Annotated in this window: 58 protein-coding genes (2 of these 58 cut by a window edge); 32 read left to right on the top strand and 26 right to left on the bottom strand. The window is 70.5% G+C overall.

All coding sequences use genetic code 11. From position 1 onward, the window contains the following. The 3 genes from ychF to JUB13_RS05370 form a co-directional block, all read right to left on the bottom strand. Positions 1–725 carry the 5' portion of a redox-regulated ATPase YchF gene (gene ychF, locus JUB13_RS05380; protein WP_207477762.1) on the bottom strand. 382 nt of this gene lie to the left of the window's left edge, so only the first 725 of its 1107 coding nucleotides appear in the window; its start codon is at positions 723–725; its stop codon lies off the left edge, out of view. Positions 726–858: 133 nt separating this feature from the next. Next, positions 859–1548, bottom strand: coding sequence for a hypothetical protein (locus tag JUB13_RS05375; protein WP_207477761.1), 690 nt, complete (start codon positions 1546–1548; stop codon positions 859–861). A gap of 117 nt (positions 1549–1665) precedes the next feature. Then, positions 1666–2250: a helix-turn-helix domain-containing protein gene (locus JUB13_RS05370; protein ID WP_207477760.1), complete on the bottom strand. Its 585-nt coding sequence runs from the start codon at positions 2248–2250 to the stop codon at positions 1666–1668. A gap of 106 nt (positions 2251–2356) precedes the next feature. On the opposite strand from JUB13_RS05370, the gene JUB13_RS05365 reads away from it, so the two are divergent. The 8 genes from JUB13_RS05365 (at position 2357) to JUB13_RS05330 (ending at position 9599) form a co-directional block, all read left to right on the top strand. Next, a complete protein-coding gene (locus JUB13_RS05365; RefSeq protein WP_207477759.1) occupies positions 2357–3292 on the top strand; it encodes an NAD-dependent epimerase/dehydratase family protein in 936 nt (311 codons plus the stop codon). 114 nt (positions 3293–3406) lie between these two features. After that, positions 3407–4048, top strand: coding sequence for a NapC/NirT family cytochrome c (locus JUB13_RS05360; RefSeq protein ID WP_207477758.1), 642 nt, complete (start codon positions 3407–3409; stop codon positions 4046–4048). A gap of 63 nt (positions 4049–4111) precedes the next feature. Beyond that, positions 4112–4903, top strand: coding sequence for a histidine phosphatase family protein (locus JUB13_RS05355; RefSeq protein ID WP_211115473.1), 792 nt, complete (start codon positions 4112–4114; stop codon positions 4901–4903). Continuing rightward, entirely contained in the window at positions 4900–5799 is a 900-nt protein-coding gene (locus JUB13_RS05350) for an NAD(P)H-hydrate dehydratase (protein WP_328702868.1), read from the top strand. The genes JUB13_RS05355 and JUB13_RS05350 overlap by 4 nt, the downstream gene beginning before the upstream one ends. A gap of 75 nt (positions 5800–5874) precedes the next feature. Beyond that, positions 5875–6861 (top strand): MDR family oxidoreductase, encoded by a 987-nt coding sequence (locus JUB13_RS05345; protein ID WP_207477757.1) that lies wholly within the window; start codon positions 5875–5877, stop codon positions 6859–6861. Between the two features lie 308 nt (positions 6862–7169). Then, positions 7170–8654, top strand: a complete 1485-nt coding sequence (locus JUB13_RS05340; RefSeq protein ID WP_207477756.1) for a hypothetical protein — start codon at positions 7170–7172, stop codon at positions 8652–8654. A gap of 93 nt (positions 8655–8747) precedes the next feature. Next, on the top strand, positions 8748–9308 hold the full coding sequence (locus tag JUB13_RS05335; RefSeq protein ID WP_207477755.1) for an ankyrin repeat domain-containing protein: 561 nt from the start codon (positions 8748–8750) through the stop codon (positions 9306–9308). Between the two features lie 30 nt (positions 9309–9338). Then, entirely contained in the window at positions 9339–9599 is a 261-nt protein-coding gene (locus tag JUB13_RS05330; protein WP_207477754.1) for a hypothetical protein, read from the top strand. Positions 9600–9648: 49 nt separating this feature from the next. Here JUB13_RS05330 and JUB13_RS05325 read toward each other — a convergent pair whose 3' ends face one another. From JUB13_RS05325 to lgt, 7 genes are all read right to left on the bottom strand, one after another. Continuing rightward, positions 9649–9894: a hypothetical protein gene (locus tag JUB13_RS05325; protein WP_207477753.1), complete on the bottom strand. Its 246-nt coding sequence runs from the start codon at positions 9892–9894 to the stop codon at positions 9649–9651. 36 nt (positions 9895–9930) lie between these two features. After that, the gene (pth, locus tag JUB13_RS05320; protein WP_207477752.1) at positions 9931–10635 is read right to left on the bottom strand and encodes an aminoacyl-tRNA hydrolase; all 705 of its coding nucleotides are present in this window, start codon (positions 10633–10635) and stop codon (positions 9931–9933) included. 28 nt (positions 10636–10663) lie between these two features. Beyond that, positions 10664–11278, bottom strand: a complete 615-nt coding sequence (locus tag JUB13_RS05315; protein WP_207477751.1) for a 50S ribosomal protein L25/general stress protein Ctc — start codon at positions 11276–11278, stop codon at positions 10664–10666. A 90-nt stretch (positions 11279–11368) separates the two neighbouring features. After that, positions 11369–12304, bottom strand: a complete 936-nt coding sequence (locus JUB13_RS05310; protein ID WP_207477750.1) for a ribose-phosphate pyrophosphokinase — start codon at positions 12302–12304, stop codon at positions 11369–11371. Positions 12305–12551: 247 nt separating this feature from the next. Next, a complete protein-coding gene (pgeF, locus tag JUB13_RS05305) occupies positions 12552–13316 on the bottom strand; it encodes a peptidoglycan editing factor PgeF (RefSeq protein ID WP_207477749.1) in 765 nt (254 codons plus the stop codon). After that, complete coding sequence (locus tag JUB13_RS05300) at positions 13313–14470, bottom strand: class I SAM-dependent methyltransferase (protein WP_207477748.1); 1158 nt, start codon at positions 14468–14470, stop codon at positions 13313–13315. Before JUB13_RS05300 ends, pgeF begins: the two co-directional genes overlap by 4 nt. Continuing rightward, positions 14467–15336 (bottom strand): prolipoprotein diacylglyceryl transferase, encoded by an 870-nt coding sequence (gene lgt / locus JUB13_RS05295; protein WP_207477747.1) that lies wholly within the window; start codon positions 15334–15336, stop codon positions 14467–14469. Before lgt ends, JUB13_RS05300 begins: the two co-directional genes overlap by 4 nt. A 179-nt stretch (positions 15337–15515) precedes the next feature. Here lgt and JUB13_RS05290 point away from each other — a divergent pair, with 179 nt between their 5' ends. The 5 genes from JUB13_RS05290 to JUB13_RS05275 all read left to right on the top strand — a co-directional run bounded on the left by JUB13_RS05290 (position 15516) and on the right by JUB13_RS05275 (position 19631). Continuing rightward, positions 15516–15857 (top strand): accessory factor UbiK family protein, encoded by a 342-nt coding sequence (locus JUB13_RS05290; RefSeq protein WP_207477746.1) that lies wholly within the window; start codon positions 15516–15518, stop codon positions 15855–15857. A 195-nt stretch (positions 15858–16052) separates the two neighbouring features. Next, positions 16053–16556, top strand: coding sequence for a type III secretion system chaperone family protein (locus JUB13_RS31180; RefSeq protein ID WP_236024745.1), 504 nt, complete (start codon positions 16053–16055; stop codon positions 16554–16556). Positions 16557–16558: 2 nt separating this feature from the next. Continuing rightward, positions 16559–17374: a pyrroline-5-carboxylate reductase gene (gene proC / locus JUB13_RS31175; RefSeq protein ID WP_328702867.1), complete on the top strand. Its 816-nt coding sequence runs from the start codon at positions 16559–16561 to the stop codon at positions 17372–17374. Between the two features lie 2 nt (positions 17375–17376). Beyond that, positions 17377–17874 carry a YbaK/EbsC family protein gene (locus JUB13_RS05280; protein WP_207477744.1) on the top strand — a complete coding sequence of 166 codons (498 nt, stop codon included), beginning with the start codon at positions 17377–17379 and terminating at the stop codon, positions 17872–17874. A 110-nt stretch (positions 17875–17984) separates the two neighbouring features. Then, complete coding sequence (locus JUB13_RS05275) at positions 17985–19631, top strand: Na/Pi cotransporter family protein (protein ID WP_207477743.1); 1647 nt, start codon at positions 17985–17987, stop codon at positions 19629–19631. Between the two features lie 31 nt (positions 19632–19662). Here JUB13_RS05275 and JUB13_RS05270 read toward each other — a convergent pair whose 3' ends face one another. Continuing rightward, positions 19663–20520, bottom strand: a complete 858-nt coding sequence (locus JUB13_RS05270) for a sigma-70 family RNA polymerase sigma factor (protein WP_207477742.1) — start codon at positions 20518–20520, stop codon at positions 19663–19665. 135 nt (positions 20521–20655) lie between these two features. On the opposite strand from JUB13_RS05270, the gene JUB13_RS05265 reads away from it, so the two are divergent. From JUB13_RS05265 to JUB13_RS05255, 3 genes are all read left to right on the top strand, one after another. Then, positions 20656–21348: a TetR family transcriptional regulator gene (locus JUB13_RS05265; protein ID WP_207477741.1), complete on the top strand. Its 693-nt coding sequence runs from the start codon at positions 20656–20658 to the stop codon at positions 21346–21348. Between the two features lie 121 nt (positions 21349–21469). Then, positions 21470–21916, top strand: a complete 447-nt coding sequence (locus JUB13_RS05260) for a phasin family protein (RefSeq protein ID WP_207477740.1) — start codon at positions 21470–21472, stop codon at positions 21914–21916. Positions 21917–22155: 239 nt separating this feature from the next. Further along, a complete protein-coding gene (locus tag JUB13_RS05255; protein ID WP_207477739.1) occupies positions 22156–22491 on the top strand; it encodes a tRNA-binding protein in 336 nt (111 codons plus the stop codon). 37 nt (positions 22492–22528) lie between these two features. On the opposite strand, the gene JUB13_RS05250 is transcribed toward JUB13_RS05255, so the two are convergent. From JUB13_RS05250 to JUB13_RS05230, 5 genes are all read right to left on the bottom strand, one after another. Beyond that, positions 22529–22738, bottom strand: a complete 210-nt coding sequence (locus JUB13_RS05250; protein WP_207477738.1) for a hypothetical protein — start codon at positions 22736–22738, stop codon at positions 22529–22531. Between the two features lie 176 nt (positions 22739–22914). Continuing rightward, positions 22915–24621, bottom strand: a complete 1707-nt coding sequence (locus JUB13_RS05245) for a methyl-accepting chemotaxis protein (RefSeq protein ID WP_207477736.1) — start codon at positions 24619–24621, stop codon at positions 22915–22917. Positions 24622–24764: 143 nt separating this feature from the next. Then, the gene (locus tag JUB13_RS05240; RefSeq protein WP_207477734.1) at positions 24765–26132 is read right to left on the bottom strand and encodes a sensor histidine kinase; all 1368 of its coding nucleotides are present in this window, start codon (positions 26130–26132) and stop codon (positions 24765–24767) included. Beyond that, complete coding sequence (locus JUB13_RS05235; RefSeq protein WP_207478089.1) at positions 26132–26800, bottom strand: response regulator; 669 nt, start codon at positions 26798–26800, stop codon at positions 26132–26134. The genes JUB13_RS05240 and JUB13_RS05235 overlap by 1 nt, the downstream gene beginning before the upstream one ends. 25 nt (positions 26801–26825) lie before the next feature. After that, positions 26826–27338 (bottom strand): MarR family winged helix-turn-helix transcriptional regulator, encoded by a 513-nt coding sequence (locus JUB13_RS05230; RefSeq protein ID WP_207477732.1) that lies wholly within the window; start codon positions 27336–27338, stop codon positions 26826–26828. Between the two features lie 74 nt (positions 27339–27412). Between JUB13_RS05230 and JUB13_RS05225 the strand changes: the two genes are divergently transcribed. After that, positions 27413–28303, top strand: a complete 891-nt coding sequence (locus tag JUB13_RS05225) for a branched-chain amino acid aminotransferase (RefSeq protein WP_207477730.1) — start codon at positions 27413–27415, stop codon at positions 28301–28303. Positions 28304–28714: 411 nt separating this feature from the next. Here the strand turns inward: JUB13_RS05225 and JUB13_RS05220 are convergent, their stop codons facing one another. The 6 genes from JUB13_RS05220 to JUB13_RS05195 all read right to left on the bottom strand — a co-directional run bounded on the left by JUB13_RS05220 (position 28715) and on the right by JUB13_RS05195 (position 33828). Continuing rightward, entirely contained in the window at positions 28715–28966 is a 252-nt protein-coding gene (locus JUB13_RS05220; RefSeq protein WP_207477728.1) for a hypothetical protein, read from the bottom strand. A gap of 64 nt (positions 28967–29030) precedes the next feature. Continuing rightward, positions 29031–29519, bottom strand: coding sequence for a molybdenum cofactor biosynthesis protein MoaE (locus JUB13_RS05215; RefSeq protein ID WP_207477726.1), 489 nt, complete (start codon positions 29517–29519; stop codon positions 29031–29033). A gap of 4 nt (positions 29520–29523) precedes the next feature. Beyond that, the gene (moaD, locus tag JUB13_RS05210) at positions 29524–29775 is read right to left on the bottom strand and encodes a molybdopterin converting factor subunit 1 (protein ID WP_207477724.1); all 252 of its coding nucleotides are present in this window, start codon (positions 29773–29775) and stop codon (positions 29524–29526) included. Positions 29776–29785: 10 nt separating this feature from the next. Beyond that, positions 29786–30397, bottom strand: coding sequence for a CDP-diacylglycerol--glycerol-3-phosphate 3-phosphatidyltransferase (gene pgsA / locus JUB13_RS05205; RefSeq protein ID WP_207477722.1), 612 nt, complete (start codon positions 30395–30397; stop codon positions 29786–29788). Between the two features lie 221 nt (positions 30398–30618). Further along, the gene (uvrC, locus tag JUB13_RS05200; RefSeq protein WP_207477719.1) at positions 30619–32571 is read right to left on the bottom strand and encodes an excinuclease ABC subunit UvrC; all 1953 of its coding nucleotides are present in this window, start codon (positions 32569–32571) and stop codon (positions 30619–30621) included. 501 nt (positions 32572–33072) lie between these two features. Then, positions 33073–33828, bottom strand: coding sequence for an SDR family oxidoreductase (locus JUB13_RS05195; RefSeq protein ID WP_207477718.1), 756 nt, complete (start codon positions 33826–33828; stop codon positions 33073–33075). A 283-nt stretch (positions 33829–34111) separates the two neighbouring features. On the opposite strand from JUB13_RS05195, the gene JUB13_RS05190 reads away from it, so the two are divergent. The 3 genes from JUB13_RS05190 (at position 34112) to JUB13_RS05180 (ending at position 39339) form a co-directional block, all read left to right on the top strand. Further along, the gene (locus tag JUB13_RS05190; RefSeq protein ID WP_207477717.1) at positions 34112–34918 is read left to right on the top strand and encodes a creatininase family protein; all 807 of its coding nucleotides are present in this window, start codon (positions 34112–34114) and stop codon (positions 34916–34918) included. Between the two features lie 95 nt (positions 34919–35013). Further along, complete coding sequence (locus JUB13_RS05185; protein WP_207477714.1) at positions 35014–36234, top strand: efflux RND transporter periplasmic adaptor subunit; 1221 nt, start codon at positions 35014–35016, stop codon at positions 36232–36234. Positions 36235–36237: 3 nt separating this feature from the next. Beyond that, the gene (locus JUB13_RS05180; RefSeq protein WP_207477712.1) at positions 36238–39339 is read left to right on the top strand and encodes an efflux RND transporter permease subunit; all 3102 of its coding nucleotides are present in this window, start codon (positions 36238–36240) and stop codon (positions 39337–39339) included. Between the two features lie 196 nt (positions 39340–39535). Here the strand turns inward: JUB13_RS05180 and JUB13_RS05175 are convergent, their stop codons facing one another. Continuing rightward, a complete protein-coding gene (locus JUB13_RS05175; protein ID WP_207477711.1) occupies positions 39536–40051 on the bottom strand; it encodes an adenine phosphoribosyltransferase in 516 nt (171 codons plus the stop codon). A gap of 84 nt (positions 40052–40135) precedes the next feature. On the opposite strand from JUB13_RS05175, the gene JUB13_RS05170 reads away from it, so the two are divergent. From JUB13_RS05170 to JUB13_RS05140, 7 genes are all read left to right on the top strand, one after another. Next, positions 40136–41287, top strand: a complete 1152-nt coding sequence (locus JUB13_RS05170; protein ID WP_207477709.1) for an MlaE family ABC transporter permease — start codon at positions 40136–40138, stop codon at positions 41285–41287. 2 nt (positions 41288–41289) lie between these two features. After that, positions 41290–42084 (top strand): ABC transporter ATP-binding protein, encoded by a 795-nt coding sequence (locus tag JUB13_RS05165; RefSeq protein ID WP_207477707.1) that lies wholly within the window; start codon positions 41290–41292, stop codon positions 42082–42084. Positions 42085–42087: 3 nt separating this feature from the next. Next, positions 42088–43071, top strand: a complete 984-nt coding sequence (locus tag JUB13_RS05160) for an MlaD family protein (protein WP_207477706.1) — start codon at positions 42088–42090, stop codon at positions 43069–43071. Next, entirely contained in the window at positions 43071–43685 is a 615-nt protein-coding gene (locus tag JUB13_RS05155; RefSeq protein ID WP_207477703.1) for an ABC-type transport auxiliary lipoprotein family protein, read from the top strand. The genes JUB13_RS05160 and JUB13_RS05155 overlap by 1 nt, the downstream gene beginning before the upstream one ends. An 84-nt stretch (positions 43686–43769) precedes the next feature. Continuing rightward, positions 43770–44882 carry a DUF2336 domain-containing protein gene (locus JUB13_RS05150; protein WP_207477701.1) on the top strand — a complete coding sequence of 371 codons (1113 nt, stop codon included), beginning with the start codon at positions 43770–43772 and terminating at the stop codon, positions 44880–44882. Positions 44883–45005: 123 nt separating this feature from the next. Further along, complete coding sequence (locus JUB13_RS05145) at positions 45006–45809, top strand: DUF3618 domain-containing protein (protein ID WP_207477699.1); 804 nt, start codon at positions 45006–45008, stop codon at positions 45807–45809. Between the two features lie 10 nt (positions 45810–45819). After that, positions 45820–46824, top strand: coding sequence for a YihY/virulence factor BrkB family protein (locus JUB13_RS05140; protein ID WP_207477697.1), 1005 nt, complete (start codon positions 45820–45822; stop codon positions 46822–46824). Positions 46825–46853: 29 nt separating this feature from the next. On the opposite strand, the gene galE is transcribed toward JUB13_RS05140, so the two are convergent. From galE to JUB13_RS05125, 3 genes are all read right to left on the bottom strand, one after another. Continuing rightward, positions 46854–47858 (bottom strand): UDP-glucose 4-epimerase GalE, encoded by a 1005-nt coding sequence (gene galE / locus JUB13_RS05135; protein ID WP_207477695.1) that lies wholly within the window; start codon positions 47856–47858, stop codon positions 46854–46856. A 139-nt stretch (positions 47859–47997) separates the two neighbouring features. Next, a complete protein-coding gene (locus tag JUB13_RS05130) occupies positions 47998–48783 on the bottom strand; it encodes a WecB/TagA/CpsF family glycosyltransferase (protein ID WP_207477693.1) in 786 nt (261 codons plus the stop codon). A 78-nt stretch (positions 48784–48861) separates the two neighbouring features. Further along, the gene (locus JUB13_RS05125) at positions 48862–51144 is read right to left on the bottom strand and encodes a GumC family protein (protein WP_207477692.1); all 2283 of its coding nucleotides are present in this window, start codon (positions 51142–51144) and stop codon (positions 48862–48864) included. Between the two features lie 327 nt (positions 51145–51471). On the opposite strand from JUB13_RS05125, the gene cysQ reads away from it, so the two are divergent. The 5 genes from cysQ to JUB13_RS05100 form a co-directional block, all read left to right on the top strand. Beyond that, a complete protein-coding gene (gene cysQ / locus JUB13_RS05120) occupies positions 51472–52269 on the top strand; it encodes a 3'(2'),5'-bisphosphate nucleotidase CysQ (RefSeq protein WP_207477690.1) in 798 nt (265 codons plus the stop codon). A 291-nt stretch (positions 52270–52560) separates the two neighbouring features. After that, positions 52561–52782, top strand: a complete 222-nt coding sequence (locus tag JUB13_RS05115) for a DUF805 domain-containing protein (protein ID WP_207477688.1) — start codon at positions 52561–52563, stop codon at positions 52780–52782. Between the two features lie 4 nt (positions 52783–52786). Then, positions 52787–53029, top strand: coding sequence for a DUF805 domain-containing protein (locus JUB13_RS05110; RefSeq protein WP_207477686.1), 243 nt, complete (start codon positions 52787–52789; stop codon positions 53027–53029). Positions 53030–53038: 9 nt separating this feature from the next. Continuing rightward, positions 53039–53413 (top strand): hypothetical protein, encoded by a 375-nt coding sequence (locus JUB13_RS05105; RefSeq protein ID WP_207477684.1) that lies wholly within the window; start codon positions 53039–53041, stop codon positions 53411–53413. A gap of 18 nt (positions 53414–53431) precedes the next feature. Continuing rightward, on the top strand, positions 53432–54505 hold the 5' portion of the coding sequence (locus JUB13_RS05100; RefSeq protein WP_207477682.1) for an FAD-dependent oxidoreductase. 513 nt of this gene lie beyond the right edge of the window; the window shows 1074 of its 1587 coding nt (coding positions 1–1074); it begins with the start codon at positions 53432–53434; its stop codon lies off the right edge, out of view.

The following is a 54505-nucleotide window of genomic DNA, read 5'->3' as shown; positions in this document are numbered from 1 at the left end:
GCGGAGACGACGATCGCCTCCGCGCCCTGCTCCCGGGCCATGCGCGCGACGCGCTCGGACAGGGCGTTTCCGGCGGCGGCCGAGGCCTCCTCGACATTGGCGACGTAAAGCACGGGCTTCCCGGTCAGCAGGGTCAGCGCCTTGAACACCTCCCGCTGCTCGTCGGAAAGGTCGGGCAGCACCGTACGCGCGGGGCGGCCGGCCTGCAGGGCTGCGACAGCCTTCTCCATCACGTCGGCCTGGGCCTTGGCCTCCTTGTCGCCGGTCTTCGCCTTCTTCTGGGTCGCGACCAGCCGCCGCTCAAGGCTGTCGAGGTCGGCCAGCATCAGCTCGGTATCCACGGTCTCGGCGTCGCGCAGCGGATCGATGTCGCCCTCGACATGGGTGACGTCACCGTCTTCGAAGCAGCGCAGGACATGGATGATGGCGTCGACCTCGCGGATGTTCGCCAGGAACTGGTTGCCCAGCCCCTCGCCCTTGCTGGCGCCGCGGATCAGCCCGGCGATGTCCACGATCTCGAGCTGGGTCGGGATCACCTTGGCGGACTTGGCGATCTCGGCCAGGCGGGTCAGGCGCGGATCGGGGACGCCCAGGCGCCCCACATTGGGCTCCTTGGTGCAGAACGGGAAATTCGCGGCCTCGGCCGCCTGGGTGGCGGTCAATGCGTTGAAGAGGGTCGACTTGCCGACATTGGGCAGCCCGACGATGCCGCAGTTGAAGCCCATGGGAGCCCGCCGTCCTTGATCCGTTCCGGAAACGCCGGGGTTTTATCCTGCGCGCCGCCGCGACGCAAAGGTCAATCTCCGCCGTGGCCCCGCCACGGCACCATCGTGGCAGCCAGCACGGCCGCAGGGGCGCTCACCATTGGGCGCAGCGGGCGGTCGTCTGCCGGTAGCTGTCGGCCGTGTCGATGCCGGCATGAAGGGCATTGCGCTCGCGCTCCATGGCCTTCACCGCCTTGCCCGCAACGCTCGCCACGCGCTCATAGATCCGCCGTCCGCCCGCATCGACACTGCGCGCCACGATCCCGGCCGAGACCTCGTCCACGGCCCGGCGCGCGGCCTCCTCGATCCGCGGTCCATGCCGCTCCAGCGTCTCCTGGTTGAAGCGCACATGGGTCAGCTCGTGCTCGCGCACGGCCTCGCGGGCGCATTCCATCCCGTCCGCGCCGTATTCCCGCGGCAGGTAGACCCGCGTCGTGGGATAGCCGTACTCGACCTCGAGCCGCCCGGGATAGACGCAGAAGCCGCCCTGCGGGAGCCGGACCGCCGTCACGCTGCCGCTGATCTTCAGCGCGAACTCCGCCTGGGTCAGGCCGTTGACGTGCCCACCGCGGGTCCGGATCCCGGGATCGCGCCTTGCGATCCGCTGGATCTCCGCGCGCGGGAGCCGCTCGATGATCTCGGGGCTGGCCTCGCGCGGCCGGAATGCCACCGTGGGCTCGTCCGGGGCCGGCGGGCAGGCGCCCTTGGCCGAGCCGTCCGACGGCACCGCGACGAGCACCCCGGCCGCCAACAGCGGTGTCATGGCAAGGCGAAGCAGCCGCATCTGGAACCCCGGTCCTGTCGCCGGCGCTCTCACGAAGCCGCCGCATCCCCAAGATAGGTTCCGCCTGCGGCAAAATTCAGGCCCGGCGAAGCTCCGCCCCGAGCTCAGGCGCCTCTATCAGCCCTCGGATTCCACCAGCCGCGCGAAGGAGCCGTCGGCGAGCTGGAGGCGGATCCAGCGGAAGCGCCCGCGCCGGATCGGCACGTCCTGCGAGGCATTCTCGCCGGTCTCCACCGGGACCTCCGGAGGGGCGGCGCCGAACCAGCCGAGGGTGGCCAGGCGTTGCTCGGCCGCGACGATCTCGGGGCTCGCGAAGCGCCACATGGAGACGCCCAGCAGAGCGTTTGCGGGAACGCGCCAGGCGCCCACCCGCCGCGGCGAGGCGGCGAGCAGCCGGTGCGTCAGATCGCAGACGAGGTGGATCTCGTGCGGGGAGGTCTGGACGAGCCGCAGCAGGGCGCGGTCGGCCGCACTGTCGGCCCGGGCCGCCATGAGGCGGCGCAGCCGGGCCGCCTGGCCGGGCGTCGGCTCCTGCGTCCCGCTTTCCCAGCGCGAGATGGTTGCCTGCGACACGCCGCAGAGCTCCGCGGCATGGCTCTGCTTGATCCCCCGTACGGCGCGCCAAGTCGCCAGCGTCGGGCCGAGCCCGACGATGGTCGGGGGAGCACCGTCCTCCGGCGCCTGCAGTTCCCTTGCGGTCATGCCTCCTCTCCCCTCGCGCATAAACAATACGTTCATCCCGTCCGCGCCGGATGGCAAGAAGGTCGCTCGGCGGGGAGGGGCAGGAACGACGGGGCAGGGGGTGGCCATGCGGGTGCTGGTGACGGGATCGTCGGGGTGGCTGGGGCGGCGGCTCGTGCCGCGCCTTCGCGAGGCCGGGCACGAGGTGGTCGGGCTGGACCCCGTGCCGGGCGCGACCACGGCGTTGGTCGGATCGGTGGCGGACCGCGCCTTCGTCGCCGCGGCGATCGCCCGGCATGGCATCGAGGCGGTCGTGCATTCCGGGGCGCTCCACAAGCCCGATATCGAGCGCCGCGGGCGAGCCGACTTCCTGGCCGTCAACGTGCAGGGCACCTTCAACCTGCTGGAGGAGGCCCTCGCTCAGGGCGTGCGCGCCTTCGTCTTCACCTCGACCACGTCGGTGATGATCTCGCGCGCGATCCGGGCCGGACGCGCGGGCGGCGCGGCCGAGGCCGCCTGGCTGACCGAGGAGGCGCCGGCCGAGCCCCGCAACATCTACGGCGTCACCAAGCTCGCGGCCGAGCATCTCTGCCGCCTCTACCACGAGCAGTCCGGGCTGCCCGTCGTGGTGCTGCGCACCGCGCGCTTCTTCCCGGAAGCCGACGACATGGCGCATGCCATCGTCCAGTCCGACGCGAACACGAAGGCGAACGAGCTGCTGTTCCGGCGCCTCACGGTCGAGGACGCGGCGGAGGCGCATCTGATGGCGCTGGACCGCGCATCGCAGATCGGCTTCGACGTCTTCATCGTCTCGGCCATGCCGCCCTTCTCGCGCGGGGACTGTGCCGCCCTGATCCAGGATGCGCCGGCGGTGGTCGCGCGCTACTTCCCGGACTATCCCGCGGCCTACGCGCGGCTGGGCTGGACGATGTTCCAGTCCATCGACCGGGTCTACGATCCCTCCAGGGCGGCGCGCCGGCTCGGTTTCGTCTGCCGGACGGGTTTCCGGGAGATGCTGGACGCCCTCAAGGCAAGCCCCGGCGTTTCCACCGGCGATCCCTAGGGCTCGGCCCCTTCCGCCCTGTCGGAATAGGGCGCGTTCTGGCTCTGCGGCGTCATCGCGCTCGGCGGCGCCTTCTTCGTTCCCTGGTTCGATTCCTCGCGCCTGATCAACAAGGTGACGCTCGACGCGACGGACCCGAGACCCAAGCTTCCCGGATTCCTGCTCACGACCTGGCGGGTGATCGCCAGTCCCAGCTCCTATCTCAGCCTGGGCTTCCTGACGCTGGGCGGCTTCGCCGCCGGGGTCGTGTTCTGGGGCGGCTTCAACACGGCGCTGGAGCTGACGAACACCGAGCGGTTCTGCGTCTCATGCCACGAGATGCGCGACAACGTCTACGAGGAGCTGAAGACCACGACTCATTTCGCCAACCGTTCGGGCGTGCGCACGACCTGCCCGGACTGCCACGTCCCCCATGAATGGACCGACAAGATCGCCCGCAAGATGCAGGCGTCCAAGGAGGTCTGGGGCAAGATCTTCGGCACCATCGATACCCGCGACAAGTTCGTGGCCATGCGCCGCGAACTCGCCGAGCACGAATGGGCGCGGCTGAAGGCAAACAACAGCCTGGAATGCCGGAACTGCCACAGCGCCGAATCCATGGACATCACCAAGCAGGGTGCCCGGGCGGCCGCGATCCACCAGCAGTTCCTGTTCACCGGCGACCGGACCTGCATCGACTGCCACAAGGGCATCGCCCATCGCCTGCCCGACATGCAGGGGGTGCCGCCGGGCTGGGACCAGACGGCCCAGAACTAGGCTGCACGCCGGATGCCGCCGGGCCGGCGGCGAACATAAGCGCCGCTGCCGGGTTATGCCTGCATGGATAGGCGAAGCCCAGGACATTTCGTGCAGCAGCACTGGCCGGACCGGCTGTGGGTGGTCCGGCACGGCGAGAGCGCGGGGAACGTGGCGCGCGATGCCGCCCATGCGGCGGGGCTCGCGCGCATCGACATCGAGCAGCGGGACGTCGACGTCCCGCTGAGCCCGCTTGGCGAGCGGCAGTCCGACGCGCTCGGCCGCTGGTTCGCATCGCTCCCGGCCGAGGAGCGGCCCGACGTGGTCATGACCTCGCCCTATCTGCGCGCGCGCCACACCGCCGAGCGGATCCACGCCGCCTGCGGCCTGCACGTGCATCCCAAGGACTTCGTGGTCGACGAGCGCCTGCGCGAGAAGGAGTTCGGCGTGCTCGACCGCCTGACGCGCAAGGGCATCGAGCAGGACTTTCCGGACCAGGCCGCGTTCCGCCGACTTCTCGGCAAGTTCTACCACCGGCCGCCAGGGGGCGAGAGCTGGTGCGACGTCATCCTGCGCCTGCGCAGCGCGCTGGACACCGTCAGCCTGCACCACGGCGGGCGGCGCGTCCTGATCGTCGGGCATCAGGTGGTCGTGCTGTGCCTGCGCTATCTCATCGAGAACATGACGGAGGCCGAGATCCTGGCGATCGACGCCGAGGCCGAGGTGGCCAACTGCTCGGTCACCGAGTACCGCTTCGAGCCCGGCGCCGGTCATGACGGGGGCCTGGTCCTGCACCGCTACAACTTCGTGGCGCCCCTGGAGGAGGCGGGCGCCCCCGTGACCGCCGAGCCCGACGGGCCCGTGGGTGCCCGGTGACCGATCCCGTCCGCATCACGCCGGACCTTCTGCGCCGCATGCCGCTGCCCCAGCCGGACGGTGACGGCGACAAGGAGCAGCGCGGGCGCGTCCTGGTGGTCGGCGGCAGCGTCGAGGTCCCCGGCGGAGCCCTGCTGGCCGGCATTGGCGCCCTGCGCGCGGGGGCGGGCAAGCTGCAGATCGCGACCGTCCGCAGCGCTTCGGTCGCGCTCGGCTTGGCCGTGCCCGAGGCCCTGGTCTCGGGTCTGCCGGAGACTCCGGCCGGCGGCATCGACCCTGCCTCGGTCGAGGCGCTGGTTCCGCGCGTGGGGCGTTGCGACGCGGTCCTGGTGGGGCCCGGCATGACGGACCCGCCTGCCGTCGCGGCGCTGACCACGGCCTTGCTCGCGGGCGCCGAGGGGCCCGCCTTCGTCCTGGATGCCGAGGCCCTGGTCTGCCTCGGCAGCCAAGCGATCCCCGCCCGCCACGCCGGGCGGATCGTCGTCACGCCCCATTCCGGCGAGATGGCCGCGCTGCTGGGGATCGAACGCGACGCCGTGACTGCCGATCCGCTCTCCGCCGCGCGCAGGGCCGCGGCGGACCTGCGGGCGGTGGTGGCGCTGAAGGGCGGTTGCACCTGGATCGTCTCGCCCGAGGGCGAGGCCTGGACCTATGACGGGGGGCGCGTAGGGCTCGCGACGTCGGGTTCGGGGGACACGCTGGCGGGTATCGTCGCCGGGCTGCTCGCCCGCGGGGCGACGCCCGGGCAGGCGGCGGTCTGGGCCGTCTTCCTGCATGGCGAGGCCGGGAACCGGTTGACCCGGCGAATGGGGCCTTTGGGTTTTCTCGCCCGCGAGCTGCTGGCCGAGATCCCGGCCATCATGGCGGCTCTCGGCCCTGCGGAGCCTGAAGCCTGAGCGCTGGCGGGGCTTGCCTGCGCCCGACCGGGCGGCGCTATGATCGGTGCCCCCAACGGAACGGAAGGTCGGGCCATGGTCAGGGCGCTGGTTCTCGACGAGGCGGACGGCAAGGTATCGGCATCGGTGCAGGAGGTGGCCGAGGACCGCCTTCCTGAAGGCGACGTCACGATCGCCGTCGAATGGTCGACCCTGAACTACAAGGACGGGATGATCGTGAAGGGGCTCGGGCGGCTCGTCCGGAGCTATCCGCACGTTCCCGGCGTCGACCTGGCGGGGCGGGTGATCGAGAGCCGGCACCCCGATTGGCAGCCCGGCGACGCCGTGGTGCTCACCGGCTGGAGGGTCGGCGAGCTGCGCTGGGGCGGCTACGCCGCCCGCGCCCGTGTCAGGGGCGAGTGGTTGGTGCCGCTGCCGGCCGGCCTGACGTCACGCCAAGCGATGGCGGTGGGCACCGCGGGCTTCACTGCGATGCTGGCGATCATGGAGCTGGAGCGCCGCGGCCTGACGCCGGAGGCGGGCGAGGTGCTGGTCACCGGGGCCGCGGGAGGCGTCGGCAGCATCGCGACCGCCCTCCTGTCGCGGCTGGGGTATGCGGTCGCGGCCTCCACCGGCCGGGCCGAGCAGCACGACTACCTGCGCCGCCTGGGCGCGCGCACCATCATCGAGCGGGCCGAGATCGCCGAGCCCAGCCGGAAGCCTCTGGAATCCGAGCGCTGGGCCGCCTGCATCGACGCCGTGGGCGGCGCCATGCTGGCGCGCGTGCTGGGCCAGCTCCGCCATGGCGGCGCGCTGGCGGCCGTCGGCAACGCCGGTGGCGTCAGCTTCGAAGCGAGCGTCCTGCCCTTCCTGCTGCGTGGCGTGGCCGTCCTCGGCATCGACAGCGTGGTCCGGCCGATTCCGGACCGGCTTGAGGCCTGGCGCCGCATTGCGGCGTCGCTGCCCCTCGACCTGCTCGACTCGCTGACGGAGGAAGCCGGCCTCGGCGATCTCGACCGCCTTGCGGGTGAGATCCTGAAAGGCCGCGTGCGCGGCCGCGTGGTGATCGACCCGCAGCGCTGAGACGCCTCCCCTCCGCCTGGATCCGGGCCCGCGTCGTGCGCAGCGCGGCAGCCTCGCGCTCAGAGTGCGACTGCCGCGGCCGGCGGCCGTGAACGACCCCCGCCATCCTCCGGGCGGGGCGCCTCCATTCTCGCCCCGGAGCGCTGGTTTGCCATCTCCGCGGGGGCAGCCCTCGCAGCCCTAATCCGCACGGGGTCGCCCATGCGTGGCGCCTCGGATCCGACAGCGGACGCTTTTGCGGAATGTCCTGTTCGAACTCAGGGGCTCATACCCTGGAATCATACCGCTGGTTACAGGAGAACCGCGCCATGCGGCCACTGCTTCACCTGTCCGTCTCAGCCGCGGCCTTGCTTTTGGCATCGCCCTGCCTTGCCGTCACGGCGCCGGTGCCGGCGCCCGAAGGGGCCGAGGCGCCGACATTGGATGCCGGGATGCTCCATCTCGCGCAGGCCTCGGGCGGTGGCGGCCGCGGCGGCCTCGGCGGGGGGCTGGGCGGCCTCGGTGGCGGCCGCGGTGGCCTGGGAGGGCTCGGCGGCGGCGGCCGCGGCGGCCTTGGGGGCGGCCTCGGTGGCGCCGGAGGCGGCTCGGGCAGCGGCTCTGGCGGCGGTTCCGGGGGCGCGGGCGGGGGAGACGGCGGTGGCGGCTCCGGTGGCGGCGGCTCCGGTGGCGGCGGCTCCGGTGGTGGCGGCTCCGGTGGTGGCGGCTCCGGCGGTGGCGGCTCCGGTGGTGGCGGCTCCGGCGGGGGCGGTGCTGGTGGAGGCAGCGGTTCGGGTGGTGGCTCGGGCGGTGGGGCCGGCGGTGGTGGCGGAGCCGGTGGCGGCTCCAGCAGTGGTGGCGGAGCCGGTGGCGGTGGTGCAGGATCCGGCGGCTCGGGCGGCGGCGGTGCCGGTGGGGGCAACGGTTCCGGTGGCGGTGGAGCAGGCGGTTCCGGCTCGGGCGGCGCTGGTTCCGGCTCCGGCGGTGGCGGGAGCTCTGGCGGCGCCAGCGGTTCCGGCTCGGGCTCCGGCGGTGGAGGTCTCGGTGGCGGCCTGGGAGGGCTGGGCGGCCTCGGAGGCCTGGGCGGCCTTGGTGGCCTCGGCGGGCTTGGAGGCTCCGGCGGCAGCCTCGGCGGTTCCACCGCGGGCGGAACCGGAAGCTCGTCCGGCGGCGGCACGGGGAGCGGCAGTGGGAGCAACAGCGGCAGCGGGAACAGCAGCGGGGGATCCGGCTCGGGCTCGGCAGGCGCCGGAGGCTCGACCGGCGGCAACGCCGGCGGCTCGGCCGGCGGAGCGGGCAGCGGGTCCGGCGGCCAGGCGGGCGCTGGCAGCGGCAGCGGATCCGGGACAGCCGGCGGCACCGCGGGGTCCACGGGCTCGACCGGCGCGGCGGGGGGCGCAGCCACCGGGTCATCGACATCCGGCACCTCGACAGCGGGGGCGGCGACGGGGTCCTCGGCAGCCGCCGGTCCCGGCGCATCGCCGGGTACGTCCCCTGGCACCTCCGGGCCCGATGCCACGGGCCGCGCCGCGAGCTTCTCGACCGGCGCGGAGGGCGGCAACTTCAACCGCGGCGATCCGGCGGCGCTCGGCCGCGCCGCGCGCGGCAGCCTGAGCGTGCTCGGCGGCACGGCGGTGGCCCGCCAGGTCTCGCCTGGGCCGACGCGTTTCGCGGACCTGCAGCGCGAGGCCGCGCCCGCGCGGCGCGGCTGGAGCTGGGTCGACGATCCGATCGCGAACGAGCCGCGCACTCCGGACGTGGTGCGGGAGCTGTCGCCGAACGAGGAGACGGCCCTGATCAACCGGTCCTGGCGCTGAGCGAAGTGATCGGTGCCGGCGCGCATGCGCTGTCGCCTGGGCCTGCCGGGTGTCCTAAGCTCGGTTCCGTCGGCGGGAACGGAGGAGGTCGTCATGCAGGACCCGGAAGAGGGCGGGGCAACCGGTGGGCGCGAGCCGCTGGACGAGGAGACCATCGCCTTCGTCGGGCGCGTCTTCCATTACGCCAGGGCAGGGGATGCCGGAGAGCTTGCGCCGCTGCTGGAGGCCGGGCTGCCCCCGAACCTCCGCAACGAGAAGGGCGACAGCCTGCTGATGCTGGCGGCCTATCACGGCCGGGCCGAGGCGGTCCGCATCCTGCTGAAGCATGGCGCGGATCCCGAGCTTGCCAACGACCGCGGCCAGACTCCGCTGGCCGCCGCCGCGTTTAAGGGGGACGCCGGGATGGTCGCGCTGCTGCTCGACGGCGGGGCGGCGGTGGACGGCTGCGGCCCGGACGGGCGTACGGCGCTGATGACGGCTGCCATGTTCGACCGGATGGAGATCGTAGACCTTCTGCTGGCGCGCGGCGCCGATCCCGCGGCCCGGGACGCCGGCGGCATGACCGCCGAGGATGCCGCCCGCCGCATGGGCGCGGCGGACACGCCCGACCGGCTCGCCCGCGCCGTCCTGGATCGGGGGCCGGGAGACCGCTAGGATCGGGCACCCCTTCGGAGCACCCGGCCCATGCCCGACGATTCAGAGTCCCGCGATCGCAAGTCCGGAGGCGAGGACCCACGCCAGCTTCTGCTGCGCCAGATGCGTGCCCTGCGCGCCGGGCTGGACCCCGCGGTGGTCGAGCGGCTCGAGCTGGCGAAGCAGGGGAAGGTGCCCTACGACCACGCCACCGCCCAGGAGGCGGTGCGCCAGTTCCTGGCCAGCAAGCAGGATGGCGGGAAGTTCCGCACCCGCCTGATGGAAGCGCTTCGGAAGCCCAGGAAAGATTGAGCGCCCCCGAGGTTCGGCCAGCGGACCGGTCCTGCGCCGCCGGATCAGCTCAGCGCGGATTCGCGTTCTGCGGCGTGCCCAGCAGGCGGGCCCGGCAGTCGTCGTAGCGGCCGGGCGCCACGATGCACTGACGGTGCGCCTCCTCGGCCGTCGCCAGGCAGGCCTGGTCGCCGGGCCGGTTGCTGTTGCACCAGGTGAGCGCGATCGTCTCGGGAGAGGCGGTCGGCGGCGTGGACGAGCATGCGGCGGCAAGGAGCGCCGCGAGCAGGGGGGGAATCAGCCGGATCGTCGACATGGCGCCTTCATACCCCTTTTGCGTCAGGGGCGGAAGTCAGGACTCCGCCGGCGGCGCCGAGGCAGGGGGCGCCTCGTCCGGCTTTCCCCCGGCCTGCTTTCCAGGAACCTGCTTGCCGGGGGCCTGCTTCCCCTGGGCCGCGCCGTCGGCAGGCTTCTCGCGGCGGGGCGGGGGCGGGTTCAGGATGGTGCTCACGCGCTGCAGGTAGCGCTCGGGATCGCCCTTGGCGAGCAGCGGGAACTCCGCGGCCAGGGTGTCCAGCAGCGGGTCGACCCAGGCGGTCTCGGCCTTGTGGAAGTCGTGCAGCACGTAGCCCGAGACGGCATCTTTGTGGCCGGGATGGCCGATGCCGATGCGGATGCGCCAGTAGTCCTTGCCGATATGCTCGTCGATCGAGCGCAGCCCGTTGTGGCCGCCATGCCCACCGCCGCGCTTGGCGCGCAGACGGCCGGGCGGTAGGTCCAGCTCGTCGTGGATGACGACGACGTCCGCCGGGGTCAGCTTGAAGAAGCGCATGGCTTCGCCGACCGACTGCCCGGACAGGTTCATGTAAGTCTGGGGCTCGATGGCGAGGATCTTCTCGTCGCCCACCGTGCCGTCGCAGGTCTGTCCCTGGAAGCGCTTGCGCCAGGGGCCGAAGCCATGGCGGCGGACGATCGCGTCCACCGCCATGAAGCCGATGTTGTGCCGGTTGCGGGCGTATTCCGGGCCGGGGTTGCCCAGGCCCACCAGCAGCATCATCGCCGTGCCTCGGTTGCGCCGCGGTCGGTCAGGCCGCGGGCGTCTCCGCCGCCGCCGCGCCTTCCTCGGACTTCAGGCCCGACGGAGCGGTGATGGTCGCGATGGTGAAGTCGCGGTCCGAGATGACCGGCTTCACGCCCGCGGGGAGCTTCACCGCGCTGATGTGGATCGATTCGCCCACGTCGAACCCGGTGCAGTCCACCGTGATGTGCTCGGGGATCGCATCGGCGGGGACCGTGAACTCGATCTCGTGCCGGACGATGGTGAGCACGCCGCCGCGCTTCAGGCCCGGCGACTTCTCCTGGTTCGCGAACTCGACCGGGATCATCAGCGTGATCGTGGAGCCCGCGGAGATCCGAAGGAAGTCCACATGGGTCGGCCGATCGGTGATCGGGTCGAACTGCACGTCGCGGGGCAGGACGCGATGGTTGGCGCCGCCGACGCTGACGTCGAACAGGTGGGTGAAGAAGCCCGGCGTCCGCAGCACGCGGTCGAACTGGCGGAACTCCAGCGAGATCAGGAGCGGCTGCTCCTTGCCGCCGTAGATCACGGCGGGAATGCGGCCCTCGCGGCGGGTCTGGCGGGCTGCCCCCTTACCTGCCCGGTCCCGCGGCTCGGCGCCGATCGTGACGATCTGAGACATGTCTTTCTCCTCATTGTCGAGGGCCGGCCTCCAGGGGTGCCGTCCCTACCGCCGCCGTCCCTCGGGGATGGGCGGCCGGTCCCTTGAAAATTAGTCGAAGAGGCTCGATACCGAGCGTTCCTCGCTGATGCGCGTGATGGCCTCGGCCATCAGCTGCGAGATAGTCATCTGGCGGACGTTGCGCGAGACACGCACTGCCTCGGTCGCCTGGATGCTGTCGGTGGTGACGAGCTCCTGCAGCGGGGAGGCGGCCACCCGGGCGACCGCGCCACCCGAGAGCACCCCGTGCGTGACATAGGCCGAGACCGACTTGGCCCCGGCATCCATCAGCGCCACGGCGGCGTTGCACAGCGTGCCGCCGGAATCGACGATGTCGTCCACCAGGATGCAGCGGCGGTTCGAGACGTCGCCGATGATGTTCATCACCTCGGACACGCCGGCGCGCTCGCGCCGCTTGTCAATGATCGCGAGGTCGGCGTCCAGGCGCTTGGCCAGCGCGCGGGCCCGCACCACGCCGCCCACGTCGGGCGAGACGATCATGAGCTGGTCGCCGTCCGGCGTCGTGCGCTTGATGTCCTTCACGAACTCGGGCGCGGCCATCAGGTTGTCCAGGGGGATGTCGAAGAAGCCCTGGATCTGGCCGGCATGCAGGTCCATGGTCAGCACCCTGTCGGCGCCGGCCGTGGTGATCAGGTTCGCCACCAGCTTGGCCGAGATCGGCGTCCGGGGGCCGGTCTTCCGGTCCTGCCGGGCGTAGCCGAAATAGGGAATGACCGCCGTGATGCGCCGGGCCGATCCGCGCTTGAGCGCGTCGATCGTGACCAGCAGCTCCATCAGGTTGTCGTTGGCGGGGTGCGAGGTCGACTGGACGACGAACACGTCCTCTCCGCGCACGTTCTCCAGGATCTCGACGAACACTTCCATGTCCGAGAACCGGCGGATGTTCGCCTTGGTCAGAGGAACGTTGAGGGCGGCCGAGATCGCCTCCGCCAGAGGGCGATTGCTGTTGCCGGCAATCACTTTCATGTGGTCTGGACCTGCATCACCCGGATACGCCAAAAGCGGCCGCCCCGGCGACGGGTGGGGCGGCCGGGGCGGAAACGGGCCGGACCATAACAGCCCGGTCCCGCCGTGTAAACGTTCGATGTCTTGCGGTTTCCCCTGGCTGCGGGTGCCCCGGCGGAAGCCGCGCGGCGCCTCAGGTCAGCAGCGCGCAGCCCACGAAGAGGCCGAGGATGCAAAGGATCAGGAGGGTGATCAGATGCGGCACGGATCAGCCCTCCAGCGCGATCGCGGACAGGCCGCGGCCGTAGTCGGGCTCGCCCCGGAGCGTCGCGCGACGGTAGCTGAAGAAGCGGTCGTCCTCGGCGCAGGTGTCATGTGCCGCGACGGCGACCTCCGCCACCCCGGCCGCCTTCAGCCGCCGCACCACGTAGCCGCCGAGATCGAACATGAAATGGCCCTCGCGCGAGGAGGGGGCGAACAGGTCGGCATCCGCGGGGTCGCGGCCGGTCAGCCGCTCCGGGAACTCGGGCCCGACCTCGTAGGAGGCCTGGGCGATGCAGGGGCCGAGCGCCGCCCTGATCGAGCCCCGCCGTGCCCCCAGCCGGACCATGGCCGCAACCGTGTTCTCCAGCACACCACCGACGGCGCCCTTCCAGCCCGCATGCGCGGCGCCGATCACCCCCGCCTCGGCATCGGCGAACAGGACGGGCGCGCAATCGGCGCTGAGGACCCCGAGCGCCAGCCCCGGGGTCGCTGTCACCAGCGCATCGGCCCGCGGCGGTGTGCCCTCGAAGGGACGCTCGACGACGGCCACGTCGGGGCTGTGGACTTGGTAGACCGTCAGCAGCCGGTCCGCGGGCAGGCCCAGGTCGTCCGCGCAGCGGGCGCGGTTGCGCCGCACCCTGTCGCTGTCGTCGCCGGACCCGAGCCCGCAGTTGCGCGAGGCGTAGAGCCCGTCGCTGACGCCGCCCTCGCGCGTGAAGAAGGCGTGGCGGACACCGCGCATGGCATCGAAGAGGGGCAGGGTGATCAAGGCTGTTCCATGGGTTTGGGGGGCGTGGGGGCCGGGACGGCGGCGGGACCTGGGGTTGGGGTGACGGCGAACCCGGCGGGCGGCCCGAAGCCGGGGGCGGTCAGCGCCAGCGCCTTGAACAGGGTGCCCATCTGGTCCGCATCGATCAAGCGCGCCAGCGCCGTCCGGATCGCCTCGGCCTGTGCGGGGGCGGCGCTGGCGGCAAGGCGGCGGCCGCGCTCGGCCGCGCCGAGGACGCGCAGGAGGTCGCCCTGCGGGACGGGGCCCCAGCTCTCGGCGCCGCCGGCGCGGGCGGCGGCGGCGAGGGCGCCGAAATCCACATGGGCCGTGAGGTCGGCCTCGCCCGGCGCTTCAAGGACCGGGGCGAATGCATGCCGGCGCATGGCCTGCAGCGTCTCGCCGGCGCCAGGCCTCGCATGCCCGTAATCGATGGCGAGCGCTGCGCCACCCCACCGGGCCAGCCTCTGGCCGAGGTCCCGGGCGATGGCCGCCGCGGCCGGGCAGAGCTCGACGACCGCTCCCGGCGGCAGGGCGGCGAGCGCCGGCGGCAGCGTGGCCGCAAGCGCCGTGGGCCGCGGGTCGAGCGCCAGGCGGAAGCCGCCATTCTCGGCCAGGTCCACGCGGCGCTCGGCCCAGCCGGCGGGCGTGCGCTCGATCTGATGGATCGGCAGGGCGTCGAAGAACTCGTTGGCGATCGCGATCACCGGCCCGTCGGGCACGGTGTCGAGGCTGTCGTGCCAGGTGGCGCCGGCACCGGCCAGCGCCTCGGCCTGACGGGCGCGCAGCACGGGGCTCGTCTCGACCAGGTGCAGGTCGATGGCCGCCCGGAAGGCCGGCAGGACCCTGGCGGCTCGCAGGAAGTCCTGCATCAGCGTCCCGCGGCCGGGGCCGAGCTCGACGACCCGGACGGCCGAAGGCGCTCCCATCCGGGCCCAGCAGTCGGCGGCCCACAGCCCCAGGAGCTCGCCGAAGACCTGGCTGATCTCGGGCGCCGTGGTGAAGTCGCCCCGAGCGCCCAGGGGATCGCGGGTGCGGTAGTAGCCCCAGCGCTCGTTGCCGAGGCACTCCGCCATCCAGGCGGCGAGGGTCAGCGGGCCCTCGGCCTCGATGCGGCGGGCCAGGTGCTCGGCCAGCGTCGCGGGCGGGCGGCTCATCCCCGGGTCTCGGGCGCCTCTGACGCCTTCGGGGATGCGCTCGGGCGGGCCTCGGGTCCGCCGCCCGCCGCGCGCGACGGGCGGCGGGCATAGGCCACCAGGGCCACCCCGGCCAGCACCATGGGGATCGAGAGGAGCTGGCCCATCGTGGCGTGACCGCCCAGCAGGAAGCCGAGCTGGGCGTCGGGCTCCCGGAAGAGCTCCGCCGTGATGCGCGCGAGACCGTAGCCGATGAAGAACACGCCCGCGACCGTGCCGGGCCGAGCGCGGATCTCGCGGCGGCGCGCCAGCAGGTGCAGCACCACGAAGAGGACCAAGCCTTCCAGCACGGCCTCGTAGATCTGGCTGGGATGCCGGGGCAGCGGCCCGCCGCGCGGGAAGACGACGCCCCACGGCACGTCGGTGGGCCGCCCGAAGAGCTCGCCGTTCACGAAATTCGCGAGGCGCCCGAAGAAGAGGCCGATCGGCGCCGCCGCGGCCACCAGGTCGCCCAGGGCGAGTGGCGAGAAGCCGCGCCGCCAGGAGAAGACGAATATGGCGATGACCACGCCGGCCATGCCGCCGTGGAAGGACATGCCGCCCTGCCAGACCGCCAGGGCCTGCAGCGGTTCCGTCAGGTAGAAGGAGAAATTGTAGAAGAGGACGTAGCCGATGCGGCCGCCCAGGATCACGCCGATCACGGCCCAGGTCAGGAAGTCGTCGAAGTCTTTGGGACCGGGCGGGGCGGGGTTGGTGCGGGCGAGGCTTAGGCAGTACCGCCATCCCGCCACGAAGCCGACGAGATAGGCAAGCGCATACCAGCGGATCGCGATGGGACCTAGCTGGACCGCCACCGGATCGATGTTGGGAAAGGCGATGGCGAGCATGCGCGGGGGCCCTGGCGTGCCTGGAGGGAAAGACGGGCAGGGAACCCTGGCACCCGCCCGCGGGTTCGCCCTTATAGGCACGCGCCACGCCGGGTCGCAAGCCGGGCCGCGCTCCGGGCGCCGTTGCACCTGCGAGGGGCGGTGACCATAATGCAAGGGAAACGGAGGATACCGGTTCCATGCAAGTCGAGAACAAGCTCCTGGACGATCTTGCCCGCGTGGCGGGCGGCGCCCTCGGTGCCCTGTCGGGCCTGCGCAACGAAGTCGAGGGGCAGATGCGCCAGCAGTTCGAGCGCATCCTGTCCCAGATGGACGTCGTCCAGCGCGAGGATTTCGAAGCCGTGCGCGAGATGGCGGTGAAGGCGCGCGAGGAACAGGAGGTGCTTTCCGAGCGCGTCACGGCGCTGGAGGCGCTGGTCGCGACCCTGACGGCGGAGCGCGAGCTCCTCCAGAGCAAGCCCGCGCCGAAGCGCCCCGCCCATCACCAGACCGCGCCGACGACGGATTCGGCGGGTACGTGACGATTTCGCGACAAGCCTTTGCTTGGTTGCCCGCGCTTTCGGGAATCCTGTTGCGGGGCTTTTCCCCTTCTGGCACCGTGCTTTCATTAGTAGATGGCCGGTTCGTGGGCCACAACATATCGGGAAGTGCCCCGGTGTCGGCCTCGGACCAGCCGTGGAGGCCTTCCACCCTTGCCCAGTAAGGAGGGCGCAGGCATGTCGGCAGTTGCCGTCGACACCACCACGAACACCCACAATCCCCTCGATATCGTGGAGGAGATCGTCACGGCCAATGAATGGCCGTTCGACCGGTCGAGCGAAGACGAGATGATCGTCGAGATCGCCGGGCGCTGGTGCGACTACCGACTCTATTTCGTCTGGCAGGAGGAGGTCAGCGCGATGCAGTTCTCCTGCCAGTTCGACATGAAGGTCCCCCCGGCCCGCAGGAACACCGTCAACGAGCTGCTGGCCGAGGTGAACGGCCGCATGTGGCTGGGCCATTTCGACGTCTGCTCGGAGGAGCAGTCGCCGATGTTCCGCCACACCACGCTCCTGCGCGGTGCGCGCGCCGCCAGCGTCGAGCAGCTCGAGGATCTCGTCGAGATCGCGCTCTCCGAGTGCGAGCGCTACTACCCCGCCTTCCAGTTCGCCATCTGGGGCGGAAAGACCGCGAAGGAGGCCGTCGAGGCCGCGATCCTGGACACCGTGGGCGAGGCCTGAGCGTGGCCGCTTCGCTGCTGCTGGTCGGCTGCGGCAAGATGGGGTCCGCGATGCTGGAAGGCTGGCTGGCCTCCGGCGTCGCGGACCGGATCGTGGTGGTCGAGCCGCAGTCGGAGAGCCCACAGGGCTCGGGCGGCGCGGACCCGAGGGTCATCCGCTGCGCGGATGCCGCGGGCATCCCGTCGGGTTTCCGCCCCGATGCGCTGGTCATGGCGGTCAAGCCGCAGGTCATGGACGCCGCCGTTGCGCCCTATGCCGGATCCGCGGGGGCCGGAGCGGTCGTCCTCTCCATCGCCGCCGGCAAGACGATCGGATATTTCGAGGCGCGCCTCGGCGCCGGTGCCGCGGTCGTCCGGGCCATGCCCAACACCCCGGCCGCAATCGGTCGCGGCATCACCGTCGCCTGCGCCAACGCCCAGGTGACGCCCGCCCAGCGGGTTCTGTGCGAATCGCTGCTTGCGGCCGTCGGCGAGGTCGGATGGGTCGAGGACGAGTCGCTGATCGACGCCGTCACCGGCGTCTCCGGCAGCGGTCCCGCCTACGTCTTCCTTCTGTGCGAGGCCCTGGCCGAGGCCGGCCGCGCGGCCGGCCTGCCGGAGGACCTGGCGACGCGGCTGGCGCGGGCCACGGTCTCGGGCGCGGGCGAGCTTCTGCACCGCTCGCCGGAGAGCGCGGGCCAGCTCCGCCGCAACGTCACCAGCCCCAACGGCACGACCCAGGCCGCGCTCGACGTGCTGATGGCGCCGAGCGGGCTCGCCGCCCTGATGACCGAGGCGGTCGCCGCAGCAACGCGCCGATCCCGCGAACTCGCCTCCTGACGGTGGCTGACGCCGCGCTCAGCCCCTCCGCCCGCAGGGTCCAGGACCTGCTGGATGCCTTCGGGCGCGGACATCGTGTCGTCGAGTTCGCGGCCCCGACCCGCACCTCCCAGGAGGCAGCCGACGCCGTCGGCTGCACGGTCGCGCAGATCGCCAAGTCCCTGATCTTCCGGACCCGAGACAGCGGACGTCCCGTGCTCGTGGTCGCGAGCGGGGCGAACCGCGTGAACGAGAAGGCAGTTGCCCTCCACTTCGCAGCAGAGCTCGGCGGCGAGCGGTTCCAGCGCGCGGACCCCGAATTCGTGCGCTCGGCCACCGGCTTCGCGATCGGGGGCGTGCCGCCCATCGGGCACACGGTCCCGCCCATCGTGCTGATCGACGAGGATCTGGCAAGGCATGAGCCCATCTGGGCCGCGGCCGGGACCCCGAACGCCGTCTTCCGGCTGAGCTTCGACGAGCTGGTCGCGATCACCGGGGGCGTGGTCGGCCCTGTCGTCTGAGTTGCCCATTTCCCACCCCTACGGTGTTTAAAGCTCCGTTGCATCGGACAGTGTAAAAATGGTCCGATGGTGCTCAGTGGTTTCCGGCGATCGGGCCGGTGGGAGACGGGATGTCCATGACCCATGCCCTCGTCGATCTGCTCGGCGAGGTGGCACTGCTCCTGTGGGGAATCCACATGGTGCACGACGGCGTGCTTCGTGCCTTCGGCAGTGATCTGCGCCGCCTGCTCGAGGTCGGCCTCGCCGACAGGCCGCGGGCCTTCCTGGCAGGGCTCGGTGTAACCGCCGCACTGCAGAGCAGCACGGCGACCGCGCTGATGACGACGTCCTTCACGGCCAGCGCCTCAGTCGGCCTCGTCCCGGCACTGGCGGTGATGCTGGGCGCCAATGTCGGCACGACGCTGATCGTGCAGGTCCTTTCGTTCGACATCACGCTCGTCTTCCCGGTGCTGATCTTCGCGGGGTTCCTGACCTATCGCAGGGCTCGGCGCGCCCGCCCCCGCGAACTGGGGCGCGTGTCCATGGGCCTCGGCCTGATGCTGCTGTCCCTGCATCTTCTCCTCGGAACCGTGGCTCCGGTCGAGGGCTCGGCGGTGGCCCGCGACTTCCTGCGGGCGATCACTCAGGACGCCGTCCTGAACCTCGTCCTGGCGGCCCTGCTGACCTGGGCCGCCCATTCCAGCGTCGCGGCGATCCTCTTCGTGATGTCGCTGGCCGGGGCCGGCGTCGTGACGACCGAGGCGGCGCTCGCCATGGTTCTGGGCGCCAATTTGGGCAGCGCCGTCAATCCGGTGGTCGCGGCGCTGGGCGGGGATCCCGTGCGCCTGCGCATGCCTCTGGGCAACCTGCTGAACCGGCTGATCGGCTGCGCTCTCATGCTGCCGCTGCTCGGGCCCATCGCCGGCCTGTTCGAGATGACCGGCGCCGGCGCGGCCCGGCATGCGGTGGATTTCCACACGGCCTTCAACCTCGCCGCGGCGCTGGTGGCCATGCCGTTGCTGTCGCCCGCGGCGCGCGCCCTGGAATGGCTGCTGCCCCGGCGGGCGGCCAGCGCGGATCCCGCGGCGCCGGTGTATCTCGATCCCGCGGCCCTGGCGACGCCTTCGGTCGCGCTGGCCAATGCCGAGCGCGAGGTCCTGCGCATGGCCGACGTGGTCGAGACCATGCTGCGCGGCTCGCTCGACCTCCTGCGCACGGACGACCGGGACCGCCTGGCCGAGCTGCGGCGGCTCGACGACCGGCTCGACCGGCTCCATGGCGAGATCCAGCGCTATCTCGCAGCGGCCAGCCGCGCGACGCTCTCGGAGACCGAGACACGGCGCCTGTCGGAGATCCTCGCCTTCGCGATCAACCTCGAGCATATCGGGGACATCGTGGACAAGAGCGTGATGGAGCTGCTCGCCAAGCGCATGCGCCTGCATCTCAGCCTGCCGCCGGACAGCCTCGCGGATGCCGAGGACATGCATCTCAGGCTGGTCGACCACCTGCACCTGGCCATTGCCGTCTTCATGCTTGGCGATTCCGCGGCCGCGCGGCGCCTCGTCGAGGAGAAGGAGCGGTTCCGCGAGCTTGAGGGGCGCGCGCGCCAGCGCCACTTCGACGGGATGCGCAGCGGCTCGCCGGGCGTCGAGGAGGCGTCGAGCCTCCATCTCGACCTCGCGCGCGACCTGAAGCGGATCGAGGCGCATATCGCGGCCACCGCGCATCCGCTGCTGGAGCGCGTCGGCGCGCTGCGGTCGACGCGGCTGGCGAGCTGATCCCGGCCGGCGAACGGGCCAGGCGGCGCCGTCAGGAGCCGCCGGGCAGTCCGTGTGACAGCGCCGCCGGCTGCAGCATCTCCCGCAGGCGGGCGAGCGCGCGCCGCTCGAGCTGCCGAACCCGGTCCTTCGAGATGCCGAGCTCGCGCCCGATCGCCTCGAAGGTCGGCGGGATCTCAGTAAGGTGGCGCTTGCGGATGATCGCCGCCTCCCGTGCCGGCAGCATGGACAGTGCCCGGTCGAGCATGGCGCCCCAGAGCCGGGCGGCACCGGTGATGGCGACTGCCTCCTCGGGGGTCGGCAGATGCGAGGGCAGCCCGTCGAGCAGGCTAGGGCCCTCGGGGTCGTCGCCGGACGGCTGGTCCAGGGACTGGTCACGGCCGGCGATGCGCCGGGCCAGGCCCTGGGCCTCGGCCAGGGAGAGGCGCACGCGGCTCGCCATCCGCCCGAGGATCTCGTCCCCGATGCCGTCCACCGAGGTCCGCAGCTCGGCGGCCTTGCGTCGCAGCGCGAAGAACAGCATGCGGTGTCCTGCGGACCGGCCGACCCGGACCAGCGACCAGGATCGCAGGACATGGTCCTGGATCGCCGCGCGCACCCACCATGCCGCATAGGTCGCGAAGCGGACGTCCCTATCGGGATCGAACTTCCGGGCCGCGTGGATCAGCCCGACCGTCCCCTCCTGGACCAGATCGCTTTCGGGCAGGCCAAAGCGGCCGTAGCGGCGTGCGAGGCCGACGACCAGACGCAGATGGCTGGTGATCAGACGCTGCTCCGCGGCAGGATCGCCCGCCGCAGTACGAAGCGCCAGCTCCCGTTCCTCGTCCGGGGTCAGCATGGGTTGGCGCAGGGCGGCGAGAGGCAGGTCCATCGTTGGCGTGTCGAACATCTGTCAACCGAGAATCGCATGCGTCGCCGGACAGTCAACCGCCTTGTAGGCCAATCGGCTCGCTGGGTGGGACGAAGGTGTTGCCGGACGGCCCGGCCTTCCCAGATTCTCGGGCAGCACAGACGAGAGAGAGCCATGCCGCGCAAGCGCCCCGCCAGTCCCGAAGCCGCTCCGGAAGCCGTGCCAGATCCCGCTACGCCAGATCCCGCTGCCGGGGCCGGGGCGGACCCATCCAGCCGCGTCCTGGAGGCGGCGATGGCCCTTGCCGCCGAGCGCGGCTGGCGCGACCTCCCGCTCGAGGATGTGGCGTCGCGGGCCGGGGTCCCTCTGGCGGAGCTGTTGCGCCGTTTTCCCTCGCGCGCCGACATCCTGGCCGAGCTCGGCCGCGTGGCCGACGCCGCGATGCTGGATGGCGAGGCTGACCTGGATCGTGGCGAGCCGGTCCGGGATCGGCTGTTCGACCGTGTGATGCGGCGCTTTGACGCGCTGCTGCCCTACCGGGCCGGCCTGCGCCGCATTGCCGAGGACCTGCCGCGGGACCCTGCAGCCCTGCTGCCCCTGGTGCCGCGGCTCGGCCGCTCGATGGCCTGGACGCTGGAGGCGGCGGGGCTGCCCGCCGCCGGGATTCGCGGGGCCCTCAGGGTGAAGGCCCTGTCCTTCGTGTATCTGCGCGCCATGCGGGTCTGGCTCTCGGATGAAAGCGTGGACCTGTCGCGCACCATGGCTTCGCTGGACGGTCAGCTACGCCGGCTCGAGGAGCTGTCCGGGCTGCTGCGGCGTCGCGGAGCCCCCGAGGCCGCCTCGGCTGCGCCAGCGCAGGAGGGGTAGGGGGGCGCGACGCTTTGCTGCACTGCACAAAAATCGTTGACGCAAAATTAGGCGGCCGGCATCATCCGCGCCGCCCGCTGTTGATAGACAGCGCCCCAACAATTCAGAAGGAAACCCCGAGATGGCGAAGAATGGCCCCTTTTTCGACATCGACATGACCAAGATGATGGACGTCTCGAAGCTGCTGGCCGAGTACAAGCTTCCGGGCGTCGACATGAACGTCGTGCTCGAGGCGCAGCGCCGCAACATCGAAGCCTTGACGGCCGCCAACCAGGTCGCCTTTGACGGCGTTCAGACCGTTCTGCGCCGGCAGGCCGAGATCCTGCGCCAGACCATGGAGCAGGCGAGCTCCATGCTGAACGAGCTGATGGCCGCGGGTACGCCCGAGGACAAGGTCGCGAAGCAGACGGAGATCGTGAAGCAGGCCTTCGAGAAGGCGCTCTCCAATATGAAGGAGCTCGCCGAGATGGTCGCGCGCTCCAACACGGACGCGGCCAACCTGCTGAGCAAGCGCGTCAGCGACAGCCTGGACGAGCTGAAGACTGCCGTCCAGAAGGCCAAGAAGTAGGTCTCGCCCTGCTGCGGTGTGCCGCGGCCTGACGATTGCTCGCGTGCCGCCTCCCAGCGCCGGGGGCGGCACAAGAGCGATTTGAAGTTCGCTCCGAACCTCAAGTCGCTCCCGATACATTGAAGCCGGAGCGGATTCACGCGATCTGGCGTTCGAGCCAGATCGCGATCCGCTCCGGGCTGTTTGCGCTTCAGGGCGACCGTGCTAGCGTCCCGCGCGGCAAGACGGCGGGGGCGAGCATGGCGATCGGCTACGAGGATTTCGCGAAGGTCGACATTCGCGTCGGTACGATCCTCGAGGTCGAGCCCTTTCCCGAGGCGCGCAAGCCCGCATACAAGCTCCGCATCGACTTCGGGCCCGAGATCGGGGTCAAGCGCAGCTCCGCGCAGGTCACGGACCTCTATGCCGCCGGGGATCTCGTCGGCCGGCAGGTCTGTGCGGTCGTGAACTTCCCGCCCAAGCGGATCGGCCCTTTCCTGTCAGAGGTCCTGGTCCTCGGCCTGCCCGGCGAGGGCGGGGCAGTCGTGCTGATCCGGCCGGACAGCCCCGTGGCCGACGGCGGCCGGCTCTACTGAGCCGGCCGATCCGCACTCGACTGGGGTGCCGCTCAGCTCAGTGGACGGGCATCTCGCCGAGGGTGCCGACGATCCGGGTCGGGTCGATGCCCCAGCCGGTGATCTCGTCGATCTCCTCCTCGGTGACGTACTTCACCACGTTCCCCTCCTCGCAACGGATATCGTAGCGGGGGGAGGTCTCGAACGTCCTCGCCACCACAGTGCCGTTGCGACCCTTGAAGGACACGCTGCGACCAAGTGCCAGCATCTTTCCCTCCCTTGGGCTGACTGACAGGGAGAGAATCGTTCGAGAGGGTCGGTTGTTCTACTTAGCTGGCGCGGTAGTCCCGAAGGCACTTCCCAAAACTGCCCCCTTGGGGGAGTGGTATAACCCTTAATCGCGAAGGAGGTGGCCGAGGCCTGACGAAAGGCCTCGGCCGATCATCAGGCTGCTCTGACCTCCGCCAGGAACGACCTTACGGCCGCCCTCAGCTCCGCCGCCTGGCCCGCGAGATCCGATGCGGAATCCCTGACGCTGACCGAGGCCTGGCCGGTCTGCTCGGCCGCCGTGCGGACACCGGAGATGCTGCCGGTCACCTCCTCCGTGCCGGTCGCGGCCTGCTGGGCGTTGCGGCTGATCTCCACCGTCGCGGCGGATTGCTGCTCGACCGCCGAGGCCATGCCCGCGGCGGCATGGTCGATCTCCTCGACCTGGCCGATGATGCCGCGCATCGCGGCGACGGTCGCCTCCGACGCACCCTGCACCGCCGCCATCTGTTCCCGGATCCGGTCGGTCATGGCGCGGGTCTGGTTGGCCAGGCTCTTCACCTCGCTGGCCACGACGGCAAAGCCCTTGCCGGCCTCGCCGGCGCGCGCCGCCTCGATCGTGGCGTTCAGCGCCAGCAGGTTCGTCTGGCTTGCCACGTCGCTGATGGCGTTGACGATCTCGGCGACCTGGCCGACGGCCGCAGCCAGACCATCCAGTCGGGCCTGAGCCGTGCGTGCGTGCTCGGTCGTGCTGCGAGAGCGGTTCGCCGTCTCGGCCACCTGACCCGAGACCTCCCGGATCGCCGCGGAGAGTTCCTCCGCGGCCGAGGCGACGGTCTGCACGTTGGCACTGGCCTGGGTCGCCGAGACGGCAACGGCCGTGCTCTGGCGTGATGTCTCCTCCACCGCCGCGGCGAGCTGCTGGGCCGTTGCCTGCAGGCCGGTCGCCGCGTTGCCGAGCGTATCCACGACGCCGCCCACTTGGCTGTCGAAGCGGTCCGCGAGGGTCAGCATGGCACGGCGGCGCTCCTCGGCCGCCCGCTGCTCCGCCTCGCGGGCGGCGCGCTCCATCTCGCGGTTCCGGACGATGTTGTCGCGGAAGACCTGCATCGTCCCCGCGATGTCGCCGATCTCGTCCCGGCGGCCCAGGCCGTAGATGTCGATTTCGGTCTGCCCCTCGGCCAGCCGGCGAAGCCCTGCGACGGACCGGACCAGCGGCGCTGCGACGCCGAACCTCGCCATGGCGTAGCCGATGGCGAGGCCGCCCACCACGCCGAGACCCGCCACGCCGAACATGATGAGCTCTATACGCGCGGCCGAGTCCGAAGCAGCGTTCGTGATCTGCTCGGCTTTCCTGTCGGTGTAGTCGGCGACCGCGCGGAAGCCCGCCGTCACCTCGGATGCCGCGGCCCGGCTGGCCAGCGCCGCGTCGCGGATCTCCTTCTGTGCTGCGTCCAGGGCGATCTTGTCCTGGTTGCGCCGCGCCGTCTCGATCATGGTTTCCAGGGCGCGGCTGTAGGTCGCATACTTCGCTTCCGCCTCCTGGAGCAGCCGCCGCGTCGTCTCGTCGCGTGCCGCCCGCAGCTCCTCGACGCCGCTGGCCAGCGCCTTGCGCTGCTGCTCGATGGTGCGGAGCGCCTCCGCCATGTTCTCCGCACTGGGATCGGCCGCGATGCGGAACTCAGCCCGGTTCAGCGCCACCACCGACTGGTTGATTCGGGAAGCAGCCAGGCTCTGGCCACCTGCGCGCTCGATCGACGTCGCCGCCTCGCTCAGCGAGCGGATCCCGAAGACGCCAACGCCGCTGACGGCAGCGGTCGCCAGCGACAGGGCGCCCACGAGGACCAGCAGCTTGTGGACGATCCTGAGATTCGAAAATGACATTCCTAAGCCTCTTTCCGAGAATTTCCGGAAGAGGTAATCCGGTCAGGGCGCCGGTCCAGGCACGAATTTCGGCCAGGTCCGCTTGCCCCGCTATGTCATTCGGATAGTCCGGTCGCCCGAGCCCGCGCGCCCGGGGGTCTCGGTCAGACGGGAAGACGCAGCACCGCCCGGAGCCCCCCCGAGGGGCTTTCCTGCAGGTGGATGTCGCCGCCATGGCTGCGGGCCACGTCCCGGGCGATGGTCAGGCCCAGGCCGACGCCACCCCCGGCTCGCCCTTTGGGCCCGTCCAGGCGGAAGAAGGGCTTGAAGACCTCGTCCCGGACGGCCGCGGGGATGCCGGGACCGTCGTCGTCCACCAGGACCTCGACCACCCCAGCAGCGCGGGCAGCCGTGATCCGGACGTGCTTTGCATGGCGCCGCGCATTGTTCACGAGGTTGGCGAGGCAGCGCTTCACCGCGTTCGGGCGCAGCTGGACGAGAAGATCGCCACCGGTCTCGACCTCGACCGAGGCGCCGTCGCGGCGGGCGCCCGCCGCGACGTCCTGGACCAGCCGGGCAAGATCGACGGGGACCGGCGCCTCCGTTCCCTCGCCGCGCGCGAAGGCAAGATAGCCGTCGATCATGTCCTGCATCTCGACGACGTCGGCCTTGAGCTCCTCGACCTCGGGCTCGTCGCCGAACATCTCGAGTTGCAGCTTCATGCGCGTGAGTGGCGTGCGCAGGTCGTGGCTGACTCCGGCAAGCATCTCGGTGCGCTGGCTGATCTGCCGCTTCAGGCGCTCGCGCATCATCAGGAAGGCCGCGGCGGCCTGGCGCACCTCGGCGGCGCCTTCGAGCCGGAAGGACGGGGACAGGTCGCGGCCCTTCCCGAAACTGTCGGCTGCGGCGGCGAGCCTGCGGATCGGCCTGATCTGGTTGCGCATGAAGATGATGGCGATCGCGAACAGCACCATGGCGGCGCCGACCATCCACAGCAGGAAGATGTAGGTGGTGGAGCTGTAGAGCCTGCGCTCCGGCGACATCACCGAGAGCAGCCCATCGGGCACCTCGATGCGCATCTCGATCCATTCGTGGGCGACGCGGGTGTCGATGGAATGGGGCAGGTAGACCCGCTCGTCGATGGCGCGGCTCAGCGTCTGCTCGAGCGTGTTGCCGGACGGGCTCCAGGGCTCGGTCAGCCGTCCGCCGGGCTCGAAGGTGATGATCAGGTCCATGTGGCGCGCCGCCATCTCCAGCGTCCGCCGGCGCTCCTCGGGTCCCGCGTCGCGGTCGAGCTGCTCGACGACCATGGCGACCTCGCCCGCGACGGCATGGGCTAGGCGGTGCGTCATGGTGTCCCAGTGGCGGTCGTAGAAGATCCAGGTCGCCACGACCTGGAGCAGCACGACGGGCGTCACGATGATCAGAAGGGCCCGGCCGAACAGGGTGCGGGGCAGGAGCCGCTTCACGGCGCCCACCGGCCCCGGGCGGGGTTGCATCAGGGCGGCGCGCGAGAGCTCCGGGACCGCCATCAGTCGGGCCTCAGCACGTATCCCTCGCCACGGACCGTATGCAGATAGCGGGGCAGGCGCGGGTCGGGCTCAATCTTCCGGCGCAGGCGGGTGACCTGGACATCCACCGTGCGGGCGTTGCCGGAGATCCGGCTGCGCTCGGTCAGCTCCTCGCGGGTGAGGACCATGCCCGGGCTCGACGCAAGCACCTTGAGAAGGCTGGCCTCCGCCGAGGTCAGGCGAATCGTCTCGTCGCCGCAGCGGAGCTCCTCGCGCTCGGGCACGAAGGTCCAGCGGCCCAGGCGCAGCTCCGCGGCCTCCTGCGGTCGGGGGACGCGCCTGAGGATCGAATTGATGCGCAGCACCAGCTCGCGCGGTTCGAAGGGCTTGGCGAGATAGTCGTCCGCCCCGGCCTCGAGCCCGGCGATGCGGTCGTCGGGCTCGCCGCGGGCGGTCAGCAGCACGATGGGAAGCTGGCTTTCGCGGCGTAGGCTCTCGGTCAGCTCGAGGCCGCTCTCGCCGGGCATCATGATGTCGAGGACGAGGAGATCGAAGCTCAGCGACGCGATTTTGGCCCGGGCGTCTGCGGCATCCTCTGCCGTCGTCACCAGGAAGCCGTTGCGCAAGAGATAGCGTTTCAGGACCTCGCGCAGGCGGGTGTCGTCATCGACCACCAGGATGTGCGGCATGTCCTCGGTCGTCACGACGCCCTCCCTACCGGCGGACCGCCACGGGCCGGTCCGCGGAGCGCGCGGCCAGCTTGTCGCGGTCGCGCTCCTCGACCATGCCCAGCATCACCTTCCGGAAGCCCTCCACGGCCTCGGCCCCGGCATGGCGGTAGGCCCGCGCCACCCGCTGGCGCTGCGTCTCGGAAAGCTGGCGCTCGAGCTCGATCCCTTCGGGCGTCAGCTCCAGCAGGCGCTGGCGGCGGTCGCGCAGGCCCGGGCGCTGGGTGATGTAGCCGCGGCGGACCAGCTCGCCGAGCACGCGCGACAGGCTCTGCTTCGTGATCCTCAGGATCGACAGCAGCTCGGTCACCGGGATCGAGGGATTGCGGCCCACGAAGTAGATCACGCGGTGATGGGCGCGTCCGAAGCCGAGCCGCTCCAGCATGTCGTCGGCCTCGGCCGTGAAGTCGCGATACGCATAGAACAGAAGCTCCATGCCCTGGCGAAGCTCCTCCTCGCGCAGGAAGAGCGGATTCACACCCGATTTTACGTCAGCCATGTTGACATATCTGCGGCCGTTTGTTACCTGTCTTGGACCCGGCAGCGAAATTTTCGTTCAAAGGAAATGTGCCTATGTCCGTTCTGCCCTTCGACGATCGTGATGGCGTCATCTGGTTCGATGGCGCGCTGGTCCCGTGGCGCGATGCCAGGATACACGTACTCACGCATGGGCTGCATTACGCGAGCTGTGTATTCGAAGGAGAGCGGGTTTACAACGGTTCCGTCTTCAAGCTGACGGAGCATTCCGAGCGCCTCGCGAAGTCGGCCGAGATCCTTGGATTCGAGCTGCCCTACAGCGTCGCCGAGATCGACGCGGCCACACGCAGGACGGTCGAGGCGATGGGCATCGTCGACGGGTATGTCCGCCCCGTGGCCTGGCGCGGCAGCGAGATGATGGGCGTGGCCGCCCAGCAGAACCGGATCCATGTCGCCATCGCCTGCTGGGTGTGGCCGAGCTACTTCTCGCCCGAGGCGCGCATGGCGGGGATCCGCCTGACCATGAGCCCCTGGCGGCGCCCGGCCCCCGACAGCGCGCCGACCCAGAGCAAGGCGGCGGGGCTCTACATGATCTGCACCCTGAGCAAGCACCAGGCCGAGCAGGCAGGGTTCCACGACGCCCTGATGCTGGACTACCGCGGCCTCGTCGCCGAAGCCACGGGCGCCAACTTCTTCATGGTCCAGGACGGCCGCCTGCATACGCCTACGGCGGACTGCTTCCTGGACGGGATCACCCGCCGCACGGTCATGGACCTCGCCCGCAGGCGCGGCATCGAGGTGGTCGAGCGGGCGATCCGCCCGGAGGAGTTGAAATCCGCCGAGGAGATCTTCCTGACCGGCACGGCCGCCGAGGTCACGCCGGTCGGCGAGATCGACGGGACGCGCTTCACGCCCGGCCGCGTCTGCGAGACCCTGATCAAGGACTACGACGCGCTGGTCCGTAGCGCGGCCGCCGCAGCGGCCTGAACAGGAGTGATGCGTCCGCGCCCTGACGGCGCGGACGCATGCCTGTCCCGCGCCGCCGCGGGGCTTCCCCAACTTATTCCGCTGGGAACATCGGCGCGCCGCATCCATTTTGCTGCGGTGCGGAATGCACCGCGCCACCCAGGGGCGGACCGGCGGCTCACGCGTGTGGCGGCCGGCGGGGACGCCTGCAATCGGAAGAACAATCGGGAGATCGCCATGTCAGACGCTTGCGATGCGCGCGACGACGAACCGGCCGCGGTCTGGCCCGTCGTTCATGGGAACGGCTTCGCCGTCCCTCAGAACCCGTCGACGGAGAAGACGGAAGAGCCTGCCCCCAAGCAGGATCCGTGAGCGCCTGGGCGGGGCCGGTCAGGTCCCGCCCGCCGCTCCGGCGCGGGGGTAGGCCGCGCCCTATTCGTCGTCGCGCTCGGAAAGGGTGAGTTCGGGGAAGAGCAGCAGCACCCGCTCGCGGAAGACCTGTAGATGCTCGATCACGCCGTTCACGTCGTCCAGCAGGACGCGCAGGTCCAGCCCGTCGTGGATTGCGGCCTTCCAGCTTTCGAGCAGGGTCTCGACCGCGTCCTCGGCGGCGAAGGACGACAGGTCCTGGCCGGTGATCGCCAGACGGCGAACGTAATCGACGATCTGGTTCGGGCTGGCCACGCCAATTCCTCCGCAGGACGACCGTCCTAGCGGCGCCTGCACAGGCAGATGTCGCAGCTACTGGTTAAGATTTGATTTCGCGAGGCACGCTGCTTTGTCCGGAGGACTGCCAGCGTGACGCCGCCGCCTCGTCGGTGTCCCTGGCCTCGACCCAGTGCTCGCCTTCCGGAGTCTCCTCGAGCTTCCAGAAGGGGGCCTTGGTCTTGAGCCAGTCCATCAGGAACTCGCAGCTCTCGAAGGCCGCCTGCCGGTGGGCGGAGGCAGTCACCACCAGCACGATCCGGTCGCCAGGCTCCAGGCGTCCGTAGCGGTGCACGATCCGCGTGGCGAGCAGCGGCCAGCGGTCCCGCGCCTCGGCCTCGATGGCTTCCAGCTGCCGTTCGGTCATGCCGGGATAGTGCTCGAGCGTCAGCGCCGAGGCGCCGGCACCCGGGACGACGTCGCGCACGAGCCCCACGAAGCAGCAGACCGCGCCGGCATCGGTCCGCCCGGCCACGGCCGCCTCGATCTCGCGGCCGGGGTCGAAATCCTCGCGCTGGACGCTGACGCCCACCCGATCAGCCCCCGGTCACGGGCGGGAACAGGGCCACCTCGTCCCCGCGCCGGAGCGGATGGTCCGGGCGCGCGTATTCCTGGTTCACCGCGACGCGGACCACAGCCGGGTTCGCCAGCGCGGCGGCGAAGCCAGGCCCGCGGGTCGGCAGCCATGCCAGGAGGTCGGCAACCGTTCGCACCTCCTCCGGCGGGTCCACCGTCTCCTGGCCGATGCCGGTCTTGCTGCGCAGCCAGGCGAAGTAAAGCAGCTTCATGGTCCTCGTCTCATCTGGCGGGCTGCGCGGGCCGCCCATGCGGCGGCGCGACGCGCTGGGGCGCGGGCGAGGCTGCCATGTGGGCCCAGCCGACGCGCATGTAGTCCCACCCAGTGAACAGCGTCAGCGCCCCTGCGATCCACAGTCCGACAATCCCGATCGCCTCGACCGGGACGCCGTCGGGGCCCGCATCGCCAACGATCAGCACGCCCAGGGCCACCATCTGGATCGTCGTCTTCCATTTGGCCAGCCGGCTCACCGGGACGCTCACCTGGAGCCCGGCCAGGAACTCGCGCAGGCCGGAGACCAGGACCTCGCGCAGCAGGATCACGACCGCGGGGAGTACCGATATGCCGGTCAGCCGGTCGACGGCGACCAGCATGAAGAGGACCGCCGCCACCAGGAGCTTGTCCGCGATAGGGTCCAGGAACTTGCCGATCGGCGAGACCTGGTCCCACGCCCGCGCCAGATACCCGTCGAACCAGTCGGTGATGCAGGCGGCCGCGTAGAGGATGCAGGCTGTGACGTCCGCCCAGTCGGTGCGTACGAACAGCAGCGCGATCACCACGGGAATGATCGCGATCCGCGACAGCGTCAGCAGGTTGGGCAGATTGGTCAGCATGGGAAGGCCGCTCGTCGCTGGCTGGCGCGTGTTACCCGGTCCGGCTGGGCCTTCGATCCGTCGGGATGGGGGCGGATGGTCCCGATGGTTTCCCGGCCTCCCACATCCCCGGCCATGACCCGATGACGCGGCACCGCCAATAGAGCCGGGATCCCATGCAGGTGTCAACGGAGCCGACCGCGGACAGCCGGCGAGGGCAAACCGGCGCCGCCCGGCCGCCGCTACTTTGCGTCGTCGTGGAAGTGGTCGTAGATCTTCCGGGCGACGGCCCGGCTGATGCCGGGCACCGCCTCCAGATCGGCGAGACCGGCCCTCTCGACGCCCCTGGCGGAGCCGAAATGGTGCAGCAGGGCCTTCTTGCGGCTGGGTCCGATGCCGGGGATCTCGTCGATCACGGATTTGCCGATGGCCTTGGTGCGGCGCGCCCGGTGCGTCCCGATCGCGAAGCGGTGCGCCTCGTCGCGCAGGCGCTGCAGGAAGTAGAGCACGGGATCGCGGGGCTCGAGCGAGAACGGGGCCCGGTCCGGCATGAAGAAGCGCTCGCGTCCGGCATTGCGGTCGGGCCCCTTGGCGATCGCCGCGATAGGCAGGTCGGTGATGCCGAGCTCGTCGAGGACCTCGGTCGCGGCCGAGAGCTGTCCCTGTCCGCCGTCGATCAGCACGAGGTCGGGCCAGCTCCCGCTCGCGCGGCCGGGATCCTCCTTGAGCGCGCGCTCGAAACGCCGCTGCAGGACCTCGCGCATCATGGCGTAGTCGTCGCCGGGCTTCACCGGGCCGCGGATGTTGAACTTCCTGTAGGCGTTCTTCATCAGCCCCTCGGGGCCGGCCACGATCATGGCGCCGATGGCGTTGGTGCCCTGGATGTGGCTGTTGTCGTAGACCTCGATGCGGGCGGGCGGGCCGTCGAGCCCGAAGACCTCGGCGACGCCGTCCAGGAGACGGCCCTGCGAGGCGGTTTCGGACAGTCGCCGGCCGAGCGCCTCGCGCGCGTTCAAGAGCGCATGTTCGACCAGCCGGCGCTTGTCCCCGCGCTGCGGGACGGCCAGCTCGACCCTCTGGCCGGAATGCAGGGTCAGCGCCTCGGCGATCAGCTCGTGTTCCGCGGGCTGCTGGCTCAGCAGCACCAGGCGCGGGACCGGCTTGTTCTCGTAGAACTGCCCCACGAAGGCGCCGAGGATGTCGGCGGCTTCCTCCCCCTTGTCGTGGCTGGGGAAATAGGCGCGGTTGCCGTAGTTGCTGCCGCCGCGGAAGAAGAAGACCTGGATGCAGGTGTGGCCGCCCTCCTGGTGCAGGGCGATCACGTCTGCGTCATCGATGCCCTCAACGTTGATGTCCTGATGGGCCTGAATGGCCGTGAGCGCCCGGATGCGGTCCCGGATCGCCGCGGCCTCCTCGAAGCGCATGTCGGCGCTGGCGGCCTGCATGGCGCGGCCGAGCTCGGCCTGGATCTGCTGCGAGCGCCCCGACAGGAAGGCCCGCGCCAGATTCACCTGCTCGCGGTACTGCTCGGGCGTGACGCGGCCGACGCAAGGCGCGGTGCAGCGCTTGATCTGGTGCTGCAGGCAGGGACGCGTGCGCGACTGGAACACGGTATCGGCGCAGTTGCGGAGCTGGAAGGCGCGCTGCAGCGCCACGATCGTCCGGTTGACCGCGCTGCCCGATGCGAAGGGGCCGAAATAGTCGGCGCTGGCGTCCCGCGCTCCGCGATGCTTCCAGAGCTGCGGGAACTCGCTGCGGGTGATCATGATGTAGGGGAACGACTTGTCGTCGCGCAGCAGCACGTTGTAGCGCGGGGCGAACCGCTTGATCATGTTCGCCTCGAGCAGCAGAGCCTCCACCTCCGTGTGGGTCTGCACGAACTCCATTGCTACGGTCTCGGCCACCATCCGCTGGAGGCGGTTCGGAAGCTTGGAGACGTGGGTGTAGTTGGCGACGCGCTTCTTCAGGCTCTTCGCCTTGCCGACATAGAGCACATCGCCGCCGGCGTTCAGCATGCGGTAGACGCCGGGTGTGTTCGGCAGGGTGCGCAGGTATCCGCGTATCACCTCCGCCCCGTCGGCCAGGGCGCCGTGGCCGGACCGCGTGCGGCGCGATTCCGGCGGCGCCTCCGGCGGCAGGGCCGGGCCGCCGGCCTGCGGGACCTTGGTTGAGTCGGAGGAGGGCTGATCGGACATGGCCGCCGCTATGTTGGATGCCCGTTCTACAGGGTCAACGCCCCGAATCAAGCTGCGTCACCGGCATTCCGGCGCGCTGGGAAAATATCCCCGGAGCCTGTGGATAAGTTTGTCGAAAAATTCTGGATATTCGGCATCGAACCAGTGCCGCCGTGGCGTTGCGGCGATTGCCCATATTTTGGGCGTTTTCCCTAAGGCATTGATAAGATATAGTATTCTTCCTGTCAATCTGCCGCGGCGAAGCTCCTACGAATTTCTGGGGCCTTGACAACATCCACCCGGCCAGCGCAGCCGAGGCTGTGCAAAAGAGAAAAATGCAATCTATTGCGTGACCCCGTCGGATCGCGCAGGGCTCATGACGATGAGCCTCCGAAGTGCCGTCCCCGCGACGGAGGATCGGAAGGACTCGCGCAGGGGTATGCCTGGGTGGCCCGCTGGCGGTCCTGAGATCGCTGCGACCGGATGTCAGGGAAGACTTTCCTCGGACGCTTCGGGTCGGCTTCATTCGGCAAGGGCGACGTCTCGGCGACTGGCGAGGAAGTGAAGCCCGCAGTCGACGGTCACCGACTGGCCGGTGACGGAGCGGTTCTCCAGCAGGAACAGCACGGACGAGGCCACGTCCGATACTTGAGCTCGTCTGCCGAGCGGCGTCGCCCGGCTGCGCCGCTCGAAATCCTCCTCATCCTGCCCGGGAGCGGGCAGGACATAGCCGGGACAGACCGCATTGACGCGGATCCGCGGCGCCAGGTCCCGGGCCAGAAGCTGCGTCAGGCCGGCGAGGCCGTATTTGGACAGGCTGTAGGAGAGATGGTCGGGGTTCGGGCTCTGCAGCTTGAAATCCAGGATGTTCACGATCGCGCCCTCGGCGCCGGGAGGCAGCGCGGCCGCAAGCCCGCGGCACAGCACCAGCGGGGCGTAGAGGTTCGTGCCCGCGTGCTCGGCGAAGCTCTCGGGCGTGACCGTTCTGAGATCGTCCCACTTGAACACCGACGCGCAGTTGACGAGCCCCGTGAGCGCCGCGCCGGCGCGCGAGGCCGCCGTCTCGACCAGATGCGCGACCGCATCGGGATCCCTGAGATCGGCTGCCACGGATTCGGCGCGGGCACCCCGGGCGCGCAGCAGCGCCACGAGGTCCGATGCCTCCTGGGCGGAAGCATGGTAGTGCACGACCACGCCCCAGCCATGGCTTGCGGCCAAAATCGCGATCTCGCGACCGATCCGCTTGGCGGCGCCGGTCACCAGGAGCCAGTTCTTCATAACGCTTCCACGGGGCAGGGCCGGGATCGCCCGCCGATCCCCAGAATGGCCTGGGGTGAAGCTTGCGCCTCGGTGCCGGGCCGTCAAGCCGGCACCGCCGATCCCGGCGCGCCGTCCCGCGCTCAGGGGGCCGTGCCCGGCCGGGGTGCAGGCGCCGGCTTTTTGTGCGAAAGATTCCGTGGCCGGCACCGCCCGTCTGGGAGCCGCCGCCGCTGCTCCGCCCTGGCGGGCATGGCATGGCGATTGAATTCGCATGGGCCGAGATCAAGCCCGGAGAAGGCGAATGGAACTGCCCCGCCGCCGCTGGCAGGACATGACGGCGAAGGAGTTCGCAGCCGTCGAGGAGCCTGAACGAGTCGTCGCCGTGCTGCCCGTCGGCTCGGTCGAGCAGCATGGCCCGCATCTGCCGGTGTGGTGCGACGGCGCCCTGGTGGAAGGGATCCTGGACGGGGCAGCGGCACGGATGCCGCCGGATATGCCGGTGCTCGCGATGCCCATGCTGCCCTACGGCTTCTCCATGGAGCACACGGCCTATCCGGGGACGCTGAGCATCTCCGCGGAAACCCTGGTGCGCCTGCTGGTGGAGATCGGCGAGGGCGTGCACCGCACCGGCCTGCGCCGCTTGGTGATCCTGAACGGGCACGGTGGCCAGACGCAGGTTCTGGACATCGTGGCTCGCGAGCTGCGCATGCGGCTTGGCATGCTGGTCGTGCCGTGCTCGTGGTGGCGTCTCGGCATGCCGGACAATCTGTTCCCCTCGGCCGAACTCGCCCACGGGATCCATGGCGGCGCCGTCGAAACCTCGATGATGTTGCATCTGGCTGCGCCGCTCGTGAACCGGGGCGAGATCCGGAACTTCGAGTCCCTCGGCCGCGAGGCCGAGGCCGAGTTCCGCCACCTCAGCGCGACGGGCCCGGTCGCCTTCGCCTGGGCGGCCCAGGATCTCAACCCTCTCGGGGTCTGCGGCGACGCACGCTTGGCCGAGGCGCGTCACGGTCAGGCGCTGGTCGAGAAGGCCGCTGGCGCCCTGGTCGGCCTGCTCGCGGAGGTTGCCCGTTTTCCGCTGGATGCACTCAAAGATCGGATCTGAGGGCTCCGGTTGCGCCGTCCTCGACAAGGCCGCGGCATCAAACCATAGTCCTTCGGTACAGGAACAAAGAGCCGGCTTCGAGCCGCAAAACTCCCATGAAGACTTCTTTTCGCGTGCTCTTGACGGCGGCGCTCCTTGCTGCCGGCGGCGCCGGCATCTGGTACGTGCGCACGCCCGAGGGCGGGGCACAGCTCGCCGCGCTGCAGACGCGCGTGTTGGGCGGCGCTCCTGTGACCACGCCCGCGCCGGCCACCGGATCCGGCGCGGGAGCGGCCGGAGCCGCGCCGCGCGGCATCGGGGTCGAGGCACAGCAGGTCCGCATCGGGACGGTCGCGCGCGACGTCAGCTCGGTCGGAACGCTGCTGTCCTCCGAATCGGTCGTCGTCCGGCCCGAGATTCTCGGCCGCATCGGCGAGATCGGCTTCCAGGAGGGAACGCCCGTGCGGCGCGGCGACGTGCTGGTCCGCCTCGACGACGCGGTCCAGCGCGCGACACTGGAGCAGGCGCTCGCCAGCTTGGCCCTGAGCCGTGTCGAGGAGAGCCGTGCCGACGAGCTTTTCCGCCAAGGCAGCGGCTCCGCCCGCCAGCGCGACCAGGCACGCGCCAAACTCCTGGCGGACGAGGCGGCGGTCGCCATGGCGCGCGCCCAGCTCGCCAAGACCGTGATCGCAGCGCCCTTCGACGGCGTCGTCGGCCTGCGCCGCGCGAGCGTCGGCGAGGTCGTCCAGCCCGGCCAGGCCATCGTGAACCTGGAGGCGATCGACACGCTGAAGATCGATTTCCGGGTGCCGGAGCTATACCTGCCGGCGGTCGGCATCGGTCAGAGCCTCGCGATCCAGGTGGATGCGCTTCCGGAGCACCGGTTCACGGCCGAGGTCTACGCCATCGACCCGCTGGTGGACGTGAACGGCCGGTCGATCAGCATCCGCGCGCGGCTCGACAACCGCGGGCATGTGCTCCGCCCCGGCCTGTTCGCCCGGGTGGCGCTGACGATCGCGACACGCGAGAACGCGGTGATCGTGCCCGAGCAGTCGGTTTTCGCCGTCGGTGCGGACCAGGCGGTCTACCGGGTGGTCGAGGGCAAGGCGCAGCTCGCCAAGGTCCTGCTGGGTCAGCGTCGCGCCGGCGAGGTCGAGGTCGTCCGGGGCCTCGGGCCGGCCGACACGGTGGTGACCTCGGGCCAGCTCAAGATCAGGGACGGTGTCCCGGTGAGCCCCATCGCGGTGCCCGTCTCGACACCCGCGGCTGCGCCGGCCGCAGCACCCTCCGCATCGCCCCCCGGAGGACCGGCGCAGGCGTCCAAGGCCGGGAGCTGATCCATGCGCCTCTCCGAGATCTCGATCCGCCGTCCGGTCTTCGCCACCGTGATGAGCCTTGCGATCCTGCTGGTCGGGCTCGTCGCGTACCAGCGGCTGTCGGTGCGGGAGTATCCCAACATCGACGAGCCCGTCGTCACCGTGACGACGACGTATCTCGGCGCCTCGGCCGAGATCATCGAGAGTCAGGTCACGACGCCGCTCGAGGACAGTCTTGCGGGTATCGAGGGGATCGACGTGATGTCGTCGATCAGCCGGTCCGAGCGCAGCCAGATCACGCTGCGCTTCCGCACCGGGCGCGACGTGGACGTGGCTGCGAACGACGTGCGCGACCGCACGGCCCGGGTTCGCAACCGCCTGCCCGACGAGATCGACGAGCCCGTGATCGCGAAGGTCGAGGCCGACGCCCAGCCGATCATCTATCTCGCCTTCTCGAGCGACCGGCTGACGCCGCTCGAAGTCACGGATTACGCCGACCGCTACGTGCGGGACCGGCTGCAGAACCTTCCCGGCGTCGCCGAGGTCCGGATCTTCGGCGAGCGCCGCTTCTCGATGCGGATCTGGCTGGATCCCGCGCGCATGGCGGCCTACCGGATCACGCCCCAGGACGTCGAGGACGCGCTCCGCCGCCAGAACGTGGAGATCCCGGCGGGCCGTGTCGAGAGCAGCCAGCGCGAGTTCACGGTCGTCTCCCAGACGGATCTTGCGACCCCCGCCGAGTTCGACCGCGTGATCCTGCGCGAGGAAAGTGGCTATCTCGTGCGGCTGGGCGATGTCGGCCGGGCCGAGGTCGGGGCCCGCGAGGAGCGCGTGAGCGCCCGCTTCCGCGGCCGCAGCGCGGTCGCGCTGGGCGTCGTGAAGCAGTCGGTCGCGAACCCGCTGGACGTCTCGACCGCGATCCGCGGCGCGCTGCCGCGCATCCAGCAGGACCTGCCCGCGGGCATGAGCGTCGACATCGGCTACGACAGCTCGATCTTCATCGCCAAGTCCATCGACGCCGTCTACCACACCATCGGCGAGGCGGTGGTGCTGGTCGTCGTGGTGATCTTCTTCTTCCTGCGCTCTCTGCGGGCGACGCTGGTGCCGCTGGTGACGATCCCGGTCTCGCTGGTCGGCGCCTTCATGCTGATGTACGTCTTCGGCTTCTCCATCAACACGCTGACGCTGCTCGCCATGGTGCTGGCGATCGGGCTCGTCGTGGACGACGCCATCGTCGTGCTGGAGAACATCTATCGCCATGTCGAGGAGGGGATGACGCCCTTCCGGGCGGCGCTGAAGGGGGCTTCCGAGATCGGCTTCGCGGTGGTCGCCATGACGATCACGCTTGCGGCGGTCTACGCGCCGCTGGGCTTTCAGACCGGCCGGACCGGGCGGCTCTTCACCGAGTTCGCCCTGACGCTCGCGGGGGCGGTGATCGTCTCTGGCTTCGTCGCGCTGACGCTCTCGCCCATGATGTGCTCGAAGCTGCTGCGCCACCAGGAGCGGCACGGGATCGTCTACAACCTGATCGAGGGCTTCCTGAACGGACTGACGGCGGCGTACCGCCGCATCCTCGGTTGGAGCCTCCGCGTCCGTCCGCTGGTGGTGCTGGCCGGCATCGCCGTCGCGGCGACGAGCTGGTGGCTCTTCGGGGTCCTGAAGTCGGAGCTGTCGCCCGTCGAGGACCGCGGGACCGTGGTCGCGATCCTGATCGGGCCCGAAGGTGCGACCGTCGACTACATGGACCGCTACGTCCGCACGGCCGAGGAGCATCTGGCCGGCCTCCCGGAGGCCGAGGGCTTCTTCACGGTGATCGGTTTCCCGGTGCTGAACCAGGGCATCGCCTTCGTGCGCCTGAAGGACTGGGACGAGCGGGCCGTCGCGCAGCAGCAGGTCGTGGGCCAGCTCGCGCCCAAGCTCTTCGGCATCCCCGGGATCCTGGCCTTCCCCTCGAACCCGCCGTCGCTGGGCCAGAGCCCCAACGAGAAGCCCATCAACTTCGTGATCCAGAGCTCGCTCCCCTATGACGAGCTCGGGCGCCTGACGGATCTCCTGCTGGCCGAGGCGCGCAAGAACCCCGGCCTCGTGAACATCGACACCGACCTGAAGCTGAACAAGCCCGAGCTGCGCGTCCGGGTCGACCGCGACAAGGCGGCCGACCTCGGCATCGAGGTCGAGACGGTGGGGCGCACGCTCGAGACGCTGCTGGGCGGTCGCCAGGTGACCCGCTACAAGCAGGAGGGCAAGCAGTACGACGTGGTCGTCCAGGTCGCCGGAACCGACCGCTCGAATCCCGACGACATCGCCAGCATCTACGTGCGCGGCTCCAAGGGCGAGATGGTCAGCCTCGCGAATCTGGTGCAGGTCGTCGAGGGCGTGGCGCCGCGCGAGCTCAACCACTTCAACAAGCTGCGCTCGGTGACGGTGACCGCGACGCTCGCGCCCGGCTACGCGCTGGGCGAGGCCCTGCAGTTCCTGGCCACCACGGCGGACCGGGTCCTGCCGGGCTCCGCCACCGTCGACTATGCCGGCCAGAGCCGGGAGTTCCGCGAGGCCAGTGCCGGCCTCTACCTGACCTTCCTGATGGCGCTCGCCTTCATCTATCTCGTGCTGGCGGCCCAGTTCGAGAGCTTCGTCGACCCCGTCGTGATCATGTTGACGGTGCCGCTGTCGATGACGGGCGCGCTCGGCCTGCTCTGGCTCTGGGGCGGGACGCTGAACGTCTACAGCCAGATCGGCCTCGTCACGCTGGTCGGCCTGATCACCAAGCACGGCATCCTGATCGTGGAGTTCGCGAACCAGCTCCAGCGCGCCGGCCGGACGGTGCGCGACGCCGTCACTGAAGCCGCCTCCCTGCGCCTGCGGCCGATTCTGATGACGACCGGCGCCATGGTGCTCGGCGCGGTGCCGCTGGCCTATGCGACCGGGGCCGGCGCGGAGAGCCGCCAGGCAATCGGCGCGGTGATCGTCGGCGGCATGACGCTGGGCACGGTGCTGACGCTGTTCGTGGTGCCGACGGTCTACAGCTATCTCGGCCGCAAGCGGCAGGCGGGCGACGACGCGGAGATCGCGGTCCAGCACGGGCCCATCGTGCACGCGATGACGCGTGTCGAGCCCGCCGAGTAGGAAGGGGCGGAACGCCGCGCCCCGGGCGGCGAGCCCCCGGGATCCGCCGACGGACCCTTGAACCGTGGGGCGCCCCGGCCGTTCGTATCGTGGGCGGATTGGCGTGCGGGCAGCGGGGGAGGGCTCTTGGGGCGGTAGTTCCGAATGAAATCGAGCCGGTCAGGACCCGATGGGGTCCCGTATGAGGATTCCCGTATTACGATTCGTAGGCGACGACGCTGTGAACCGGCACGTCCAGGCGCTCGCGGCCCTTCAGGAAGGTGAGTTCGATGATGAAGGCGGCGGCCCGGACATCGGCGCCGATCTGGCGCAGCAGGCCGATCGTGGCCGCCATGGTGCCGCCGGTCGCCAGCAGGTCGTCGAGAACCACGACCCGCTGGCCGGGTCGGACGGCGTCGCGCTGGATCTCGATGCTGTCGGTGCCGTATTCCAGGTCGTAGGTATGGGCCACCACGTCGCCGGGCAGCTTGCCGCGCTTGCGCACCATCACGAAGCCCAGGCCGAGGCGCAGCGCCAGCGGCGCGGCCACCAGGAAGCCGCGGGACTCGATGCCGACCAGCACGTCGGGACGGTGCGCCGAGACCTGCCCGGCAAGGTTGTCGACGGTAGCCCGCCAAGCCTCGGCATGGGCGAGCAGCGTCGAAATATCGTAGAAGAGGATGCCCGGCTTCGGGAAATCGGGGATGTTGCGGATGTGCTGCTTGATGTCCATGACGCTGCAGGCCCGGCTCGCGGCTGTGAAGGCCGCGCATCGTAGCGGTGGTGCGGCCGGCCGTAAACGCCGGGCGGGTGGCGCGTGACCGGCACGGCCGAGCCCGCGGCGGCGTTCCTGGTTCCGGCCGGCACGGCCGGGACGGCGCGCGTGCTGGCCGCGCGCGGGCGCTGGGTTCTCGGCGCCTGGGACGGCCTGTCCCAAGCGGTCGAGGGGGCGGCCGCCGGCCTTGCGGGAGCCGGCGCGGTGCGCATCGAGGCGCAGGGTATCGAGGCGCTGGACACCGTGGGGGCGATCGAGCTCGCGCGTCTCGCGCGGCGGCTGGAGGCGCTCGGCCCGGTCGAGATCGCGGGGCTCGACCCCGTCCGCCAGGGGCTGCTGGACGCCGCCCGGAAGGCCGAGTGCGCCCCGCCGATCGGCCGGCCGGTCGAGCGCCCGATCATCGCGGTGGTCGAGCGAGCGGGCCGCGCGGCCTATGCGATGCTGGACGAGACGCTGGACCTCCTGGCCTTCGTCGGCATGGTCGCGATCACCCTGGGCCGAACGGCCCTCCGGCCGGCGCGGCTTCGCGGGTCGGCGATCATCCATCACATGGAGAAGACCGGGCTCGACGCGCTTCCGATCGTGGGCCTGCTCTCCTTCCTGATCGGGGTCGTGCTGGCCTACCAGGGGGCCGACCAGCTCCGCCGGTTCGGCGCCCAGCTCTTCGTGGTGAACCTCGTCGGCATATCGATCCTGCGCGAGATCGGCGTGCTGATGACCTCGATCATCGTGGCCGGACGGTCCGGCTCGGCCTTCACGGCGCAGATCGGCACCATGCAGGTCAACCAGGAGGTCGACGCCATGCGCACGCTGGGCCTGGATCCCGTCGAGATCCTGGTGCTGCCGCGCATGATCGCGCTGGTGCTGGCGCTGCCGCTGCTGAGCTTCTATGCCGCCGCCATGGGGCTTCTGGGCGGGGCCGCCGCGTCCTATGCCGTGCTCGACGTCACGCTCGCCCAGTTCCTGCGCCAGCTCCAGACGGCCGTCCCGGTCGGCACGATGCTGGTCGGCCTTGCCAAGGCGCCGGTCTTCGCCGCCGTCATCGCGCTGGTCGGCTGCTACGAGGGGTTGAAGGTCTCTGGAAGTGCCGACAGTGTGGGACGGCTGACCACGAAGTCGGTGGTGGTCAGCATCTTCCTCGTCATCGTGCTCGACGCACTGTTCTCGATCCTTTTCGCATCTTTCGGTCTCTAGGCATGGACGCGCAGCCCCCTTATTCCGGCGACGAGACCGTGATCCGCGTGCGCGGACTGCGCACGCGCTTCGGCCCCCAGGTGATCCATGACGGGCTGGACCTCGACGTGCGCCGGGGCGAGGTGCTCGGCGTCGTCGGCGGATCGGGCACCGGCAAGTCCGTCCTGCTCAAGGAGATCCTGGGCCTGATCCGGCCGGCGGCGGGCAGCATCGAAGTGCTGGGGCACGACATCACCGCGCTCTCCGAGCCGGCGCGGGTGGCGCTGCAGCGGCGCTGGGGCGTGCTGTTCCAGGATGGCGCGCTCTTCAGCTCCATGACGGTGGCGGAGAACGTTGCGGTCCCCCTGCGCGAGCACACGGACCTGGACAACGCGACCATCGAGGCCGCCGTCCGCATCAAGATCCGCATGGCCGGCCTGCCGGAGGATTCCTGCAGCAAGAAGCCCTCGCAGCTGTCGGGCGGCATGCGCAAGCGCGCGGGCCTCGCCCGGGCCCTGGCCCTGGATCCCGAGATCCTGTTCCTGGACGAGCCGACGGCCGGTCTCGATCCCATCGGGGCGGCTGCCTTCGACGAGCTTGTCGGTGGGCTGCAGCGGAGCCTGGGGCTGACGGTCTTCATGGTCACCCACGATCTCGACAGCCTGATCACGGTGTGCGACAGGATCGCGGCGCTGGTGGACCGGCGCGTGCGGACGGGGACGGTGGCGGAGATGCTGACGGAGTCCCATCCCTGGATCCGCAACTACTTCCACGGGCCTCGCGGCCGGGCGGCGATCGACGCGCAGGAGGCGCGCTGAGGCATGGAGCAACGGCCATCCTACCTGCTGGTGGGCACCTTCGTGCTGGTCCTGCTGGCCGGCATCGTGGGGGCCGGCCTGTGGTTCGCCCGCACGGCGCTCGAGACCAGCTCGACGACTTACAGGATTTATTTCAGGGGATCCGTGACCGGGCTTCAGACCGGCAGCCCGGTGCGCTACCGCGGCGTCCGCCTGGGGACGGTCGAGGACATCCGGATCGACCCCACCAATGTGGAGCGGGTGCTGGTGACCGTCTCCCTGCCGCCCGACGTGCCGATCAAGCGCGACGCCATCGCGATGCTGGAGCCGCAGGGCGTGACCGGCCTCGCCTTCGTCCAGATCACCGGCGGCACGCAGGAGGCCCCGGAGCTGGAACCCGGCGCCGACGGCTACCGCGTGATCCCCTCGCGCCCCTCGACCCTGTCGGAGGTCGTGGACCGCGCCCCCGAGCTGCTGGCCAACCTGATCGCCGTGTCGCAGCAGGCCAGGGGCCTGCTTTCGCCGGAGAACATCGAGGCGGTGTCGGACACCATCGTCAACCTGCGCGCCCTGACGGCCGCGCTCGCCATGACGACCGAGCAGGCCGGCGGGACCGTGCAGCGCGCCGACGCCCTGATCGGGTCGCTCCAGAGCAGCGTGGACGAGCTCAGCGGCGAGGCGAGGGGGGCGCTGAAGAGCGTCCGCGGCAGCATCGACGCTGTCGGGCGCGAGGCCTCGCAGACTGCCGCGCAGCTCAGCGGAACCGCGCAGGACGTCAGCCAGCTCGTCGACACGCTGAACAAGGCGGCCGGCCGGCTCGACCAGATCCTGGCCGAGAACCGCCAGCCCATCCGGGACTTCACGGGCAGGGGACTCTATGACATCAGCCAGCTCGTGGCGGAGCTCCGCGATCTCACGACCAACCTGTCCCGGCTGGCGATCCGCATCGAGCGGAACCCCACGGACTTCCTGCTGGGCGACAGTCGCCGCGGCGTCGAGGTGAAGTGATGCGCCTTCCTCTTCCGGCGGCTGCGCTCGCCGCCCTTCTCGCCGCCTGCGTGCCCGTTCCCGGCTTCCAGGAGCCGCCGCGCCTCTACACGCTGACGCCCGTGGAGACGTTTTCCGCACCCCTGGCGCGGACCTCCGAGCAGCTCCTGATCGAGGCACCGTCCGCGCCGGCAGGCCTGGACACGGCGCGGATCGCCCTGCGCACGGCGCCCACGAACCTCGATTACTTCGCCAACGTCAACTGGACGGACCGCGCGCCCTCGATGGTCCAGAACCTGCTGGTCGAGAGCTTCGAGCGCTCGCGCGCCATCCGGGCCGTCGGGCGCGACACCTCGGGCCTGCGCGCCGACTGGGTGCTGCGCTCCGAGCTCCGCGACTTCGAGGCGGAGTACCCCGGGGACCCCGCGCGCACGGTTCCATCCGTGCGGGTGGCGCTGAACGGCAAGCTGATCTCGTCCCAGCGCAGGTCCATCGAGGCGAGCGAGACCTTCGAGGCCGTGGTGCCTGCGCGCGACGCCTCCTTCGCGGCGGTGATCGAGGCCTTCGACCAAGCCGTCGAGCTGGTCCTGCAGGGCGCGGTGAGCTGGACTCTCGGGCGCCTTCCCAGGGAGTGAGGGGCCCCTGGCCTGCCCGCTTAACCGAACCTTCATCCTTGCTGGCCGACACTTCCGGGCGGTTCCCGAAGAAAAGCTGGTCCAATGACGGAGCATCTCAGCAAGCATGACGTCGAGCGTCTGCTGAAGGACCCGTCGCCGCAGACCCGCGCGGAGCTGGCGGCGAAGGTCGCCGGACAGCTCGAGCTCAGCGAGATGAGCGCCTCCGAGCGCGACCTCGCCCAGAGCATCGTCCGGCTGATGGCCCGCGATGCCGCCCTCCGGGTCCGGGAGGCGCTTGCCGACAACCTCAAGTCCTCGACCGCGCTGCCGCGGGACGTGGCCCTGCTGCTCGCCCGCGACGTCGAGAGCGTGGCGCTGCCGATCCTCGAAGCCTCCCTGGTCCTGACCGAGACCGACCTGGTCGACCTCGTGCGTTCGGGCAACATCTCCAAGCAGACCGCCATCGCCAGGCGCCACGAGGTGCCGGCCGCCGTCGCCGACGCGCTGATCGACCACGGCGCGGAAGGGGCGGTGGCGGCGCTCGTCGCCAACGAGGGCGCCGAAATCGGTGAGCGCAGCCTGGTCAAGGTCATCGACCGGTTCGGCGCCAGCCCCAGCGTGCAGGAACCGCTGGTCCATCGCCGCAAGCTGCCGGTCACCGTCTCCGAGCGGTTGGTGGCTCTGGTCTCGGACCGGCTGCGGGACTATCTCGTGACCCATCACGAGCTGCCGGCCACGATGGCCTCGGACCTCGTCCTCAAGAGCCGGGAGCGCGCCACCGCGACACTCTTCGCCGGCGACGCGGAGGACGGAGACGTGGAGCGGCTCGTCGCCCAGCTGCATGCCAATGGGCGCCTGACGCCGTCGCTGATGCTGCGCGCGCTCTGCATGGGCGACGTGGCGTTCATCGAGGCCAGCCTGTCCCTTCTCGCGCGCGTGCCGCTCAGCAACGCCCGCCTGCTGATCCACGATGCCGGCACGCTCGGGATGAAATCGATCTACGACAAGGCCGGCCTTCCGCCGGGCCTGCTTCCCGCCATCCGGGTCGCGCTGAACGTCGCCCGCGAGACCGACTTCGACGGCGAGCCCGGCGACCTGGAACGGCACCGCCGCCGCATGATCGAGCGGATCCTGACCCAGTACGAGGATATGGGGTCAGAGGATCTCGACTATCTCCTCGACAAGCTCAGCGACATGATCCGGCCCGCCGCCTGAGGGCGGCGCCGAGGGAAGGCGAGGGGTGCGCCGTCTCGGCACCGCACCATTGCCGGCGCGGGTCCTGGAACACCGCCGGGCACGCTGCTGTTGTAGGCTCGGATTGGGCCAGGAGCAGCAGGAATGTCCCGCACCGACGAGATCAACCCGGACAGCGACCGCCAGGGTCAGGCACGCAGCCGCAGCCCGGCCGACATCGAACGGGATATCGCCGCCGCGCGCGAGCGCATGGACCGGACCCTGGACGAGATCGAATACCGCCTGTCCCCGGGCCAGATGACCGCATCCGTGCGCGACACGCTGCGGGACATCGTCGAGGGGAACCCGCAGAACCGGCTCGCCATGGCGATCCGCAACAACCCGATTCCGGTCGCGCTGATCGGCATCGGTGCGATCTGGCTTGCCTTCGCAGCCATGCGGGAGGGGCAACGCGTATCGGGCCCGACCACCGTGTCGGGCCCCGCGGCGGCGTCGCTGGCGCGGCTCGCAGTGGCCGTGCGCGAAGGGGCGCTGGCGCTGCGCGATGCCGCCTCCGCGACCACCGATGCAGCCTTCGGCGGCCTGCTGGACGATTACGCCCGCGAGTACGAGCGCGCGGCCGCCGTGATCGACGGCGAGATGCGGACCCACGCGGAAGGTGCAGCCGACAGGGCCGCCGACGGCGCGGGAGCGGATGGCGCAGGGACTGGTGCCGAGCCTGCCTCCGCCGCGGGCATGTCCTGGGGCGAGGTGCGCCGGGTCGCCGCCACCCACGACCGCACGGCGCTCCTCAGCGCCGCTCGGCAGGGCTCCTCGGTGGTACTCGACGCGTTCCGGGACACGCTCCGGCACGACCTGCCAGAGCCGGCCCGGATAGCCGTCGGTGCCCAGTTCCATGCCATGGAGCAGGTGCACAACCGGCTGGCATCCCTCGACACTGCGACCTGAGGGGGGCCGGATGCTGGGGCTCAGCCGTCGTCATCATCAGCAGGCCATAGACCGTGGCGAGGCCGGGCGCGGACGCAACGCGGACCGGCCTGGCGAGATCCCGAAGGCGGGATGGCGGGACATCCTGCTGCGCGTGAAGAACGAGCAGTCCAAGGACAACCTGTCCATGATCGCGGCGGGCGTCGCCTATTACGCGTTGCTGGCCGTTTTCCCGGCGCTAGCGGCCATGGTGTCGGTCTACGGGCTCGCCTTCGATCCCCGGGACGTGGAGGCGCAGATCGCCTCGGTCGGCGCGGTGCTGCCCGCCGAGGCGACGACCCTGCTCAACGATCAGCTCAAGAGCCTGACGAGCCAGCCGCGCGAAGGCCTCGGAATCGGCGCGGCCATCGGCATCATCGTCGCGCTCTGGAGCGCCTCGCAGGGCGTCAAGGCGCTGATGACGTCGCTGAACATCGTCTACGACGAGGAGGAGACGCGCGGCTTCATCCGCTTCAACGCGATGGCGCTGCTCCTGACCTTCGCCGCCGTGCTGTTCCTGCTGGTGACGCTCGGGACCATTGCGGGCATCCCGGCCGTGATCGCCTATATCGGCCTCACGGGGCCGCTCGAATGGGTTGTCCGCCTGCTGCGCTGGCCGCTCCTCGCCGTCATGGTGATGGCCGGGTTGGCGGTGCTGTATCGCTACGCTCCCGACCGCCGCACGCCACGCTGGCGCTGGACGAGCTGGGGCGCGGTGCTCGCGACGGCGCTCTGGCTTCTGGGCTCCATCGCCTTCTCGGTCTACGTCTCGAACTTCGGCAGCTATGACGAGACCTACGGGTCCGTGGGCGCCGTGGTCATCCTGCTGCTCTGGCTGAACCTTACGGCCTACGTGATCCTGCTGGGCGGCGAGCTGAATGCCGAGATGGAGCATCAGACGGCCCGCGACACGACGTCCCGAGACGGAAACCGGACCGGACGTCCGCTGGGCGCACGCGACGCCTACGTGGCCGACACGGTGGGCGAGAAGCCCTGAGTTGCCCTGGGCGCCCCGGGCCGGGGCGCTCAGGCCGCGCTGCGGCCCTGCTCGCCAGCCAGCTTCCGCTCCCAGTCCAGGGCCGTGCGCACGATGTACTCGAGATCGTCGTGCCTCGGCGTCCAGCCGAGCACGGCCCGGATCCGCCCGGGAGAGGACACCAGCGCCGCCGGGTCGCCTAGCCGGCGCTCGGCGAATTCGACCGGCAGCTCGGCCCCGGTCACCTTCTCGACCGCGCGGACGACCTCGCGGACGGAGAAGCCCCGGCCATAGCCGCAGTTGGCGGTCAGCGAGCCGCCGCCGCCCAGGAGATGCCGAAGCGCATCCACATGAGCCTGGGCCAGATCGCTGACATGGATGTAGTCGCGGATGCAGGTCCCGTCCGCCGTCGGATAGTCGGTTCCGAAGATCGAGAGCCGTGGCCGCTGCCCCAGCGCGGTCTGGCAGGCGAGCTTCAGGAGGTGCGTTGCCCCCGGGAAGGACTGCCCGGTCCGGCCGGCCGGGTCGGCGCCCGCCACGTTGAAGTAGCGCAGCACCGCGTAGCGGAGACCATAGGCGGCCGCGTAGTCCCGCAGCATCCATTCGGTCATCAACTTTGACCAGCCATAGGGATTGATCGGCCGGGTCGGCGTGTCCTCGTCCAGCGGGATCGTGTCCGGCTGGCCATAGACCGCGGCGGTCGAGCTGAAGATGAAGTTGGCGACGCCCGCGCGACGGCAGGCATCCATCAGCGTCTGGCTGTTCGCGGGATTGTTCCGGTAGTACTTCAGCGGCTGCGCAACCGATTCCGGCACGACGATGCTGCCGGCGAAATGCAGCGCCGCGACGGCGCGGTGTTCGCGCAACGTGGCCTCCATCAGCCTGCCGTCGCCGACGTTCCCGACCACGAGGGGCACGTCGGCGGGCACCGACGCGCGGCGGCCGGTCGACAGGTCGTCGACGACCACGACGCCGTATCCGGCATCGCGCAGGGCCAGGACGCAGTGGCTGCCGATGTATCCGGCGCCGCCGGTCACGAGCACGGTGTCTGTCATGAAGGCTGGATCCTGTCTGGGCGACTCTGGAGGGGCCTGGGGGCGGCCCGCAGTCTAGGGGTGGAGGCCGTGGCCGTCCGTCCTTCTTCCGGAGAAGCCGCAGCCCACGATGGAGGGGGCACGCCTGCGGACGCAAGCCTCACTCGGCGGGTGCCGGCGGCTTTCGTGCGATCCCGTGGCGCATGGCGTTGAGGGCGAGATAGCCTGCCACCGTCCAGGGCTCGACGAGATAGCGGCGCCAGAACCGGCCGGGATCGTCGGCCAGGCGGAAGGCCCATTCGAGCCCCGCGCGCCCCATCCAGCGCGGCGGCGTGCGGACCGCGCCGGCGAAGTACTCGATGCAGGCTCCCGAGGTGGCGATCACGGGCACCTCGATGCGGTCGCGGTTGCGCATGATCCAGCGCTCCTGGCGTCCCATGCCCATGCCCGTGATCAGCAAGTCCGGGCGGAAGGCGTTGATCTCGTCGGCGATTGATGCCTCGTCCTCGGGCCGGAAGTAGCCGCTGCGGCCACCGACGGCGAGATCGGGGACGAGGGTGCGCAGGTTGCCGAGACCGCGCTCAAGGACGCTGGGCTCGGCGCCGAGATAGAAGACCCGCCAGCCCTTCCGGGCGGCCATGCGCATCATGGGCGGGAAGATGTCGATCCAGGTTGTCCGGTGTTCGCCGTTCAGTCCCAGGCCGGCGGCCCGGCCGAGCCAGACGATGGGCATGCCGTCGATATGCACGCAGGTCGACGGATCGTCGTGCAGGGCCCGGAACTCGGGGTCGCGGGCATGGATGTAGAGGCCATGCAGGTTCTGGCTGGCGACGACCAGCCGGGTCCGCTGGCCGACGGCCTCCTCCATCAGCACGAACATCTCGTCCATGGTGACGGGCGTGATGGGGATGCCGCAGAGCCGGGTGGTGGGCAGCGCGATCGCCAAGGATCTCCTCCTCGGTGAAGGGGCGGACAAGGAAAAGGGGGCGGCGCCCGCCGGCGCCGCCCCGGAACGGACGGATCCTCAGTTCTTGAAGTAGGATCCGCGCTTGCCGATGTAGTAGTCCGCTTCGCCGGAGCCGTACCTTGCGGCCTTGCGGGTGTCGACCTGGGTCAGCGCGATGCCGACCACGTTGCCGCCGGCCTCCTTGAGCCGCCGCAGGGCCTTCTCGACGAGCTTGGCCGGGGTGCGGCGCCAGCGCGCGACCATCACGCACTGGGACGCCTTGTCGGCGAGAACCAGCGTGTCCGACACCGGCGTCACCGGCGGCGTGTCGAGGACGATCAGGCTGTACTGCGGACCCATGTTGACGAGCAGCTGCTCGAACAGCGGGTTGCGCAGGATCTCCTCGGGATGGTCGACGTGGCTGCCCGCCGTGATCACGTCGGCGCCGCTCTTCGGGTCCTTCTTCAGGACCTGGGGAAGCGTGGCGCCGCCGGCCAGGAAGTCAGCGAGGCCGAGCTTGTTGTCGAGCTTCAGCGCCTCGTGGACCTGCGGGCGGCGCAGGTCGCAGTCGATCAGCAGCGCCTTGCGGCCGGCGACACTCATGATCCGGGCCAGCGAGGCCGCGGTGGTCGACTTGCCCTCGCCGGGCACGGCCGAGGTCACCAGGATCACGTTGCCGCCGCCCTGGCGCTGATGGGCGATCACCAGCGAGGTGAAGAGTGACTTCACGGCCTGGGCGAAAGCCGAGGACGGCTTCTCCAGCACGTAGTCCTGGGGACGCCGGCGGCCCAGCGCCCCGGGGATGACCGGGATCAGGGACAGCGTCCGCTCGCGCAGCAGCCGCTCGACATCGTCCTGCGTCTGCAGGCCCGTCTCCATCTGCTCGGCCACGAAGACGAGGACCAGGCCGAGGAAGCAGGCGATCACGAAGGCGGCCGCGACCACCAGCTTCTTGTTGGGGAAGGACGCATCCAGCGGCATGGAGGCGTTGGAGACGATGTAGGCGTTCGGGCGCTCGAAATTGACTTCCTCGGTCTCGCGCGAGCGGCTCAGGAAGTTCTGGTAGAGCGTCCGGTTCGCCTCGGCCACCCGCTCGAGCTGGCGGTACTCGACCTCGACGCCGCCCAGGCGCCCGGCCTCCTGCTCGAGCCGGCGCGCGTTCGCCTCCAGGCTGCTCACGCGCTCCTGAGCGACCTGGACCTGGCTGCGCAGGCCGTTGAGGCGATTGCCGGCCTCGGCTCCGATCGCGTTCTGGATCTCGCGGATCTGCTCCTTCAAGTCGATCACCTGCGGATGGCGCGGGCCCAGCGTGTTCAGCAGCTCGGCCTCGCGCTGACGCAGGAGCGTCTCCTGGTTGCGCAGGTTGGTGACGATGGGGCTGTCGACCGCGTCGAAGGCGGCGCGGCCGCCGCGCTGGCGGACGGCGCTCTCGGCCGCCGAGAGCTGCGCGCGGGCGGCGTTGAGGTCGCTGCGGGCGATGATCAGCTGGGCGTTCAGACCGCTGATCTGCTCGTTGATGAGCCGCGTGTCGCGGCCTTCGACGATGCCCGCCTGGGCACGGTACTGCTCGACCGCGCGGTCGGCCTTCTCGACCTCCTCACGCAGCTTGCTGAGACGCTCGCCCAGCCACTGGTTGGCGCGCTGCCGGGCGTCGAACTTCGCTTCCAGCTGCTGGGTGATGTAGAGCTGGGCGATCGTGTCGGCGACCCGCTGGGCGAGCGCGGGATCCTCGGAGGTGAAGGTCACCTCCAGCACCCGCGACCGGCCTACGGTCCGCACGTCCACCCGGCTCATGAACTTGCCCAGCATGGCCGTCTCGGCCCGGCGGGCGGACGCGTCGGGATCGACGGGCTCCTCCTCGGCGCCGGCCACCCAGCGCTTGATGGCGGGGATGGGGTTGACCGCCGAGATCCAGCGGTCGACGTCGATCAGCGGCGGGTTCGCCTCCGCCTGCGCCCTGGCGATCAGCGGGTTGAACTCCGCCGTCGCGTCCAGGCCGGTCTGGGCGATCACCCGCTTGGCCAGGGCGTCGGACTTCAGGACCTCGATCTCGCTCTCGAGGGTGCCCGCATCGGCCGGAAGGCCGGTCAGGATGTCCTCCACGTTGACCACGCGCTCCTCGCGCGGGTCCACCATGACGGAGGTCGTCGCGGAGTAGAGCGGCGTCATCGTCGTCGCCGCCACGATCCCCAGGAGCGTGATGATGGCGACGGTCCCGATAAGCCACCATTTCCGGCGCTTCAGGACCATCAGGAGGTCGGCCAGGCTGAGCTGCGGGACGCCCGGCGGGGCGCCCTGTTCGAAGGTCGTGTACTCGCCCCGGTCGTAGTCCTGGCGGTCCGGCGTGAGGATCTTGTTCATTCGCGTATCCGGTCAGTTGCAAGTCCGGCGGGGCGCAGGACGCGGTTTGCGCCCGAGGCGGGCCGGTCAGCGCTGGCAAAGCCTATGGTGTCAGTGCTGCATCAACGAACGCGCACGCGGTCAAGATGCGGACCCAGCAGCATTTACTCCTTACGCCCAGGGCGAGTCCGTCGGGTTACCCGAAATCGCCTGCCGCGTCCGCGGCGCCGGGCCGCCGGATCGCGGCCGCGTGACGAGGCGCTTGGGTTTCGAGCCCGGCTGCACTAACAACGGAGGACGGGGCCTCCCCGATGACGCAATTCCCAGCTCCCAGCCGCAGGGGTTCCGATGGATCCGGTACTGCGCGACCTCCTGGACCGGGTCGTCGCCATCGCGCACCAGGCCGGCAGCGCGATCCTCGCCGTTGCCGACACGGCCGCCGCACGCTGCAAGGACGACGGCAGCCCGGTGACCGAGGCCGACGAGGCGGCCGAGGCCGTGATTCTTCCGGCGCTGGCGGCCGCCGCGCCCGGCATCGCGATCGTGTCCGAGGAGCAGGCCGCGGCCACGGGCATTCCCGCGGTGCCGGCCGGACGCTTCTGGCTGGTCGATCCCCTGGACGGCACCAAGGAGTTCATCCGGCGCAGCGGCGAGTACACCGTGAACATCGCCCTGATCGAGGATGGCCGGCCGATCCTGGGAGTCGTCCACGCGCCGGCCCTCGGGCTGACCTATGCGGGCTGCGCAGGCAGCGCGATGGTCCTGCGCCAGGGCGAGCCGGCGCGGGCGATCCGCGCGCGCACCCCGGGGGCCGAAGGCTTGGTCGTGGTCCGCAGCCGCGAGCACGGCGACCCCGACGCGACCGCCCGGTTCCTGGGCGGGCGCCGCATCGCGGCGGAGCGCGCCATCGGCAGCTCGCTCAAGCTGTGCCTCGTCGCCGCGGGCGAGGCCGATCTCTATCCGAGGTTCGGGCGCACCATGGAATGGGACACGGCGGCGGGCGATGCCGTGGTCCGCGCCGCCGGGGGAAGGGTCGAGGATCTGGAGGGGCGGCCGCTGGCCTACGGCAAGCCCGGTTTCGACAACCCGTCCTTCGTCGTGTCCGGGCTTGCGGTCGGAGAGGCCACGACCCTGCCGGTTGGGTAATCCCCTCGCGCCGTGGCGCGGGGTGGCCCGCGTCACCGTTGTTCAGACGTTGCATCGGGATGCACCGGCGCGCCCATTGGCCGCGAGGCTATCCTGCACGGGCGGCACGTCCGTCCGGAGAAGGCCTTCCGGCGACCCTGCATGGCGCTTGGGCTAACCCCGCTGCAATGGGTGGCGCGGAGGCCCGCATTTGCGACGATCCGCGGCACGGGGAGGCGAAGTCGGTGCCCGGTGGCTTGGACGTCCGGATGCCGGTGGTGGCCGCTGCCGCGCACTGACGGGGTTACTTGCATGTCCACGCTGATTTCCCTGCTTTTCCTTCTGCTCCTCGGGTGGGTGCTCCTGGCGCCGCTGGCCGTCCCGGCGGCCTGGCGCCTGCTGCGGAGCGAGGGGCGGAATGGCTGGTACGCGCTGCTGCTGTTCGTTCCATATGCGGGCTTCCTGGCCCTCCTCCTGATTCTTCAGAAGCCCACGAACCAGACCTGGGCCGCCGCCGGCGGACGCAACGGGTGATGCCATGAGCTTTCTCGCCTTCCAGATCCTGATGGCTTCCGTCCTCGGCCTGCTGGTCCTCATGCCGCTAGCGCTCGGATGGCGGTTTCTGACCCGGCGCGGCCGGTCGGGCTGGGCCGTCCTGCTGCTCGCCGTACCGGTCCTGAACCTCGTCGCCGTCTATTCGCTCGCATTCCGCAGGGCCGTGGCGCCGCGGCCCCTGTCGGGTTCGCCGGGCTCCATGCACGGCGCCCTGCCGAACCGCTGAAGGAAAATCATGAAGCGTCGAAGCTTCCTCAAGTTCTCGGCAACCGTGACGGGGCTCGGTCTCGCTGCGGGCGCCCGGCCCGGCGCAGCCGCGGGGATCGCCAGCCCCGCGGCGGGGCAGGCCACGGGGCCGCTTCTCCCGAGCCTGGACGCGATGCGGCGGATCGGCCGGCTTCATCTGGACGCGCGACCCGACGAGATCGATGCCGCCCGTGCCCTGCGCACGCGGATCGATGCGGCTGGCGGACTGGATCGCGTCGTTCTGCGCAGGGTCCTGGGCGAGGACATGCGCCGGAACCTCGATCAGCATGATGTCGTTACGATCGAGGGGTGGGTCCTGCCGCGCGCCCTCGTCCGCGTCTGCGCGGCCGTGGCGGTTGCGTGAGCCGCATAAGGGAAATCGATGTTCTCCGATCTTCGGGACCTGGAATCCGGCTCCACGCTGGAGACGGACGTCTGCATCGTCGGCGCCGGGCCAGCCGGCATCAGCATGGCGATGGCCCTTGCCGGGACGAGGACGCGGGTCCTCCTCCTGGAGAGCGGGGGCTTCGAGTTCGAGCCCGACACGCAGGACCTCTATGACGGCGAGACCGCGGGGCTCCCTTACTTCGACCTGACCGCCGCGCGCCTGCGCTACTTCGGCGGGACGTCCGGGCACTGGGACAACTGGTGCAACCAGATGACCGGGATCGACTTCCGCAGGCGCGACTGGGTCCCTCACAGCGGCTGGCCCATCGGCGAGTCGGATCTAGAGCCCTACTATGCCCGGGCGCGCCCGATCTGCGGTCTCGACCGGCACCGGCCGCTCGAGGCCATCTGGAACTCGCTGCGCGTCGATCCGCTGCCGCTTGATCCCGCCCACCTCGACTACCGGTTCTGGGAGTTCGCCGGTCCGGTCCGGTTCGGCGAGGCCTACCGCCAGCCGCTGAAGGACGCGCCGAACGTCAGGGTCCTGCTCCACGCCAATGTGGTGAACGTCCAGACGGATCCCGAAGGCGGCGCTGTGACGCGCCTCGACCTCCGCACGCTGGAGGGGAAGACGGCGACCGTCACCGCGCAGAGCTACGTGCTCGCCTGCGGCGGCATCGAGAACGCCCGGCTGCTTCTCGCCTCCAACAGCGTGGAGAGCACGGGCGTGGGCAACCGCCACGACCTGGTGGGCCGCTACTTCCAGGAGCACATCCTGGACGTGCTGGGGACAGTCGTCACCGACGACCCTCTCGCGATGATCGAGCGCTTCGGTTCGACCTGGCTCGGCAAGCACGGCTACACCGCCGGGATCATGATGTCCGAGGCGGCGCAGGAGCGCGAGCAGGTCCTGAACTGCTCGGTGATGATGCGCTACTCGGCGAGCGGCGACGCCGTGAAGACGATGAAGCGCCTGCAGAACCAGGTGAAGGCGGGCCGGCTCCCCGACAATCTCGCCGCCGGGGTCTGGAACATCGTCCAGGACCTGGACATGTTCGCCTACAACGTC

The organism is Arenibaculum pallidiluteum, from assembly GCF_017355985.1.
Classification (GTDB): Bacteria; Pseudomonadota; Alphaproteobacteria; order Azospirillales; family Azospirillaceae; genus Arenibaculum; species Arenibaculum pallidiluteum.
This window is presented reverse-complemented; position numbering and strand designations above follow the sequence as displayed.

Excerpts from the sequence above, each read along its gene's own strand:
- JUB13_RS05375 (WP_207477761.1), bottom strand. The coding sequence starts at position 1,548 with ATGCGGCTGCTTCGCCTTGCCATGACACCGCTGTTGGCGGCCGGGGTG.
- JUB13_RS05370 (WP_207477760.1), bottom strand. The coding sequence starts at position 2,250 with ATGACCGCAAGGGAACTGCAGGCGCCGGAGGACGGTGCTCCCCCGACC.
- JUB13_RS05365 (WP_207477759.1), top strand. The coding sequence starts at position 2,357 with ATGCGGGTGCTGGTGACGGGATCGTCGGGGTGGCTGGGGCGGCGGCTC.
- JUB13_RS05355 (WP_211115473.1), top strand. The coding sequence starts at position 4,112 with ATGGATAGGCGAAGCCCAGGACATTTCGTGCAGCAGCACTGGCCGGAC.
- JUB13_RS05345 (WP_207477757.1), top strand. The coding sequence starts at position 5,875 with ATGGTCAGGGCGCTGGTTCTCGACGAGGCGGACGGCAAGGTATCGGCA.
- JUB13_RS05340 (WP_207477756.1), top strand. The coding sequence starts at position 7,170 with ATGCGGCCACTGCTTCACCTGTCCGTCTCAGCCGCGGCCTTGCTTTTG.
- JUB13_RS05335 (WP_207477755.1), top strand. The coding sequence starts at position 8,748 with ATGCAGGACCCGGAAGAGGGCGGGGCAACCGGTGGGCGCGAGCCGCTG.
- JUB13_RS05330 (WP_207477754.1), top strand. The coding sequence starts at position 9,339 with ATGCCCGACGATTCAGAGTCCCGCGATCGCAAGTCCGGAGGCGAGGAC.
- JUB13_RS05325 (WP_207477753.1), bottom strand. The coding sequence starts at position 9,894 with ATGTCGACGATCCGGCTGATTCCCCCCCTGCTCGCGGCGCTCCTTGCC.
- pth (WP_207477752.1), bottom strand. The coding sequence starts at position 10,635 with ATGATGCTGCTGGTGGGCCTGGGCAACCCCGGCCCGGAATACGCCCGC.
- JUB13_RS05315 (WP_207477751.1), bottom strand. The coding sequence starts at position 11,278 with ATGTCTCAGATCGTCACGATCGGCGCCGAGCCGCGGGACCGGGCAGGT.
- JUB13_RS05310 (WP_207477750.1), bottom strand. The coding sequence starts at position 12,304 with ATGAAAGTGATTGCCGGCAACAGCAATCGCCCTCTGGCGGAGGCGATC.
- JUB13_RS05300 (WP_207477748.1), bottom strand. The coding sequence starts at position 14,470 with ATGAGCCGCCCGCCCGCGACGCTGGCCGAGCACCTGGCCCGCCGCATC.
- lgt (WP_207477747.1), bottom strand. The coding sequence starts at position 15,336 with ATGCTCGCCATCGCCTTTCCCAACATCGATCCGGTGGCGGTCCAGCTA.
- JUB13_RS05290 (WP_207477746.1), top strand. The coding sequence starts at position 15,516 with ATGCAAGTCGAGAACAAGCTCCTGGACGATCTTGCCCGCGTGGCGGGC.
- JUB13_RS31180 (WP_236024745.1), top strand. The coding sequence starts at position 16,053 with ATGTCGGCAGTTGCCGTCGACACCACCACGAACACCCACAATCCCCTC.
- JUB13_RS05275 (WP_207477743.1), top strand. The coding sequence starts at position 17,985 with ATGTCCATGACCCATGCCCTCGTCGATCTGCTCGGCGAGGTGGCACTG.
- JUB13_RS05270 (WP_207477742.1), bottom strand. The coding sequence starts at position 20,520 with ATGTTCGACACGCCAACGATGGACCTGCCTCTCGCCGCCCTGCGCCAA.
- JUB13_RS05265 (WP_207477741.1), top strand. The coding sequence starts at position 20,656 with ATGCCGCGCAAGCGCCCCGCCAGTCCCGAAGCCGCTCCGGAAGCCGTG.
- JUB13_RS05260 (WP_207477740.1), top strand. The coding sequence starts at position 21,470 with ATGGCGAAGAATGGCCCCTTTTTCGACATCGACATGACCAAGATGATG.
- JUB13_RS05255 (WP_207477739.1), top strand. The coding sequence starts at position 22,156 with ATGGCGATCGGCTACGAGGATTTCGCGAAGGTCGACATTCGCGTCGGT.
- JUB13_RS05250 (WP_207477738.1), bottom strand. The coding sequence starts at position 22,738 with ATGCTGGCACTTGGTCGCAGCGTGTCCTTCAAGGGTCGCAACGGCACT.
- JUB13_RS05245 (WP_207477736.1), bottom strand. The coding sequence starts at position 24,621 with ATGTCATTTTCGAATCTCAGGATCGTCCACAAGCTGCTGGTCCTCGTG.
- JUB13_RS05240 (WP_207477734.1), bottom strand. The coding sequence starts at position 26,132 with ATGGCGGTCCCGGAGCTCTCGCGCGCCGCCCTGATGCAACCCCGCCCG.
- JUB13_RS05235 (WP_207478089.1), bottom strand. The coding sequence starts at position 26,800 with ATGCCGCACATCCTGGTGGTCGATGACGACACCCGCCTGCGCGAGGTC.
- JUB13_RS05230 (WP_207477732.1), bottom strand. The coding sequence starts at position 27,338 with ATGGCTGACGTAAAATCGGGTGTGAATCCGCTCTTCCTGCGCGAGGAG.
- JUB13_RS05225 (WP_207477730.1), top strand. The coding sequence starts at position 27,413 with ATGTCCGTTCTGCCCTTCGACGATCGTGATGGCGTCATCTGGTTCGAT.
- moaD (WP_207477724.1), bottom strand. The coding sequence starts at position 29,775 with ATGAAGCTGCTTTACTTCGCCTGGCTGCGCAGCAAGACCGGCATCGGC.
- pgsA (WP_207477722.1), bottom strand. The coding sequence starts at position 30,397 with ATGCTGACCAATCTGCCCAACCTGCTGACGCTGTCGCGGATCGCGATC.
- uvrC (WP_207477719.1), bottom strand. The coding sequence starts at position 32,571 with ATGTCCGATCAGCCCTCCTCCGACTCAACCAAGGTCCCGCAGGCCGGC.
- JUB13_RS05195 (WP_207477718.1), bottom strand. The coding sequence starts at position 33,828 with ATGAAGAACTGGCTCCTGGTGACCGGCGCCGCCAAGCGGATCGGTCGC.
- JUB13_RS05190 (WP_207477717.1), top strand. The coding sequence starts at position 34,112 with ATGGAACTGCCCCGCCGCCGCTGGCAGGACATGACGGCGAAGGAGTTC.
- JUB13_RS05185 (WP_207477714.1), top strand. The coding sequence starts at position 35,014 with ATGAAGACTTCTTTTCGCGTGCTCTTGACGGCGGCGCTCCTTGCTGCC.
- JUB13_RS05180 (WP_207477712.1), top strand. The coding sequence starts at position 36,238 with ATGCGCCTCTCCGAGATCTCGATCCGCCGTCCGGTCTTCGCCACCGTG.
- JUB13_RS05175 (WP_207477711.1), bottom strand. The coding sequence starts at position 40,051 with ATGGACATCAAGCAGCACATCCGCAACATCCCCGATTTCCCGAAGCCG.
- JUB13_RS05165 (WP_207477707.1), top strand. The coding sequence starts at position 41,290 with ATGGACGCGCAGCCCCCTTATTCCGGCGACGAGACCGTGATCCGCGTG.
- JUB13_RS05160 (WP_207477706.1), top strand. The coding sequence starts at position 42,088 with ATGGAGCAACGGCCATCCTACCTGCTGGTGGGCACCTTCGTGCTGGTC.
- JUB13_RS05155 (WP_207477703.1), top strand. The coding sequence starts at position 43,071 with ATGCGCCTTCCTCTTCCGGCGGCTGCGCTCGCCGCCCTTCTCGCCGCC.
- JUB13_RS05150 (WP_207477701.1), top strand. The coding sequence starts at position 43,770 with ATGACGGAGCATCTCAGCAAGCATGACGTCGAGCGTCTGCTGAAGGAC.
- JUB13_RS05145 (WP_207477699.1), top strand. The coding sequence starts at position 45,006 with ATGTCCCGCACCGACGAGATCAACCCGGACAGCGACCGCCAGGGTCAG.
- JUB13_RS05140 (WP_207477697.1), top strand. The coding sequence starts at position 45,820 with ATGCTGGGGCTCAGCCGTCGTCATCATCAGCAGGCCATAGACCGTGGC.
- galE (WP_207477695.1), bottom strand. The coding sequence starts at position 47,858 with ATGACAGACACCGTGCTCGTGACCGGCGGCGCCGGATACATCGGCAGC.
- JUB13_RS05125 (WP_207477692.1), bottom strand. The coding sequence starts at position 51,144 with ATGAACAAGATCCTCACGCCGGACCGCCAGGACTACGACCGGGGCGAG.
- cysQ (WP_207477690.1), top strand. The coding sequence starts at position 51,472 with ATGGATCCGGTACTGCGCGACCTCCTGGACCGGGTCGTCGCCATCGCG.
- JUB13_RS05115 (WP_207477688.1), top strand. The coding sequence starts at position 52,561 with ATGTCCACGCTGATTTCCCTGCTTTTCCTTCTGCTCCTCGGGTGGGTG.
- JUB13_RS05110 (WP_207477686.1), top strand. The coding sequence starts at position 52,787 with ATGAGCTTTCTCGCCTTCCAGATCCTGATGGCTTCCGTCCTCGGCCTG.
- JUB13_RS05105 (WP_207477684.1), top strand. The coding sequence starts at position 53,039 with ATGAAGCGTCGAAGCTTCCTCAAGTTCTCGGCAACCGTGACGGGGCTC.